Origin of the sequence: Streptomyces sp. P9-A4 (genome assembly GCF_036634195.1) — a bacterium.
In the GTDB taxonomy this organism is placed as follows: domain Bacteria; phylum Actinomycetota; class Actinomycetes; order Streptomycetales; family Streptomycetaceae; genus Streptomyces.
This window is the reverse complement of the sequence record NZ_JAZIFY010000001.1, coordinates 1909067-1966737: the sequence shown is the minus strand read 5'-3', so window position 1 is coordinate 1966737 and position 57671 is coordinate 1909067. Positions and strand designations below refer to the sequence as shown.

The window sequence follows — 57671 nt, the reverse complement described above, 5'->3', positions numbered from 1 at the left end:
GCGTCGAGTTCAGCGGGGTGTGGGGCAGACGCCCCGAGGCGGCGGCCGAGCTCGCCGCCGTGTCGGGCACGCGCGCGTACGACGACCTGGACGCCCTCTTCGCGGCCAGCGACGCCGTGGCCCTCGCCCTCCCGCCGGACGTCCAGGCCCCGCTGGCCGTGCGCGCGGCGGAGGCCGGCTGTCACGTCCTCCTGGACAAGCCGGTGGCCACGACCGTGGCCGGGGCCCGCGCGGTCGCCGACGCGGTAGAGACCGCCGGGGTCGCCTCGGTGGTCTTCTGCACCCTCCGCTTCGCGGAGCCGACCGCCCGCTGGATCGAGGAACAGGCCGCGGCGGACGGCTGGTTCCTGGGCGAGGCGCACTGGCTCGGCTCGCTCTACGGGCCGGGTTCCGCCAGCGCGTACGCGGCCTCCCCCTGGCGCCGCGAGAAGGGCGGCCTGTGGGACGTGGGCCCGCACGTGCTCTCCGTCTACCTGCCGGTCCTCGGTGACGTCACGGAGATCACGGCCGCCCGGGGCCCGGCGGACACCCACCACCTGGTCCTGCGGCACGCGTCGGGGGCGAGCAGCACGGCCACGCTCACCCTGAGCGCCCCGCCGGAGGCGGCGGAGGCGGCCCTCACCCTGTACGGCACCGCCGGGCGCACCGAAATGCCCCGTTGGGACGGGGCGGTGGGGGCGTTCGGCGCGGCCGTGGACGCCCTCGTCACGGCGGCCCGCACGGGACGCCCGCACGACTGCGACGCCCGCTTCGGCCTCCGCCTGACCGAGATCCTCACTGAGGTGGAGCGGGGTGCCGCCGGCGCCTGAGCCCGGCGCGGGCCGGCCGGTCCTGCGGACCGTCACCCCGGCGGACTGGCCGCTCTGGCGCGAGGCCCGCGTCGCCGCGCTCACCACCTCGCCCGAGGCGTTCGGGGTCCGGCTCGCCGACTGGGGCCGGGGCGGCGAGGAACGGTGGCGGGCCCGCTTCGACGACCCGGAGACGTACGGCGTCCTCGCGCTGCTCGACGGCCGGCCGGTCGGACTCGCGGGCGGGCTCGTCGCGCCGGACGGCCTCCCGGAGCTGCGTTCCGTCTGGGTGGCGCCGGGGGCCCGCGGCCACGGCCTGGCAGCCCGACTGATCGCGGCCGTCGAGACCTGGGCCCACGGCGGCGGGGCCACGGTCCTGCGGCTCTCCGTGCTCCGGGGCAACACCGAGGCGATCGCCCTGTACGAGCGCCTCGGCTATGCCCCCACGACCGTTCCCGCCGCCGTCCCCACGACCACGACCGTTCCCGCCACGCTTCCGCCGGCTGCCGAGTTGGTCATGACGAAGGCCCTGCCGGTGGCGGGCTGAGCGCCGCCCTGCCCGAGGTGCTGCCCGAGACGTCGCCCAGGGCCTCTCCCAAGCCCGCGCACAACGCGTCAAGAGCAGGGCCGTACACCCGTTCCGGCGGCGTGGCGTAGCCGACGACCAGGCCGTCCTGGTGGGGCCGGCCGCCGGCCTCCGGGTGGCGGTAGCCGGCGAGGGCCTCCACGGCGACGCCGTGCCGGGCCGCCGCCGCGACCGCCGCCCGCTCCGTGCCCGCAGGCAGTTCGACCACGGCGTGCAGCCCGGCGGCGATCCCCGTCACCCGGACCGCCGGCACCCGCTCGGCGAGCACCGCCGCCAGCCGGTCGCGCCGGGCCCGGTGCCGCTGTCGCATGCGCCGGACGTGCCGGTCGTACGCGCCGGAGGCGAGGAACCCGGCGAGCGTGAGCTGTTCGGTGGCGGAGGTGTGCGGCTCGCGTACGCCCTTCGCCGCGACGACCCGGTCCACCAGGCCGGCCGGCAGGCACATCCAGCCGATCCGCAGCGCGGGGGACAGGCTCTTGCTGACGGAGCCGAGGAGGACGGTCCGGTCGGGGTCGAGGCCCTGGACCGCGCCCACCGGCCGCCGGTCGTAGCGGAACTCCCCGTCGTAGTCGTCCTCGACCACCAGACCGCCGGAGACCCGCGCCCACTCCAGGACACCGGCCCGCCGCTCGGGGTGCAGCGGTCCGCCGGTGGGGAACTGGTGGGCGGGGGTCAGCAGCACCGCGCGCGCGTGGCGGGGGATCTCGGCGGTCCGCGCCCCGTTCCCGTCGACGGCGACCGGCACGGTGGCGACCCCCGCCTCGGTGAGGAGCCCGCGGTGGAAGGGCAGCCCGTACTCCTCCACGGCCCACGGGCCCGCCGCCCCGCCGCCGAGGACCCGGGCGAGCAGCCGCAGCGCGTGCGCGGCGCCCGAGCAGATCACGATCCGGTCCGCGGCGGTCCGTACGCCCCGGACCCGCGCGAGGTACTCGGCGAGCGCGTGCCGCAGTTCGGTCCGGCCCTGCGGGTCGCCGATTCCGAAGGCCTCGTGCGGGGCCTCCGTCAGCGCGTGCCGGGCCGCAGCGAGCCAGGCGGCGCGCGGGAAGGCGCCGGGATCGGGCTTGCCCTGGACCAGGTCGTACGGGAGCGGCGGCGGCGTGGCCGGCCGCACCGGGCCGGGGGAGGGCGCGGCGACCCGGTCGGCGACGCGGGTCCCGGAGCCCTGGCGGGAGGTCAGCCAGCCCTCGGCGACGAGTTCGGCGTAGGCGTCGGCGACGGTGTTGCGGGCGATGCCGAGGTCGGCGGCGAGCGAGCGGTAGGGCGGCAGCCGGGTGCCGGGGGCGAGCCGTCCGGAGCGCACGGCCTCGCGCAGCGCCCCGATGAGCGCGGCCCGCCGCCCGCCGGCTCCGCCGAGATCCAGGTGCAGATCGACACCGAGGGCGTGGGCTCCGCCGCGCGGGTCGGGGTCGGGGTGCGGGGCGTCGCAGGGGGCGCTGAGCCCGCCGGTTCCGCCCGGCGCTCGGTGCAGGTCTTCACCGGGCCCACCAAGCCGGTCGGCCCCGTCGGCCCCGCCGACCCCATCCACCCCGCCCGGTTCCCCGCGCACTTCCCCGCCCAGCCCCTCGCCGTCCCCGCCCGTCACCGGTCCTCCCCGCCGCCCAGCAGGTCCCGTACCCCCGTCAGGAACCGTCGTACGGCCTCCTTCTCGGCCTCCTCGAAGCCGTCGAGCAGCGTCACGGCCCCGTCGATCAGGGGGCCGAAGTGCGCGCGGCCGAGTTCCTTGGCGCGTTCCTCCACGGTGAGCAGCACCCGCCGCCGGTCGCGGGTGTCGCGTACGCGGGCGACGTACCCCAGGCGTTCGAGGCGGTCGACGACCGCGGTCGTGCCGGCCGAGTTGAGGCCGAGCCGCTCGCCGAGCCACCCGGCGGTCGCGTCGGTGCCCGCGCGTTCGGCGTCGAGGAGTGAGATCAGGGCGCGGACGTCCGTGGGGTGCATGCCGTTCCGCGCGGCGAACTCGCCCTGACGCAGGCCGTATTCGACCGTGACCTCGCGGAGCAGGTGAAAGATCCGCATCTCGGGTGACTCCGGCACCGCGTCCTCCTATTATCTCGTTCAGCGAGACTGTCGCCGAACGAGAGGATCGTACCGACCGTGTCCGACCGCTTCGACTCCGCGTACGACGCACTCCTGGCGACCTGGCCGCACCCCACGACCGTCGCGGAACTCGTCACCCCGTACGGCACCACGCACGTCCTGTGCCACGGCCCCGAGGACGGCCCGCCCGTGCTCCTCCTGCCCGGCGGCGGGGCGACCGCCTGCTCCTGGCGGGCCACCGCCGCCGCGCTCGGCACGACGCACCGGGTCCATGCCGTCGACCTCGTCGGCGGACCGGGCCGCAGCCGGCCGGGCGACCGCCCGATCCGTACCGCCGCCGACCTGACGGCCTGGCTCGACGCGCTGCTCGACGGTCTGGGGATCGCGTCGGCGGCGTTCTGCGGCCACTCGTACGGCGCGTGGATCGCCCTCCGGTACGCGCTCGCGTCCCCCGCCCGCACCGACCGCCTCCTCCTGCTCGACCCCACCGGCTGCCTCGCCGGCTTCCGCCCGGGCTATCTGCTGCGGGCCCTGCCGATGCTGCTGCGCCCGACACCCGCGCGGACGGCGGCGTTCCTGGCGTGGGAGACGGGCGGCGCGGAGTACGACCCGGCGGTACGGCGGCTCGACGCCCTGGCGGCGGACCTGCCCCGGCGCCGCCCGGTCACCGGCCCCCGCACGACGGCCGCCGAACTCTCCGGGCTGCGCCCGCCGGTGCTGCTGCTCCTGGCCGGAGCGGGCCGGGCCCATGACGCGCGTCGGGTGGCGGCCCGCGCGACGGCCCTGGGCCTGCGGGCGGACATCGTCCCGGCCGCGACCCACCACACGCTCCCGGCCGCTCTGGGCCCCGCCGAGCTGGCCCGTGTCACGGGCTTCCTCCGGGACTGACCCGACAGCCGGGGCCGCGAGTCCGACGCGGCGCGACCGGGCCGGCCCCACCGGCTCAGCGCGACAGCGCGTCCCGGACCGCCTCCTCCGAGCGGCCCACGACCGCGGTGCCGTCCTCGGCGGTGATGATCGGCCGCTGGATGAGCTTCGGGTGCGCGGAGAGCGCCTCGATCCACCGGTCCCGGCCCCCGGCGTCGCGCGGCCACTCCTTCATGCCCAGCTCCTTGGCGACGGCTTCCTCCGTCCGCGTGATGTCCCACGGTTCGAGCCCGAGCCGGTCCAGCACCTGCCGGATCTCGTCGGTGGAGGGCACGTCCTCCAGATAGCGGCGCACGGTGTACTCGGCGCCCTCGGCGTCGAGCAGGGTGAGGGCGCTGCGGCACTTGGAACAGGCGGGATTGATCCAGATCTCCATGGCTTCCACGGTACCCCCCAAGGCTCCCTCCACCACCCCCCAAACCCTGCCTGGCCAGGGGCGATTGTCAGTGGGGGGCACTAAAATGGTGGGTGAAGGCGAGGGTCCCGGGGAGGGCCCGCGCCCCGCCGTCCGCCAGGAGGTAGCCCATGGCACTCGCCGTGATCCGGACTCCGTCCCTCGAACCCTGGAAGCCCCTGCAGAGGAAGGCGCTCCCCGCGGGCCGCCCCCGCGAGTGGTACGTGTCGCACAACCGGCGCCTGAAGGCCATGCGCCTGTCGATCGCCCTGCTCGACGCCGGGGTCTACATCCCGTCGAAGGCCACGGACGCGAAGATACGCAGCACGGCCGCTACCCTCGGCATCCACCCGCCCTCGGACACCACCTGCCGCATGGTCCGGTCCCTGATCCGCTACGGCCGCTGACCGGAGGAGAGCGAGCGACGGCCGGCCGCCCCCGGGACACCCGGGAGCGGCCGGCCCGGGTGTCCCGGTGTCCGCGCGGCGGCCTCGGCCGTCCGGCGTCCGGCCGGCGCCGACGGACGGCTGCCGCCCAACTGCGCCGTGAGGTAAGGGAGGAGATGGGCCGTCACCTGCGCGCCTCCTCCCTCCCGGTCGTTCGGGGCTATTCTTCTGGCATGCTCGGCCGGGACGTTCCGGCCCGTCATCGGGGGAGGCGAACGTGGCGCGTGTCGTCGGCGTACACGGCATCGGTTGGTCCTGGCGGTCGCGCGAGGAAATGCACGAGACGTGGCACGGAGCGCTGCGCACGGGGCTCCGGAACATCCGCTACGCCGACGCCGCGACGGTGTCGTTCGAAGCGGCCTTCTACGGACACCTGTACAACGGCGGCACGGGCAAGGCCGGCGGTGGCGCGCTCTACACCGCCGCCGACGTGGCCGACGGCTTCGAGTACGAACTCCTGGAGGCCATGGCCAGGGAGGCGGACCCGGCGGCCTTCGACGAGGACGGCGCCGAGCCGGCCTCCAAGGGGGGCGTCGTCCGCGGTGCGCAGGCCTGCCTCAGCATCCTGGAGCGGACGCCGTACCTCGGCGGAATCACCGCCTCGGTCCTCATCCGCCAGATCAAGCAGGTGCACCGGTACTTCGAGGAACCGGCCCTCGGCGAGGAGATCCGGGCCGAGCTGGAGACGGCGATCCAGGAGGACACCCGGGTGGTCCTCGCCCACTCGCTGGGCAGCGTGGCCGCCTACGAGGTCCTGTGGAAGCTCAAGGACGTCCGGATCGACACCCTGGTCACCATGGGCTCGCCGCTCGGGCTGAAATCCATCCGCCGCCGTCTGGCCCGCTCGGCCGACGCGGAGCCGGGGCGCCCGCCGTCCGTCCGCCGCTGGGTGAACGTGGCCGCGGAGCAGGACGTCGTCGCCCTGCGCAAGAAGCTGAAGACCCTCTACAACGACGAAGTCGAGGACTTCGGGGTCACCAACCCCCTGCTCCACATGCACGACTGCACCCGCTACCTCGCCAACGTGTGGACCGCTCGCGCAGTCGAGGCAGCTCTTGGGTGAGCGGTGGTTCCTCCTGGCCGGGGAGGGCGAATACGGCGAGGGCAGCGGCCTGGCGCGGCTCGAACACGTACCGCACGAACTGAAGTCGATGCGCCGCACGCTCCAGGATCTGGGGATGCGGGAGATCCGCAGGCCCGGGGGAGCCCCGGGGGAGCGGGGCCTGCACGAGGTGTGCGACGACCTCGGTGACTGGCTGGAGACGGTGAGCAGCGGTGAGCAGGAGCCGCCGCTGTCGCTGTTCGTCTACTGCACGGGACACGGCGAGCGGAAGGGGGACTCCACGTGGGGCCTGGCCCTGCCGACGTACACGCCGTGGAAGAAGAGACTCCTTGAGCCGGCGGACATCATGGACGCCTTGTACGGGGGCGAAGAACTCAGGAAGACCCTCTTCGACCAGGCGGTCCTCGTTCTCGACGCCTGCTACTCCGGGCCCGGCGCGGCCGACGCCATGGAGACCCTCCGGAGTCAGTCCGCCGTCGGGCACGTCGACTACGACGCCTGGGTGATCGCGACGGCTCGCAGGACACAGCAGGCCGGACAGCTCGCCTTCGCCCGCGCCTTCGCCAGGACTCTCGAACAGAGCCCCGGCACGTCGGAGTTCATCGAGCCCACGGTCCTCGTGGAGCGGGTCAACAGCCACCTGCCGACGGCCGAGCAGGAGGTCTGGGTGTACTCCGCCGGCCGCGGGAGCTGCCGCGCGCTGCCCGATCCGGCGTACATGCCCCGAACCTCCCCCGACTGGCTCGACCGCGGCCTCGACGAGTGGTCCCACCTCGCACGCGGCCGGAGCCAACCGCGGCAGGAGGGCTGGTACTTCTCCGGCCGGGCCGAGGAGCAGCGGCGTCTCCGCGAGTTCATCGCCGGCGGCGGACCGGCCGGGCCGCTCATCCTGCGGGGCGCGGCCGGGGTCGGCAAGAGCGCGCTGCTGGGGCATCTGGCCGTGTGCGGGAAGCCCGAGTGGCGGCGGCGGTTGCCGCCCGTCGCCCGGCGCCGGAGCGGTGGCCTGATCCTCCCGGACGACTCCGTGCACGCGCTGGTGTCCGCCCAGGACGCCACCGTGTCGAGCCTGGCCCGGGGGATCGACCGGGCGCTCGGCCTCGGCCTGGGGGGCACCCCGACGCCGGACGAGCTGTGCGAGGCCCTGGAGGCGCTGCCTCCCCGGACCGTACTGGTGGACGACCTCCACCTGGCCGACGACGGGCCCGCGGCCCTGGTCACGGACCTGCTCGACCCGCTCGCCGAGTACGCGCGGACCACCGTCATCGCCTCGGCCGGTCACGACCTGGCCGCCGACGAGGTGTGGCAGGACCGCCAGCTGCCGGTCTTCCAGCTCGGCACCGACGACGAGGGCGTCCGCGCCTATGTCGACGCCCGCCTGCGCCATGCTTCGACGGCCGGCCGGGGCACCCCCGGAACCCCTTCCCGGAGGGGCGTCGGCGCGATCGCCGCCGCCTGCCACGGACACTTCGGAGCGGCGGTCCGCGCGGTCGACGAGTTCCTCCGCACCCCGCCCGACGGCGACGGCGCGGCGCGCGCGCGGGACGCGGCGGGAAAGCGGCTGCGGAACTTCCATCTGAGCCTGCTCGGAGCCCGGGACCACTCGGACGCCTGGCGCCGGGCGATGCTGGAGCCGGTACGGACGGCGGCCGCGTGCGGGCACGAGGCCGGGCTGACCGCCGAGCGCTGGGCGGCCCTCGCCACGGCCTCGGACCGCTCCGGCGGGACGTACGGCCCGGAGGACGCGAGGGAGGCCGCGGAACTGCTGGGCGACTCGGTGACGGACACCGCGGGCAGCGGGACGGGCAAGGGCAGCGGTACGGGTGAGGGCACCCGCAGGGGAAGCGGCTCACGCCCCGCCCCGCAGCCCCCCGCGTGGCGCCTCGCCACCCCCTTCGCACCGCAGCCCTCCGGGTCGGAGTTCGCCGAGGCCGTACGGGAGTGCCTGCCCGTCCACGCGTCCGAGGGGTCCGGCATCGACTGGGCCGCCGACACGGCGCTGACCGCCCTGTTCGGGGACGTCGCCCGGCACTACCGCCAGGACTTCGCCGCCGAATTCTCCTCGCCGGCCTTCTGGAACGCGCTGCCCGCCGGCGCCCTCGCCCGACAGCTGCGGGACGGAGGGCGACACGCCCTGCCGGACGCGGTCGGTGCGGGCGTACGGACCCAGAAGCCCGGACTCCACCCTGCTGAGCGGGCGTTCCAGCTGAAGCTCTCCCTCCTCAGAGCCGGGGAGGACGGACGCGATCTGGACCCGCGCGGCTCCGGCGCCGGGGTCGACATCCTGTGGGCCACCCCCAAGGACGAGGTGGCCGTACCCGACCTCCTCGCGGTCGCGGGCGGTGCGGACGGCGACGGTTTCGTGGTGACCACCCACGGCGACGCGTCCGTCCGGCTGTGGAAGCTGGCGGACGGCGCCCCGCTGGCCGAGGCGGTGCGGTCCGAGGAGGACGGCATCGCCACGCACATGGCGCTCGCCGTCGTCGACGGTGAACCCGTCGTCGCGCTCGTCGCGGACGGCGCGGGACTGCTGTGGCGACCGCTCTCGGGCCGGGACCCGGAGCCGCTGGCCGCCCTGGACGGGGCCACGGCGATCTCGCTGCACGGCGACGGGCTGCTCGCCGTCGCCAGGGGCGCGCGGATCGAGGTCGTCGAACCGGACGCCACCGGGCGGGCCAGGTCGTTCGCCGTGCCGGGATCGAGCCGGGTGACCCAGGTCCACCTGGGCGGCCCGGCCGGTGACGTACGGCTCGTCGCCACCACCGAGTTCGGCACCGTGACCGCCCGCGTCCAGGACACGGGAGTGGCGGCGGTACGACGTCAGCCGCTGCTCATGCCCGCGACGCGGCACGCCGTGGTGTCGTCGACCGGCCGCACCGTGGCGATGCTCGACCAGGGCGGCGGGCTGTTCGTGTGGGACGAGAGCCGGGGGACGCGGGGGCTCGACCTGCCCGCCGCGCGTGACGGAGCCGTCGCGCTCGCCGTCGGCGACAGCCTGGCGGCGGCGGCCGGGGACGCGAAGTACCCCTGGCTGTGCATCCGCCCGATCACGTCCGGCGACGAACGCCCGACACCCCGGCTGCCGCTGCCGGACCAGCCGATCGCGCTCGCCTTCGACGCGTACGGCTCCCGCCTGGTGGTGACCGACGTACGAGGGGTGTTCTGCCTCGACGTCAGCCCCGACGCGCCCCGACCGGATCCGGCCGACCCGGACCCGCCCCGGCCGGCGCCGACCCGTTCCTGAGGACCGACCGCAGTGAGGAGGCAAGATGACGGCTCTCGACTCCGTCTCGGCACGCGAGGGTGTCATCGGCGCGCTGCTCGCCCTCGACGCCGTCCTGGCGAAGCGTCAGGAGGACGCGCCGCGCACGCCCTTCGGCGTCCTGCTCGGACAACTCCACACCCAGGGGGTCCGGCCCCTGCTCCAGGAAGCGGAGCGCAAGGGGCTGCGCGGCGCGGCGCTGGGCGTCCCGGACCGGTTCGTGACCGATGGCTCCGGACGCGTCGGCCTCGAACTCCTCGTCGACCTGCTCTCGGACCCGAAGGCCTGCGAGGGCCCGTACGCCGAGCTGGTGACGCACCTCCAGGCCGTCGAGGGCCTGGAGGACGACCTCTCCCAGCTGTACGAATGGGTCTGCTCACCCGACAGCGGCCCGTACGTCCCCGAGCGGGACGCCTCGGGACCCGGGAAGGACGCCACCAGGGAGGCAACCGCCCCCGAGGCCACCTCCGCCACCCACCTGGACGTCACCGTCCTCCACCCCGCCGCCGATCCGGACCTGCCCCCCACGGCCTGGGCGGCCCGGTTCGTCCTGGAGAGCAAGACCGGCGACACCGCCATGGGCCACGACGACGCGGTCCGGGAGCTGGCCCGCATCACCAGGAAGTGGAGCTCCGTCACCCCGGCCACCAACAGGGCCTCCGACAGCGGCGCCGAGCCCGTACGGACCCTGCTCTTCCAGCTGGGGATCGACGAGGAACTCGTGGGGGACCCGAAGCCGAAGCTGGCGGTCCCCGGCCTGCTGCCGCCGACCCGCGTCGACGACACCACCGTGACCCTGCCCGCCGCCCTCCGGCTGCTGTCACGGACCCTCGGCGCCCCCGAACTGCCCTACCCCGCGCCCCGCGTGCTCGCCGCCGGCGCGTACGCGCTGCCCCACCTCAACCCGACGACGCAGTTCCAGGCCATGGACCCCGCCGAGGCGGCCCTGCGCGCCGGAGCCGGCGGCGGCGCGCTCGTCCATCCCGGCCACGGCGGCTGGTTCCGTACCTCCGCCGGGGACCCGGCCCCGACGCTCGCGGTCGCGGACCCCGGTCTCACCCTGGCGGGCGCGGCCCGCGCCTACTGGGGCGAGGCCTGGGACGCCTGGACGCGGAACTGGCACACGAGCGCCCTGAGCGCCACCGGCTGGAGCCTCTACGACTGGACACGGACACAGCCCGACCGGCAGCAACTCCCCGACATCCGCACCGACCAGGTCGACAGCCTCGTGGCGATCTTCCAGGAACCGGAGCGCAAGGTGGCCGTCCTGGGAGGGCCGTCCGGCTCCGGGAAGACCTGTATCGCCCGCTGCACGGCACGGGCGCTCGCCGAGACCGGGCGGCGGGTGATCGTGCTCGTCCCCGACGACCGGGCGTTCCCGAGCGGTGACGTCCTCGCCGGAGTCGTACGGCACGCCCTCGGCAGTCTCGGAGCCCCGGAACAGCCGGACTCCGGCTGCCCCGTGGTCATCCTCGACGCCATCCGGCCGATGGGCGAGACGGACGTCGACCACGTGCTGCCCGCCGTGTCGGCGGAGCTCGGCGTCAGCGTGCTCGCCTGCCTCGAGTACGACATCAACTCGAACCACGACTGGCAGGCGGCGAACCTCACCGTCGTCCACTCCGTCGTCCGCCCCGCCGCCCTCCTCGACCTGGCCTTCCGCGCCCGGCAGATCCACGGGGACGAGGTCGCCGGGAACGCCCGCTTCATCGAGGCCCTGGCGCGCCGCTGCGTCCACGACCTCAGCCGCTTCGTCAAGGGGCTGTGCCACTACCGGGGCGGGAACGACAAGCCCGAGCGCCTGGAGGAGGAACTGCGGCAGACCTTCAACGACCCCGAACTGGGGGCCGACACACAGGACCTGGCCGCCGTCGTCGCGGCCGTCTCCCTGCTCGGCGGGAACGTGGCCGTCCCCGAGGAGGAGCGCGCCCCCCTTTTTAGGATCGGTGCCGCCCCGGACGGAGCCCCCGACCGGCTCCGCTTCCCCAGCCACGTCGACTGCCGCACGATCCTGGACGCCCACGCCGAGCTCGTCCACCCCGAGGAGGCCGGCCGGCCGCGCCGCCACGAGCAGGTCGCCGACCTCGTCGCCAAGGAACTCTTCCGCGACCTGGAGGACCGCCGCAGCGGGCTGCTGCCCGTGCTCCGCGGCGCGCGCCTGTACGACGAGCGCACCTGCCGGACCCTCGCGGAGCGCCTGCTCGACCCCGAGCACGAGGACGACTTCGCCAGGTGGCGGCGGAACGCCTCGCCGGTGGGCATCGCGCTGGTGCTGCTCGCGATGGACTCCTCACTCGGCGAGAAGGTGATCGGCAAGCTGCTCAAGACCCTCGTGGCGCGGCTGCCGGAGATCACCCTGCGGTCCGCACGCGACCTGCTGGCCGTGATCCGCGCGATCCACAGGCACCGGCACCGTTTCAGCGACTCCCAGTTCGACACTCTCGCCGAGTGGATGGTGGAGAGGTTCGAGGACCTGCTGGCGGCCAGGCCGAGGGCCGGTGACGGGCTCTACAGCGTGCTGGAGCAGCTCAGCCGCTTCCACGATCCGCGCCTCGACGAGATCGTGGCCAGGCGCGGATCGGAGACCCTGATCCGCCTCAACCCCGACAAGGCCCTCGACTACCGCACGGTCAGCCGGGTCGAACGCCTGGTGCGCCGCGCCGGCAACGACATCGGCAATCCGGAGTACGCCTCCTGGGTCCAGAACGAGGCCGAGGTCCGCAAGCTCCTCGAACACGACCCCGATCCCGCCCGCGGCATCGCGCTGTACGTCGCGTCCCTCGTCCTGCGGGCACGCTACGACCCCGACTACGAGGACTGGGACGTCGTCTTCGTACGGCACGAGACGCGCATCCGGCAGGCGCTGCGGCACGCCGACGCGGTGGACCTGCGGTACGCGCTGGAGGAGGCCCGCGACTACCAGCTCGCCTTCGTCACCAAGCTGCTCAACGACAAGAAGATCAACAAGGGCGACGGCTTCGGCGTCGCCATCCACAACGCCCTGCGCACCGCGACCCCGACGGACGCGGCCCTGCTGCTCCGGACGACCAGCGAGATCCACGACTACACCGCCCGCCACGCGCTGTACGGCGACCGCGCGGAGCGCCCCGACGCCAGTCTCGCGCGCGCCCTCGCCCAGCAGGTGCGGGGCAACCAGGACGCCAAGGGCGCCGGTCTGCTGCTGTCGGCGACGGCGCGCGTCGACGAGCTGTTCCTGACCGAGAAGAAGGGCTTCGGCCAGTTCCTCGCCGAGGAACTCGGCAAGGACTGGGTGCGCGCCCGGCTGGAGGAGGACCCGCGGATCTCCATCCAGTACCACCTGATCAAGGGCATCTGGGAGGCCAACGCCCCCTTCCGGGAGGAGTGCCTCGACCTGTTCGTGGACGTCGTCGCCGGAGCGCTGAACCGCTCGATGCGGCCCTGGGGCCCGCAGGCCGCGCTGCTGCTGGGGCAGGACGAGGAGTTCGGGGCGGAGTTCCTGGAGAAGCTGGGCCGCCACGTGCCGGACAAGAAGCTCTTCGACGGCATGAAGGACGCGCCCATCGCGGACGCCCGGCGCTACTTCCACCAGCTCGGCCGCGCCATGTACCAGGGCCTGCCGAGCCAGTACGTCAACGAGCACGACGCGGCCGTCTTCATCGAGCGGATGGCCTCCGCCTCGCCCTCGTCGGCGGCGCTGTGCGCCCGCGAGGTCGCCAGGACGCTGGTCGACGGTGGTGTGCCGGTGGAGGACGCCGGGCTGTGGGTGCTGCGGAAGAACGGCGCCGAGACCCCGGAGTCGGTGGGCCGGCGCTGGGGTGCGCAGATCAGCCGGGGGGCCAGCGCCAGCCAGGTCACCGAGGTCATCAACGTACTGGCCGGGCTGAACGGAGCCACCGCCGCGGAGACCCTCGCGTATCTGAGGGCCAAGGAGGTCGCCCGGGGCAAGCGCAAGGACAGCCTGCTGCGGGACAAGGTGCGCCAGGCCGTGTACAACGACCCCGTCGAGGCGGCCCGGCTGCTGACGGCGGTGGAGCGGGCGTCCGCGGGCGAGGGCGTCGCGCTGATGCGCGACCTGCAGGGCAAGGCGGGTGCGTGGAACGCCTTCACCAGCGAGGTCGCCCACATCCAGCACCCCACCCAGCAGTACCAGGTCGTCCGTCAGCTGGTGGCGCTCGGGCTGCGGTCGGGCGGCATCCACTCGAAGTGGGTGGACAACCTCCGCAAGCGGCACGAGGCGACGGTCAGACAGGTGACCAGCCCGGCCGCGCTCGCCGACGTCCTGCGGCTGGCCCTGATCTGGGACGCCGAGTGGGCCTGCCGGCTGGCGGCGGCCGTCCCCGGGCAGCGGCTGGCCCGAAGGCTCGGATTCGCGCGGGTGAGGGACCTGATGCACCTGCCCTCGCTGCTGTCGCTGCTGGTGAGGGCGGAAGCCGAGGAGCCCGTACGGCTGCTGCTCGACGAACTGGAGGAGCTGACGCCCGAGTCCCTGGTGAAGCGGCTCAACCCCTTCTCCGTCGATGTGCTGCTGGACGTCGCGCGCAGGGTGCGGCCCGACTTCGCCCACCGTCTGGCGCCCGCCGTGGCCGAGGCCGTCGACGGTCAGATACGGCGCGAGGTGGTGCTCGACGAGGCGAAGCACTGGAACGAGATCGGCTGGATGGCGAACTCCCTGCACACGATGAACAAGGGCGGACTGCTCTCCCCGCAGATCCCGAAGCGGAGCCCCAACCCGTCCTACCCGTACGCCACCGCCTGGGGCGCGATGTGGCTGCCCCGCCAGAACTGGACCCGGGAGACCCTCGGCGGCGTGGCCGAGCACATCGTGGACCCGGCGGTCTCCGGCTCCCACGCGGTCTTCGTCGCCTACGCCTACGCGTCGGCCGAGGGCCGTACCGACGAGCTGCGCTCCCCGGACGGTTCCTGGCCCGGCCTCGGCAGGTGCAGCGCCCGCGCGGTCGCCGCCCTCCAGCGGATGTCCGAGCACGACCCGGCCCTGCGCACCGCGCTGCTCTCCCAGCAGACCGACCTGGTGGCCCAGCTGGACAGGCCCACGGCCCAGGCGGACGGCTATGTGGAGGCGGCCCGCGCCTGGTTCGTCCCCGACACCCGCACGGCCCGACGGGCATAGGGCCGTCAGCACGCACGAACGAGGGCTGCCCCCTCCTCCCGAGGGAGGAGGGGGCAGCCCCCATGTGCGTGTCGTACGACGGATCCGCGGGTCGGAGGACCTTTAGAGGTCGAAGTACAGCTCGAACTCGTGCGGGTGCGGGCGCAGCTGGATCGGGGCGATCTCGTTCGTGCGCTTGTAGTCGATCCACGTCTCGATCAGGTCCGAGGTGAAGACGCCGCCGGCCTGGAGGTACTCGTTGTCCTCCTCCAGGGCGGTGAGGACGGCCTCCAGGTTGGTCGGGACCTGGGGGACGTTGGCGTGCTCCTCGGGAGCCAGCTCGTAGAGGTCCTTGTCGATCGGCTCCATCGGCTCGATCTTGTTCTTGACGCCGTCGAGGCCCGCGAGCAGCAGCGCCGAGAAGGCGAGGTACGGGTTGGAGGACGGGTCCGGCGCGCGGAACTCGACGCGCTTGGCCTTCGGGTTCGAGCCCGTGATCGGGATGCGCATGGCGGCGGAGCGGTTGCGCTGCGAGTACACCATGTTGACCGGGGCCTCGAAGCCCGGGACCAGGCGGTGGTACGAGTTCACCGTCGGGTTGGTGAAGGCGAGCAGCGACGGCGCGTGCTTGAGGATGCCGCCGATGTAGTAGCGGGCCATGTCCGAGAGGCCGGCGTAGCCGGTCTCGTCGTAGAACAGCGGGTCGCCGTTCGACCACAGCGACTGGTGGACGTGCATGCCCGAGCCGTTGTCGCCGAAGATCGGCTTCGGCATGAAGGTCGCGGTCTTGCCGTTGCGCCAGGCGACGTTCTTCACGATGTACTTGAAGAGCATCAGGTCGTCGGCCGCGGCGAGCAGCGTGTTGAACTTGTAGTTGATCTCGGCCTGGCCGGCGGTGCCGACCTCGTGGTGCTGGCGCTCGACCTGGAGGCCGACGTTCTCCAGCTCCAGGGAGATCTCGGAGCGCAGGTCGGCGAAGTGGTCGACCGGCGGGGCCGGGAAGTAACCGCCCTTGTAGCGGACCTTGTAGCCGCGGTTGTTCTCCTCCGAGCCGGTGTTCCAGGCGCCGGCCTCGGAGTCGATGTGGTAGAAGCCCTGGTTCGCCGAGGTCTCGAAGCGCACCGAGTCGAAGACGTAGAACTCGGCCTCGGGGCCGAAGTACGCGGTGTCGGCGATGCCGGTGGACGCGAGGTACGCCTCGGCCTTCTTCGCGATGTTCCGCGGGTCACGGCTGTACTGCTCGCCCGTGATCGGGTCGTGGATGAAGAAGTTGATGTTGAGCGTCTTGTCGCGGCGGAAGGGGTCCACACGGGCCGTCGACAGGTCGGCGCGGAGCGACATGTCGGACTCGTGGATGGCCTGGAAACCGCGGATCGACGAGCCGTCGAAGGCGAGCTCCTCCGCCGGGTCGAAGGCCGTCGCCGGGATCGTGAAGTGCTGCATCACGCCCGGAAGGTCGCAGAACCGGACGTCGACCATCTTGACGTCGTTGTCCTTGATGAACTTGCTGACCTCGTCGGCGTTCTGGAACCCGTGCTTCTCGGACATCCAACTCCTCCTACTCCCGGCCCGGGGAGGGGCGGGGTTGCAGCTCGGTCGTGCGGCCAGTGCGGTGGCACACGCTGGACCCGACCATAGGCAGACGGGATTTCTCAAGCATGACCCAATTGTTTCGTCGAAGTTAACCGGGCTGGGTGTCCCCGAGGGGTTCCGGCGCGCTCGGCGGCCGGCCGGACCCGGCTACGCCCACCCGGGCCGAAGTGATCAAAAACGGGCGCAGTACCGTGGTCGGGTGGACAACAGGCAAGCACTCGGATCCTGGCTCTCCGGCCCCCGCGCGGCGGCCGAAGAGGCCGGCGTGGACTTCGGCTACCGCGGTCAGCAGCTGGGACTGCCCGAGGAGGGCCCCGGCTCGATCGCCCGCCCCGGACGGCGGCTCGGCGCCCTCGCCGTCGACTGGGCCCTCTGCACGCTGATCGCATACGGCTTGATCACCGACGGCTACAACCAGGCCACCGGCAACTGGGCCCTGGTCATCCTGCTCGTCCTGAGCGTGCTGACCGTCGGCACCATCGGCTCGACGCCCGGCAAGCGCCTCTTCGGCCTCCAGGTCGTCTCCGTGCACGGCGGGCGCCTCGGCCTGCCGCGCGTCGCGCTCCGCTCCCTGCTCGTCTGCCTGGCCCTTCCCGCCCTCATCTGGGACCGCGACGGCCGCGGCCTCCACGACCGCCTCTCCGGCGCCGTCCAGGTCCGCATCTGACGCGCCGGGCACGAGAAGGGCCCCGGACCGTTCTCACGGTCCGGGGCCTTTCTCGTCAGGTCGTGGATCAGCGCGCCTTTCCGCCGCGCGGCATCCGCATGCCCTTGGGCATGGGGCCCTTCGGCAACGGCATGTTGCTCATGAGGTCGCCCATCGCCCGGAGCCGGTCGTTGGCCACCGTCACCTGCGGGCCGGTGAGCACCCGGGGCATCTTGAGCATGGTGGTACGGAGCTTCTTCAGCGGCACCTGGCCCTCGCCGTCGCCGACGATGAGGTCGTGCACCGGCACGTCCACCACGACGCGGTTCATCCGCTTCTTCTCCGCCGCCAGCAGGGTCTTGACCCGGTTGGGGTTGCCCTCGGCCACCAGCACGATGCCGGCCCGGCCGACCGCCCGGTGCACGACGTCCTGGCTGCGGTTCATCGCGACCGCGGGGGTCGTCGTCCAGCCGCGCCCGACGTTCTGGAGCACCGCCGCCGCCGCGCCCGGCTGGCCCTCCATCTGTCCGAAGGCCGCGCGCTCGGCGCGCCGCCCGAACACGATGGCCGCCGCCAGGAGCGCCAGGACGAAGCCCAGGATGCCCAGGTAGACCGGGTGACCGATCAGGAAGCCGATCGCGAGGAGGACACCGAGTACGACGATGCCCACGCCAGCGACGACAAGCCCGACCTTAGGGTCAGCCTTTCGGGTCATCTTGTACGTGAGGGCGATCTGCTTGAGCCGCCCCTGGTTCGCAGCGTCAGCGCTGCCCGTGTTTGCCTTCCTCGCCATGTCCTGAAGTTTACGTGGCCCGGGAAGTCCGGCCCGACGCGACCTCCATTACGTGCTGGGCCTCGACCCGGTCCTTGGCGCGACGGCGGTCCTCCAGGACGGAGTTCCAGGCGTTGCGCCGGGCGGTGCGCTGCCCGGCGCCGAGGAGCAGTGACTCCACGGCCTTCAGGGCGTCGGTGACGGACGGGATCGCGGTGACGCGGACGTGCGTCGATGCGGCCGGCATGTCGGGGTCCTCCCTCGATTGCGGGTGAGACGAGGCGGGGGTGTGAGCGGATGGTGGCGGTGAGTGCTTCCAGGCTCACAGACTGGTGTTACCAGGGCGTGACCCGGTGGTCAAACACTGATGAAACGTTGATGCGCCCAGGCGGCGGAGCCGGGGGGACGGCGACGCGGCCCGTACATCCCCGCTGAGCTGCGGGGGCGTACGAGCCGCGTCGGATCCGGTCACTACCGACCGGTAACTGCTTGTGCCCGGATTCACACGGTGAACCCGGGATGCGGTCAGACAGCCTGCGTGGCGTTGTCCACCGCGCCGCGCTTCTCGATCGCCTGCTGGAACAGACGCCCGGCGCGGTACGAGGAACGGACCAGCGGGCCCGACATCACGCCGGAGAAACCGATCTCGTCGGCCTCCTCCTTCAGCTCCACGAACTCCTGCGGCTTCACCCAGCGCTCCACGGGGTGGTGCCGGACCGTGGGGCGCAGGTACTGGGTGATCGTGATGAGCTCGCAGCCGGCGTCGTGCAGCTGCTGGAGCGCCTCGCTGACCTCCTCGCGGGTCTCGCCCATCCCGAGGATCAGGTTCGACTTCGTGACCAGACCGTAGTCACGGGCCTGCGTGATGACGTCGAGGGAACGCTCGTAACGGAAGCCCGGACGGATCCGCTTGAAGATCCGCGGCACCGTCTCCACGTTGTGCGCGAAGACCTCGGGGCGGGAGGCGAAGACCTCCGCCAGGAGTTCCGGCACCGCGTTGAAGTCGGGGGCCAGCAGCTCGACCTTGGTACGGCCGTCGGCGCGGTCCGTGGTCTGCTGGTGGATCTGGCGCACGGTCTCCGCGTACAGCCAGGCGCCGCCGTCCTCCAGGTCGTCGCGCGCGACGCCGGTGATGGTGGCGTAGTTCAGGTCCATCGTGACGACCGACTCGCCCACGCGGCGCGGCTCGTCCCGGTCCAGCGCCTCGGGCTTGCCCGTGTCGATCTGGCAGAAGTCGCAGCGCCGGGTGCACTGGTCACCGCCGATGAGGAAGGTGGCCTCGCGGTCCTCCCAGCACTCGAAGATGTTGGGACAGCCCGCCTCCTGGCAGACCGTGTGCAGGCCCTCGCTCTTCACGAGACTCTGCATCTTCGTGTACTCGGGCCCCATCTTCGCCCGGGTCTTGATCCACTCGGGCTTGCGCTCGATGGGGGTCTGGGCGTTCCGGACCTCCAGGCGCAGCATCTTGCGTCCGTCGGGTGCGACTGCGGACACATCGGCTCCTGTAGCTTCGATTCTTCGGCGCACACCAGGGTACGCCGTTGCTTCCCATGCCTTACTACGTCTGGCCAACCTCTGGCCAGCGCCCTGCATTCCTCAGACCGCGGCGGTTTCCGCCGCCACCGGAGGGTCGATCTCGCGCGGCCTGAGCTCCGCGCCCTCCAGGACGTCCCGCAGATGGCGCTCCGCCACCGGGAGCACCTCCTCGATCGTGACGTCCCGGCCCAGCTCGTTGGCGATCGAGGTGACGCCCGCGTCGCGGATGCCGCACGGGATGATCCGGTCGAACCACGCGTTGTCCGGGTTCACGTTGAGCGCGAAGCCGTGCATCGTGACGCCCTTGGCGACCCGGATGCCGATGGCGGCGAGCTTGCGGTCCTCGCGGCGCTGGCCGGCGTTGGACGGGGCGTACTCGGGGCCGTTCAGGCGCGGGTCGAACTCCTCGTCGGTCAGCCGGGGGTCGAAGTCGAGCGAGAGCCCGCCGAGCGACGGCCGCTGCTCCACCGGGTCACCCAGGACCCAGACGCCGCTGCGCCCCTCGATCCGGGTCGTCCCGACGCCGAACTCGGCGGCCGTGCGGATCAGCGCCTCCTCCAGTCGGCGGACGTGCGCGACGACGTCCACCGGGCGGGGCAGCTTCATGATCGGGTAGCCGACCAGCTGGCCGGGGCCGTGCCAGGTGATCTTCCCGCCCCGGTCGACGTCCACCACGGGCGTCCCGTCGAGCGGGCGCTCGTTCTCCTGGGTGCGCCGGCCGGCCGTGTAGACCGGCGGGTGCTCCAGGAGCAGACAGGTGTCGTCGGTCTCGTCGGCGAACCGCGCGGCGTGCACTTCGCGCTGCTTGTCCCAGGCCACCTGGTACTCGACGGCTTCCGCGCCGAACCCAAGGCGGACGAATCGCAGCTCACTCACGGCCATGCCTCCTCCTGGGTGCCGTGGACCGGGGACCGGGGATCATCCCGGGCCGGCGCGGCACCATGCGTCATTCGCGCCCATGCCACTGTACGGCGGTGGCGGGGACGCCCCTCCGGCAGGTGGACGGGGGCGTCTACGTCAGCGATGCCGTCAATCCTCACACGATCGGATGAATGTGGGGCGAAGCTGGCGGTACGGGCCGTGAGGACCGCTAAATTCACGCCGTTCCATGAGGGTCCGACGGGGCTGCCGCCCGGACCCGGAAGGCAGGAGACCGCACAGCTGATGACGGAACGACCACCGCAGCGCATCCCGAACCGCCAGCTCGCCGCGCTCATCGCCGAAGCGGGGTTCTCCCACGCGGGGCTCGCGAGACGGGTCGACCAGCTCGGTCTGGAACACGGCCTCGACCTGCGGTACGACAAGACCTCGGTGACCCGCTGGCTCCGGGGCCAGCAGCCGCGCGGCACCACTCCCGCGCTCATCGCCGAGGTCTTCACCCGTCGGCTCGGCCGCCGTCTCTCCGCCCAGGACCTCGGTCTCGACGCCTGCGCGCCGGTCTACGCGGGCCTGGAGTTCGCCGCGACCCCGGAAGAGGCGGTGGACATCGTCAGCGGGCTCTGGCGCAAGGACTCCGGCAGCCACGCGGAACTCCGCAAGATCGCCTTCACTCCGGCGGGCCTGGTCGTGCCCAGCCGCGACTGGCTGATCGGTCGCGCCGACGACCGGGTCGCGCGCGGGGAGCAGCCACCGGGCGCCCGCACGGCCGCCACCGCCACCGCGCGCCTCGGGCACGAGACACGGCTCGCACACGACACCCGGCTCACCCGCGATTCCCGCCTCGGGAGCGATTCCCGCCTCGGCGGTGACTCCCGTCCCGGCGGTGACTCCCGCCTCGGCGGTGACTCCGGTCCCGGGAGCGACTCCCGGGCCCCGTACGACCCCCGTGACCCCCGCGCCGCACACGCCCCGCACGACAACCGTCCGCCCCACGACCCCCGGGTGCCGCCGCAGGGCCGCTTCTCCGTGCCCCGGCAGCGCGGTACGGACCGCGGGCCCGGCCAGCGGGTCTCCGGCGGGGACATCGCCGCCCTCCGCTCGGTCGGCGAACTCTTCCGCACCCTCGACCACACCTACGGCGGCGGGCACGCCCGCCAGGCCCTCGTCCGCTACCTGGAGCACGAGACCGAGCCGATGCTGCGCGGGACGTACGGGGAGTCCGTGGGCCGCAGGCTCTTCGCCGCCGCCGCCGACCTCACCCGGCTCGCCGGGTGGACCTCGTACGACATCGCCGCCCACGGACTCGCCCAGCGCTACTTCGTACAGGCGCTGCGCCTCGCCCAGGCCGCCGGGGACCGGGCCTACGGTTCCTACGTCCTGCTCACCATGAGCTGCCAGGCCGTCTACCTCGGCCACGGCCGGGAGGCCGTGCAGCTCGCCCGGGTCGCCCAGCAGGGCGTCGGGCCCGCCGCACCGCCCGTCGTCCAGGCGATGCTGCACGCGGTCGAGGCGCGCGGGCACGCGGTCCTCTCCGAGGCCCGCGCGTGCAGCGCCTCCCTGGTACGGGCCGAGCGCGCCCTCGAAGCGTCCCGGCCGGGCGACGAGGTGCCGTACTGGGCCCGGACGTTCGACGAGGCCCAGCTCGCGGACGAGCTGTGCCACTGCCACCGGGACCTCCAGCAGTACCGCCCCGCCGCCCAGCACGCCGAGCGCGCCCTCCAGCTGAGGGCCCCCGGCTACGCCCGCAGCCGCCTCTTCTGCCGGGTGGTCCTGGCGACGTCGCGACTGGCCCTGGGCGAACTGGACCAGGCGTGCGCACTCGGCGCGGAGGCCGCCCAGCAGGCCTCGGAGATGCGGTCGGCGCGGGCGGTGGAGTACGTACGCGACTTCGAACGACGCCTGGAGCCGTACCGGGACGCGGCGGCGGCCCGCACGTACCGGGACCGGGTGGCAGCCATCGGCTGACCCGGCCCCGGGGCGCCCGCCCGTCCCGTGCGAGGCCCCGGGGCGCCCGCCCGTTTGGCTCAGGCCGCCTTCCCGGCCCTGGTGACCCGCCCGGCTCAGGCCGCCGCTTCCTCCTCCGTCGGTTCGCCCGGCGCCCGTAGACCCAGGTCGGTCAGCAGGGCTCCGGCCGCCCGGCGGCCCGAGGCGAGGGCGCCCTGCGGGGTGCTCGTGGCCCGGTGGTCGCCGCAGGCGTAGAGGCCCGCCAGCAGCCGGACCGGGCGGCGGGCGTCGTGCGGGGGCGCCATCGCGGGGACCGCGTCCCGGGTGTGGCGCAGGGCCAGCAGCTCCCATTCGTCCGTCGACGTGCCGTACAGCGCGGCGAGGTGCTTGCGGACCCGTCGCTCCGTGTCGTCCGGCGGCGCCCCGAGCACCGTCGAGGTGATCAGGGCCCGGCCCTCCGGCGCCCGGCTCGGATCCACCGCGCTCATCACGGAGGTGTGGGCCACCGGCCCGCCCGGGTCGGACTCCAGGAGCAGCGTCGGGTCCGTCGTCGGCGCCACCGGCGCCGTGTGGTGCAGCACCGTCACCGGGTGGAAGGCCGGCCGGCGCAGACCGGGCAGCAGCTCGGCGGCCGTCCGCGCCCCCGTCGCGATGACGACCGACCGGCAGCGGAACACCCCGTGCCGCTCCGTCGTCACCCGGGAGACCGACGCCTCCGTGACCCGGACCCCCGTCCGGACCGTGCCCGGCGGCAGCGCCGCCGCCAGCCGCTCCGGGAGCGCCGCCGAACCGCCCTCGGGGACGGTCAGCCTGCCCCGCGCGAAGGCGCGCAGCGCGAGATCGGCATGGCGGCTCGACATGCCGAGGTCCGGGTCGCCGAGCAGCGCCGCGAGCAGCGGGCGCAGCACCCCCTGCACGGTCCTGGCGGGCAGCCGGGCGGTCAGCGCCTCGCGGGCGGTCCGCTCGGGGCGGGCGAGCACCCGCTGCGTCGGGGTCGCGGCCAGCCGGACCAGGGACGCGCCGAGCCGCGCCTGGTCGAGCGAGGCGGCCGGATGACGGGGGGCGCTCGCGAGGGCGCGTGCCACGCTGAACGCTCCCCCCACGCTCCGGTGGCCCGCTCCCCGGGGCCCGCCCGGCGTCCGGCGCGGGTGCGGGGCGCCCCACCGCGCGTACCGGCCGTCGCTGTGCACGAGCACGCCCGGGGCGAAGGGGCGCAGCACGAGGCCGTCGAGGCCCGGTACGGCGCGCAGCTCCTCGTACGACAGGGTGAGCAGCGGCCCGACCCGGTCGAGCAGGAAGCCGTCGACGGCCTCGGTGGCCATCCGGCCCCCGATCCGCGGCTCCGCCTCAAGGACGGCGACGGAGAGCCCGGCGCCGGTCAGCCGATGGGCGGCGGCGAGTCCCGCGACCCCGGCTCCCACGACGACGACATCGACGGCCCGTGTGCCGTCGTCCTCGACGTCCGTATGCTGTGCGGTCCTTGCGCTGTCTGCGCTGTTGAGCACGTGCCCCTCCCCAGGTCGGCGCGGCCGGTGGGATGCCTATGCCCCCAACAGGCCTCCGGAATGCCCGAGTTCGCCGTTCTCGTCGAGCCTAGGCAGCGCTCCCACGGGTGCCATCCGCGCGCACCGGGGTGCTTGTGGCACGGGGGAGCGCAGGGTAAGGGGAGGGGAGGAACCGGTGCCGGAAGCGGGCGGGCCGGTGCCGGGTTCAGTGGGCGGCGGCCCTGATCGCGTCGTCGATCGTCGGGAACGCGAACTCGAAGCCCGTCTCCAACAGGCGCCCCGGCAGCACCCGCTGACTGCCCAGCACGTCCTGCGCGAAGTCGCCGAGCACCAGCCTCAGCGCGGGCGCGGGCACCGTGAAGACGGTCGGCCGGTGCAGCACCCGGCCCATCGCCGCCGTCACCTCGCGGTTGGTGACGGGGTCGGGGGCCGTCAGGTTCACCGGGCCGGAGAGCGCCGGGGTGTCGACGAGATGGCGCAGGGCGGCCACCTCGTCGTGGAGGGAGATGTACGACCAGTACTGGCGGCCGTCGCCCATCCGCCCACCGAGCCCCGCGCGGAAGACCGGGAAGAGCCGCCCCCACGCCCCGCCCTCGCGCGCCACGACCAGGCCGGTGCGGGCGTACGTGACCCGGATGCCGGCCTCCTCCGCGGGCGCGGCGGCGGCCTCCCACTCCACGCAGACCTCGGGCAGGAAGCCCGTCCCCGCGGGGGCGCTCTCGTCGACCGCGCGGCTGCCGGTGTCCCCGTACCAGCCGAGCGCCGTGCCGCACACCAGGGACTCCGGCGGCTGCGCGAGCGAGGCGAGGGCCTGGGCGATCGCGGTCGTGCCGAGCACCCGGCTGTCCCGGATCTCCCGCTTGTACGCCTCGTTCCAGCGGCGCTCGCCGACCCCGGCGCCCGCCAGGTGGACGACGGAGTCCACACCGACGAGCCCGGCGGCGTCCACGTACAGCCGCTTCGGGTCCCAGGTGACCTCGTCGGCGGTCCGGGCGGGCCGGCGGACCAGCCGGAGGACGTCGTGGCCGTCGGCGCGCAGGGAGCGGATCAGGGCCGAGCCGATGAGCCCGGAGGCGCCGGTGACGGCGATGCGCTTGCGAGTGGCGGAACGCTGCATGGGCACCATCCTGCCCTCCCCGGCGGGCGCGTGGCACAGTGGCCGTCATGATCGTGCCGGAGACGCTGATACGTACCGCCGTGCAGGACGACGACGCCGCTCTGGCGGAGCTCGACCGGACCACCTGGTCGACCCTGCACGCGGTGCTGCCCGCCCCGGAGCCGGGCGAGCCCTTCTTCGACGCGCGCCATCTGCCCGGGGACTACCTCGTGGCGGTGCGCGGGGGAGCGGTCGTCGGCTACGTCCGGGTGGCGCCGCCGACGCCGCTCGCCGCCACCGCCCACGTCCGGCAGATCCAGGGTCTGGCCGTCGCCGGGTCCGCCCGGGGGCTCGGCGTGGCGCGGGCGCTGCTGCGGGCCGCGATGGAGCGGGCCAGGGAGCAGGGCGCCGTCCGGATCACCCTGCGGGTGCTCGGCCACAACGCCCCGGCCCGCGCCCTCTACGCCTCCGAGGGCTTCGCGGTGGAGGGTGTGCTGCCGGGCGAGCTGTTCCTCGGCGGGGAGTACGTGGACGACATCCTGATGGGCCGCTCGCTCCTCGGCTGAGGCGCGGCGCGACGACGGCCGCGGCCTGCGGGTCGGTACGCGGCGGAGGCGTACCGCGACGGCCCCGGCCCGCCCGTCGGTACGCGCCCTACGCGCCGTCGTCCGGGTTCAGGAGGCGCATCCCGCCCATCAGTTCGCGCAGGCAGCGGACCGCCAGGCCGGCCGGGGAGCCCTCCCCGGTGACCGGGGCGTCCGACTCCGCCCAGCTCTCCAGGGCGATCCGGATCGCGTCCGTGGCCGCCGCCGCCGCGAGCCGTACCTCCAGCGGGTCCGCGTCCGGCCCGGCGAGCCCGGCGACGACCTCGCGCAGCCGTTCCTCCGACTCCTGGTTGACCCGGTACCAGACCGCCCGCAGCGCGGGGTCCTCGATGGCGGCGCGCAGCAGCCCGCGCGTCCAGCGGAGTCCCTCCGCCGCCTCCTCGTCCCGGGCGTTCAGCGAGGTGGCGATCGAGCGTTCCAGGGCCTCGGGGAGGGCCGCGCCCGGCTCCGTGGTGGCGAGGATCTCGCGCCAGCGGTCCGCGCCGCCGGCGAGGAGGGGTGCGACGGCGTCCTGCTTGGAGCGGAAGTAGCGGTAGAAGGTGCGCAGCGCGACACCGGCCCGCTGGGCGATGTCCTCGGCGGTGGTGCCGTCGGGGCCGCGCTCGGTGAAGAGCTCGGCGGCGGCGCGCGCTATGTCCAGCTGGGTGGCGGCCTTGCGGCGCTCCGTCAGCGTCCGGGTGGGGGGCGTGGCGCCCTCGGGCTTGGTGCTCACCGTACGAAGAGTACGCCCGCGACTGCCGGGCGTGCATGCTGTGCAGCTGTGGCAAAACGTGCCATGTGGGCGTACGGTGGCATGGTTCCCGGGAACGTTCCCCGGAATCTTGAGATCGAGAGGTTGCCGCCATGAACCAGCTCACCCGATACGAAGGACGCCGCGCCCTCATCACCGGCGGCGGCTCCGGCATCGGCCAGGCCACCGTCCTGCGCGTGCTCGCCGAGGGCGGCCGGGTCGTGGCCGCCGACATCAGCGAGGACGGCCTCAAGGACACCGTCGCCAAGGCCGGCGACGCCGCCGACCGCCTCACCACCGTCGTCCTGAACGTCGCCGACGAGGCCTCCGTACGCGCCGGCGTCGCCGCCGCCGTCGAGGCGCTCGGCGGCCTGGACGTCCTGGTCAACGCGGCCGGCATCCTGCGCTCCTCGCACACCCACGAGACCAGCCTCGACTCCTTCGAGCAGGTGCTCCGGATCAACCTCACCGGCACCTTCCTCATGATCCGCGAGGCGATCCCGGCCCTCCTGGAGGGCAACGGCTCCGCCGTCGTGAACTTCTCCTCCACCTCCGCGATGTTCGCCCACCCCTACATGGCGGCCTACGCGGCCAGCAAGGGCGGCATCCAGTCGATGACCCACGCGCTCGCCGCCGAGTACGCCGGGCGGGGCATCCGCTTCACCGCCGTGCAGCCCGGCTCCATCTCCTCCGGCATGACCGACGGCACCGGCGCCAGCCGCCAGAGCGTCGGCCCCGGCCTCCCCGAGGACGCCGACCTCTCGCTCTTCGTGAAGCTCGCCCCCGCCCTCGGCCAGGGCTTCGCCGGCCCCGAGACCGTCGCCGGCGTCGTCGCGATGCTGGCCTCCGACGACGGCCGCTTCATCACCGGCACCGAGGTCCGCATCGACGGCGGGACGCACTTCTGATGAGCGCCTCCCCGCTTGCCGCCGAGGTCTTCGGCGGACGTACCGCCGTCATCACCGGCGCCTCCTCCGGGATCGGCTCCGGCCTCGCCCGGCACGCCGCCGGGCTCGGCATGAAGCTGGTCCTCGCCGACATCGCCGCCGACCGCCTCGCCGTCTTCGCCGAGGAGCTGCGGGCCGTCGGCGCCGAGGTGGAGGCCGTGGTGACCGACGTCGCCGACGCCGCCTCGGTCGAGGCGCTCGCCGACACCGCGTACACCCGCTTCGGCACGGTCGACCTGCTCGTCAACAACGCCGGGATCATGTCCATGGGCTGGTCCTGGGAGATCCCGGCGGAGCGCTGGGACGCCATGCTCCGGATCAACATCGGCGGCTACGTCAACGGCATCCGCGCCTTCGTCCCGCGCATGCTGGAACGCGGCGAGAAGGCCTGGGTGGTGAACGTGTCGTCCATCGGCGGCATGCTGCCCAGCCCGCTGATGGCCCCGTACAGCGTCACCAAGTTCGGCACGCTCGCGCTCACCGAGTCGCTGCACTACGAGATGCTGATGAAGGGCGCCCCGATCCAGGTGTCCGTCGTGACCCCCGGCTCGGTCAAGAGCGAGATCTTCAAGGCGGCCAGGCCCGGCGAGACGGTCCCGCCCGAGATCGCCGCCTTCAACGAGCAGCTCCAGACCCTCGCCGACGAGCACGGGCTCACCCCCGAGGAGCACGCCGAGCGGGTCTTCGAGATGGTCGCCGAGGGCAAGTACTGGGCGATCCCGCAGCCCGAGCAGCTCTTCCCGGCGCTCCAGCCGCGCACGGACATGATCCTCGGCCAGGAGAACCCCCGGCTCCAGCTGGGCTGAACCGCCCGGGGTGGGTCGCCGGCCCACCCGGGGTGCTGAACCACCCGGGGGTACGGAGCCCTCCCTCCGTGCCCCCGGGTCCTACCCCGCCCCGAACCGCTCCCACAGGCGCGGGAAGCGGGACGCGAGCACATCGTCGTCCGCCAGGTCGAAGGGCGTGCCGAGCGGCTCCCCGCCCGGCACCGGAATGCCCAGGTCCGGGGTCTCGGCGCCGGTCAGCTGCTCATACGCCTCGTCCGCCGCGAAACCGATCTCCTCGCCGTCCCCGTCGATCTCCGTGTCGAAGTCGTCGAGCAGCTCCGCCAGCGCGTCCGGATCGTGCACCGCTCCCTCGTACACCTCCCGGCCCTGCCCGATGAGCCAGCAGCGGAACGAGTCGAAGGACTCCTCGCCCGCCCCGTCGAACAGCACGGCCGCCGCGCCCCACAGATCCCAGAGGTACGCCCGGTTGTAGCGGGCCTCGAAATGGCGCGCGTAGTCGAGCACGGAGTCGGGGTCAAGGCGCGTCAGCCGTTCCACGAGCAGATCGGCCTGCTCCTCGGGGTCGCCCTCGGCGGCCTCGCGGCTGGCGTCGATGATCTCCCAGAACTCGGTCTCGTCCATCACGGGACCAGCATCGTGGCTCGGGGGGTGCGACGCACCCGGAAAGCCCGAAATGAAACCAGACAGAAGATGTCGGGTATTCCGGGAAGACTCCTCCGCATGACGACGGAGACGAAGCCACTGCACGGACGGATCTGCCTGGTCGCCGGGGCCACCCGGGGCGCGGGACGGGGCATCGCGGTCCAGCTCGGCGCGGCGGGAGCCACGGTGTACGTCACCGGGCGGACCACCCGCGAGCGCCTCAGCGAGGTCGGCCGGGCCACCGAGACCATCGAGGAGACGGCCGAACTGGTGACGGCCGCGGGCGGCGAGGGCGTCGCCGTCCCCACCGACCACCTGGAGCCCGGACAGGTCCGGGCGCTGGTCGACCGGATCGACCGGGAACGGGGGCGGCTCGACGTCCTCGTCAACGACGTGTGGGGCGGCGAGCACCTCCTCGCCTTCGGGAAGAAGACCTGGGAGAACGACCTCGGCGGCGGTCTCAGGATGCTCGAACTCGGGGTGCGGACCCACGCCATCACCTCGCACACCGCACTGCCGCTGCTGAACCGCCACCCCGGCGGCCTCGTCGTCGAGGTCACCGACGGCACCGCCGAGTACAACCGCACCCGCTTCCGCGAGAACCTTTTCTACGACCTCGCCAAGAACGCCCCGATCCGGATGGCCTTCGGCCTCGCGAAGGAGCTGGAGGAGTCCGGCGGCACGGCGGTCGCGCTCACCCCCGGCTGGCTCAGGTCCGAGCAGATGCTCGCCGGCTTCGGGGTCACCGAGGAGAACTGGCGCGACGCCACCGTGAAGATCCCCGACTTCGCTGTCTCCGAGTCCCCGGTGTACGTGGGCAGGGCGGTCGCCGCCCTCGCCGCCGATCCCGGCCGGCACCGCTGGAACGGACGGTCGCTCTCCAGCGGACAGCTCGCCGGGGAGTACGGCTTCACCGACACGGACGGCTCGCGGCCGGACGCCTGGGGCTTCATCGTCGCGGGCGAGACCGGGAAGCCGGACGTGAACGACTACCGGTAGAGCGCGGCCGTCCGCCGGGCTGCCTCGGCGAACCGCTCGCGCAGGGAGGCGGGGGCCAGCACCTCCGCCTCCGGGCCGAGCCCGAACAGCTGGGAGAAGGCCACCTCCTCGCTCTCCACCGGGAGCGTCACCGTCACGCACCCCTCCCCGTCGGCCGCCACCCCGTCGGCCGCCTCCCCGGAGACCCCCGCCGCGAGTGCGTCCTCGGCCGCCGCCCGGTCCGTCACGTACGGCAGCCGACGCGCGCCCGCCGCCGTGAGCCGTACGACGACCTCGGTGCGCAGGATCGACCGGGCGAACTCCGCCGCCCGCTCCTCCCAGAAGGCGGACAGGTCGAAGTCCTCCTCCCGGACGAAGCGCTCCCCGCCGACCGCGACCGCCGTGAAGCGGTCCACCCGGTAGGTACGGAACGAGGAACCGGCCCTGGCGCAGACGTACCAGACGCCCGCCTTCAGGACGAGCCCGTACGGCGCGAGTTCGCGCTCCACCTCGGTGTCCCCACGCCGGTAGCGCGCCCGGACCATCAGGTCGTCCCAGACCGCCTCCGCGATCGGGGCGAGCAACTCCGGGGTCTCCGGCTCCTGGTACCAGCCGGGGGCGTCCAGATGGAAGCGCCGCGCCGCCGAGACCGGAGCGTCCCGCAGCGAGGGCAGCAGGGCGGCGCTCACCTTCAGCCGCGCGGAGGAGGCGGCGTCCGCGAGCCCCATGTCCCGCAGCGCACCGGGAAGCCCGGAGAGGAACAGCGCCTCCGCCTCACCGCGCTCCAGACCGGTGAGGCGCGTACGGTACCCGCCGACGAGCCGGTACCCACCGGCCCTGCCCCGGTCCGCGTACACCGGAACCCCCGCCTCGGAGAGGGCGAGGGCATCACGGGTGACGGTCCGTTCGGACACCTCCAGTTCGGCCGCGAGTTCGGCCGCCGTCATCGAGGGACGGGACTGGAGGAGCAGAACCATCTTGATCAGCCGGGCGGCACGCATGACTCCATCATGCGTGCCCGCACCGACAACCGGACCCGGCCTACAGGCCGTAGCGCTCGCGCGCCTCCTTCACGGCCGCGGCAGGGACCTCGCCGCGGCGGGCGAGCTGCGCGAGGGCCGCGACGACGATCGACTGCGCGTCGACGCCGAAGTGGCGGCGGGCCGCGTCACGGGTGTCCGAGAGGCCGAAGCCGTCGGCGCCCAGCGAGGACCAGTCCTGCTCGACCCACTGCGCGATCTGGTCCGGGACCTGGCGCATGTAGTCGGAGACCGCGAGGACCGGGGAGTCGACGCCCTCCAGGGCCTTGCGGATGTACGGCACCTGCTCCTCGCCGCGCAGCAGCGCCGCGTCGGCCTCCAGCGCGTCGCGCCGCAGCTCCGTCCAGGAGGTCGCGGACCACACGTCGGCGCCCACACCCCACTCGGCGGCGAGCAGCTTCTGCGCCTCCAGGGCCCAGTGGATGGCCGTACCGGAGGAGAGCAGCTGGATGCGCGAGGCGTTCGCCGGGAGGTCGAGACCGGCCGACTCCGCCGTGTTGAAGCGGTAGAGGCCCTTGACGATGCCCTCGTCGATCCCGGCCGGCTTGGCCGGCTGCGGCATCGGCTCGTTGTACACGGTGAGGTAGTAGAAGACGTTCTGGTCCTCGCCCTCGGCGGCCTCGCCGTACATCCGGCGCAGACCCTCCTTGACGATGGCCGCGACCTCGTAGGCGAACGCCGGGTCGTAGGTCAGCGCCGCCGGGTTGGTCGCCGCGATCACCGGCGAGTGGCCGTCGGCGTGCTGGAGGCCCTCACCGGTCAGGGTCGTACGGCCCGCGGTGGCGCCGACGAGGAAGCCGCGGCCGAGCTGGTCGCCGAGCTGCCACATCTGGTCGGCGGTCCGCTGCCAGCCGAACATCGAGTAGAAGATGTAGAACGGGATCATCGCCTCACCGTGCGTGGAGTACGCGGTGGAAGCGGCGATGAAGTCGGCCATCGAACCGGCCTCGGTGATCCCCTCGTTGAGGATCTGGCCGTTCTTGGCCTCCTTGTAGTACATCAGCTGGTCGCGGTCGACCGGCTCGTACGTCTGGCCCTTCGGCGAGTAGATGCCGAGCGACGGGAACAGCGACTCCATACCGAAGGTACGGGCCTCGTCCGGGACGATCGGGACCCAGCGCCTGCCGGTCTCGTTGTCGCGGATCAGGTCCTTGATCAGACGCACGAAGGCCATCGTCGTCGCCATCGACTGCGAGCCGGAGCCCTTGTCGAAGGCGGTGAAGGCCTTCTCGGCCGGGGCCGGCAGCGGGGCGAGCGGCTGGGTGCGGCGGGCCGGGGCCGGGCCGCCGAGGGCCGCGCGGCGCTCCTGGAGGTAGCGGACCTCGGGGGAGTCGGCGCCGGGGTGGCCGTAGGGCACCTGGCCGTCGGCGAACTGCGCGTCCGAGATGGGGAGTTCGAGAAGGTCACGCATGTTCTTGAACTCGTCGGTCGTCAGCTTCTTCATCTGGTGGTTCGCGTTCTTCGACGCGAAGCCCTCACCCAGGGTGTGGCCCTTGACGGTCTGCGCGAGGATGACCGTCGGCGCGCCCTTGAACTCCACGGCGGCCTTGTACGCGGCGTACACCTTGCGCGGCTCGTGGCCACCGCGCGAGAGGTGGAAGCACTCCAGGATCTTGTCGTCGCTCAGCAGCTGGGCCATCGCGACGAGCGCGGGGTCCTTGCCGAAGAAGTCCTGGCGGATGTAGGCGGCGTCGCGGGTCTGGTACGTCTGGACCTGCGCGTCCGGCACCTCGCGGAGGCGGCGGACCAGGGCGCCGGTGGTGTCGAGCGCGAACAGCTCGTCCCAGGCGTTGCCCCACAGCGACTTCACGACGTTCCAGCCGGCGCCGCGGAACTGGGCCTCCAGCTCCTGCACGATCTTGAAGTTGGCGCGGACCGGGCCGTCGAGGCGCTGCAGGTTGCAGTTGATGACGAAGGTCAGGTTGTCCAGACCCTCGCGGGCGGCCAGGGCGAGGGCCGCGGTCGACTCGGGCTCGTCCATCTCGCCGTCACCGAGGAACGCCCACACGTGCGAGGCGGAGACGTCCTTGATGGAGCGGTTGGTCAGGTAGCGGTTGAAGCGCGCCTGGTAGATCGCGGAGAGCGGGCCCAGACCCATGGAGACGGTGGGGAACTCCCACAGCCAGGGGAGGCGCCGCGGGTGCGGGTAGGAGGGCAGGCCGTTGCCGCCGGACTCCTGCCGGAAGTTGTCGAGGTGGGCCTCGTTCAGGCGCCCGTCCAGGAACGCGCGGGCGTAGATGCCGGGGGAGGCGTGGCCCTGGATGTAGAGCTGGTCGCCGGAACCGTCGGCTTCCTTGCCCTTGAAGAAGTGGTTGAAGCCGGTCTCGTACAGCCAGGCGGCCGACGCGAAGGTGGCGATGTGGCCGCCGACGCCGTACTTCGAGCCGCGGGTGACCATCGCGGCCGCGTTCCAGCGGTTCCAGGCGGTGATCCGGCGCTCCATGTCCTCGTCGCCGTCGAAGTCGGCGCCCGTCGGCTCGGCGGAGGTCGGGATGGTGTTGACGTAGTCCGTCTCCAGCAGCTTGGGCAGGGCCAGGCCCGCGCCCTCGGCGTGCTGGAGCGTGCGGCGCATCAGGTAGGCGGCCCGGTGAGGGCCGGCGGCCTTGGTGACGGCGTCCAGGGAGGCCGCCCACTCGGCGGTCTCCTCGGTGTCACGGTCCGGGAGCTGGTCGAGCTCGCTCGGAATCTTGCCTACGGGATCGGTCATGATCGCCGCCTTCCGGACAGATGGGGGTGGAGAAGGGGTGCCTTGTCTGGCAGGACAGGGCGAAGGGCCGGGTAGCGGCCCGCCGAAGACTGTAAACCGACGATCGATGATCGATCAAAGGGTTGAAGGGGAAAACCTCTTCAGATCGAGAAAGTCGGCACAGGGTGCCAAGGAAGGGGGCACCCGGTGCCTCAAATGTGGCCTGTTTTCGCAGGTCGGAGGCGCTTTCTGAGTGGGTGCTCGCACGGATGAGCGGGCCCGCCGGAAGGTGGACCCGCTCACTGTGCGTCATCCCTGGCCAGGTATGGCAGGGGCGTCAGGGGTTGTGTCAGGCCCTGGGGGCGCAGCCCAGCACGTGCGCCTTCACCAGGGCCCCGATGTTCGGGTCACCCCTGCGGAAGGCCTCCACCAGCTCCTGGTGCTCCTCCGCGTACGACTTCTGGACCGTGCCCAGCCAGCGGATCGACAGGGCCGTGAAGACCTCGATGCCGAGCGTCTCCCAGGTGTGCAGCAGCACGCTGTTCCCTGCGGCCTTCACCAGCTCCCGGTGGAAGGCCACCGTGTGCCGCACCTGCGCCGTCCCGTCGGAGGTCGCGTCCGCCTCGTAGAGGGCCGCCACGTGCGGTTCCAGGGACGAGCAGTCCGCCGCCAGCCGTCCGGCCGCCAGCTCGGCCGCGATCTGCTCCAGACCGGCCCGGACGGGGTAGCTCTCCTCCAGGTCGGCCGCGGTCAGATTGCGGACCCGGACGCCCTTGTTGGGCGCCGACTCGATCAGCCGCAGCGACTCCAGCTCGCGCAGCGCCTCGCGGACCGGGGTCTGGGAGACCTCCAGCTCGGTCGCGATCCGGCGCTCCACGATGCGCTCGCCCGGCTTCCAGCGGCCGCTGACGATCCCCTCCACGATGTGCTCGCGGATCTGCTCGCGCAGCGAGTGGACGACGGGGACGGTCATGAAGCGGCTCCTCGGGGAGTGTTGACTCTCAAGACAATACGGCGGCGCCCCCGTCCGGAAACACTTCCGGACGGGGGCGCCGCAGGTGAGGCTCGTTACGTTGCCTCCGCGTATGCCCTTCGGCCTACCGCTTAGGCGGACGCGTCAGAGGCCGAGGTCGACCTCGAACTCGCCGGCCTCCAGGATCGCCTTGACCGAGGTCAGGTAGCGGGCGGCGTCGGCGCCGTCCACCAGACGGTGGTCGTAGGACAGCGCGACGTACGTCATGTCGCGGATCGCGATCGTCTCACCCAGGTCCGGGTGGTTGATGACGACCGGACGGCGCACGGTGGCGCCGATGCCCAGGATGGCGACCTGGTTCGGGGGCACGATGATCGTGTCGAAGAGCGCGCCGCGCGAACCGGTGTTGGAGATGGTGAAGGTCGCACCGGCGAGGTCGTCCGGGGTGATCTTGCTGGCGCGCACGGCGCCGGCCAGCTCCGCGGTCTTCTTCGAGATGCCGGCGATGTTGAGGTCGCCCGCACCCTTGATGACCGGGGTCATCAGACCCTTCTCGGAGTCCACCGCGATACCGATGTTCTCGGTGTCGAAGTAGGTGATCGTGCCCTCGTCCTCGTTGATCCGGGCGTTGATGACCGGGTGGGCCTTCAGCGCCTGGGCCGCGGCCTTCACGAAGAACGGCATCGGGGACAGCTTGACGCCCTCACGGGCGGCGAAGGCGTCCTTGGCCTTGGCGCGCAGCTTCATCAGCTTGGTGATGTCGACCTCGACGACCGAGGTCAGCTGGGCCTGGCCGTGCAGCGCCTTCATCATGTTGTCGCCGATGACCTTGCGCATGCGGGTCATCTTGACGGTCTGACCGCGCAGCGGGGAGACCTCGATGACAGCGCTGCCCGGAGCCTTGGCGGCGGCGGCCGGAGCCGCGACCGGAGCGGCGGCGGCCTTCTTGGCCTCGGCGGCGGCGAGGACGTCCTGCTTGCGGATACGACCGCCGACGCCGGAGCCCTTGACGGCCGCCAGCTCGACACCGTTCTCGGTGGCGAGCTTGCGGACCAGGGGGGTCACGTACGCGCCGTCCTCCGAAGGCTCAGCCGGAGCGGCCGCGGGCGCCGCCGGAACCGGGGTGACCAGGGCCGGAGCGATGGACGGGGCGGCGGCGACGGGCGCCGGAGCGACGACCGGCGCGGCGGGCGCGACCGGGGCCGGGGCGGCGACCGGAGCGGCCGGAGCCACCGGGGCCGGAGCGGCGACCGGGGCCGGAGCGGCGACCGGGGCCGGAGCCGCGGCGGGGGCGGCCGGAGCCGGAGCCGGGGCAGCGGCCGGAGCCGCACCCGCGGCGCCGATGACGGCGAGCTTGGCGCCGACCTCGGCGGACTCGTCCTCGGCGACGACGATCTCCAGGAGGACACCCGAGACCGGGGCCGGGATCTCGGTGTCGACCTTGTCCGTGGAGACCTCGAGCAGCGGCTCGTCGGCCTCGACGGTCTCGCCGACCGACTTCAGCCAGCGGGTGACGGTGCCCTCGGTGACGGACTCGCCGAGCGCCGGCAGGACGACGTCCGTGCCGGTGGCGCCACCGGCGGCCGGAGCCGCGGCGGGGGCCTCGGCGACCGGGGCCGGAGCGGCCGGGGCCTCGGCCACGGGGGCCGGGGCGGCGGCCGGAGCCGGAGCGGCCTCGGCGGCCGGGGCGGCGGCAGCGGCGGGGGCGCCGGAGCCGTCGTCGATGATGGCCAGCTCGGCGCCGACCTCGACCGTCTCGTCCTCGGCGACCTTGATGGAGGCCAGGATGCCCGAGGCGGGGGCCGGGATCTCGGTGTCGACCTTGTCGGTCGAGACCTCGAGCAGCGGCTCGTCGGCCTCGACACGCTCACCCTCGGCCTTGAGCCAGCGGGTGACGGTGCCCTCGGTGACGCTCTCGCCGAGCGCCGGCAGGGTTACGGAAACCGACATGGTTTCAGTTGCTCCTAACGAATTGCGGAAAGTGGTCGTCGCGCCCTGTGATGACGATGAGCGTCAGTCGTGGGAGTGCAGCGGCTTGCCGGCCAGGGCCAGGTGGGCCTCGCCGAGCGCCTCGTTCTGCGTCGGGTGGGCGTGGATGAGCTGCGCGACCTCGGCCGGCAGCGCCTCCCAGTTGTAGATCAGCTGCGCTTCGCCGACCTGCTCGCCCATGCGGTCACCGACCATGTGGACGCCGACCACGGCACCGTCCTTGACCTGGACGAGCTTGATCTCGCCCGCGGTCTTGAGGATCTTGCTCTTGCCGTTGCCCGCGAGGTTGTACTTGAGGGCGACGACCTTGTCCGCGCCGTAGATCTCCTTGGCCTTGGCCTCGGTGATGCCGACGGAGGCGACCTCGGGGTGGCAGTACGTCACCCGGGGCACGCCGTCGTAGTCGATCGGGACGGCCTTGAGGCCGGCCACGCGCTCCGCGACGAGGATGCCCTCGGCGAAGCCGACGTGCGCGAGCTGGAGGGTCGGGACGAGGTCGCCCACGGCCGAGATCGTCGGCACGTTGGTGCGCATGTACTCGTCGACCAGGACGTAGCCGCGGTCCATCGCGACGCCCTGCTCCTCGTAACCGAGACCGGCGGAGACCGGGCCGCGGCCGATGGCGACGAGCAGCACCTCGGCCTCGAAGGTCTTGCCGTCGGCCAGGGTGACCCTGACGCCGTTGTCGGTGTACTCGGCGGACTGGAAGAAGGTGCCGAGGTTGAACTTGATGCCGCGCTTGCGGAAGGCGCGCTCAAGAAGCTTGGAGCTGTTCTCGTCCTCGACCGGGACCAGGTGCTTCATGCCCTCGATCACCGTGACGTCGGTGCCGAAGGACTTCCACGCGGAGGCGAACTCGACGCCGATGACACCGCCGCCGAGGATGATCGCGGACTCCGGGACCCGGTCCAGGGTCAGCGCGTGGTCCGAGGTGATGATCCGGTTGCCGTCGATCTCCAGGCCGGGCAGGGACTTCGGCACGGAACCGGTGGCCAGGAGGATGTGGCGACCCTCGACACGACGGCCGTCGACATCGACGGAGGTCGGGGAGGACAGGTGGCCGGTGCCCTCGATGTAGGTCACCTTGCGGGAGGCGACGAGACCCTGCAGACCCTTGTACAGGCCCGAGATCACGTCGTCCTTGTACTTGTGCACGGCCTTGATGTCGATGCCCTCGAAAGAGGCCTTGACACCGAACTGCTCCGCCTCACGGGTCTGGTCCGCGACCTCGCCGGCGTGGAGCAGGGCCTTCGTCGGAATGCAGCCGTTGTGCAGGCAGGTGCCGCCGAGCTTGTTCTTCTCGATCAGTGCGACGTCCAGGCCCAGCTGCGCTCCGCGCAGGGCCGCGGCGTAACCGCCGCTACCGCCGCCGAGGATCACTAGGTCGAAAACGGTGCTGGCGTCGTTCGCCACGTCACGTCCTCCATGCATGTGCGCTCGTCGCCGGTCTTCGATGACCGGGCGGCGGCTGGTGTCCGGCCGCTTTATTTCGGCCCTGTGGTGGGGGCCCTGTCCTGCCGAGAACCCATCTTCGCACTTGTTGACGGACGACGGGACGCGGGGCCGTGCTCTGAGACGGCGGATCGACCGTACGGCGGGGTCACGGGCGCGTACGAACCTGCGGATTTCGTCGCCAGCGAACAGCGGACGACCGACAGCGACAGCGGCGGGGACGGCGACAGCGGCGGGGACGGCGACAGCGAACAGGGTCGGCGACAGCGAACAGGGACGGCGACAGCGAACAGGGACGGCCCCGGGCGCGAAGCCCGGGGCCGTCCCTGTCACGGATGTGCTCAGAGCTCGCCGGCCGCCGTGCGCTCGGCCAGCTTCACCAGGGTGCGCACCGAGGAGCCGGTGCCGCCCTTCGGGGTGTAGCCGTACGGGGCGCCCTCGTGGAAGGCCGGGCCCGCGATGTCCAGGTGGGCCCAGGTGATGCCCTCGCCCACGAACTCCTGGAGGAAGAGACCGGCGACCAGGCCGCCGCCCATCCGGACGCCCATGTTGGCCATGTCGGCGGTGGGGGAGTCCATGCTCTTGCGCAGGTCCGCGGGGAGCGGCATCGGCCAGGACTGCTCGCCGACCTCCTCGGCGATCTCGTGGATCGCGGAGCGGTAGTCGTCGTCGTTGGCCATGATGCCGAAGGTGCGGTCGCCGAGCGCCAGGACCATCGCGCCGGTCAGGGTCGCCACGTCGACGATCGCGTCCGGGTTCTCCTCGGAGGCCTTGGTCAGCGCGTCGGCGAGGACGAGCCGGCCCTCGGCGTCGGTGTTGAGGACCTCGACGGTCTTGCCGCTGTACATGTTCAGCACGTCACCCGGGCGGGTGGCGGAGCCGGACGGCATGTTCTCCGCCAGGGCGAGCCAGCCCGTGACGTTGACCTCGAGGCCGAGGCGGGCCGCGGCGACGACGGAGGCGAACACGGCGGCGGCGCCGGCCATGTCGCACTTCATCGTCTCGTTGTGGCCGGCCGGCTTCAGGGAGATGCCGCCCGAGTCGTAGGTGATGCCCTTGCCGACCAGGGCGAGGGTCTTCTCCGCCTTCGGGTGGGTGTAGGCGACCCGGACCAGGCGCGGCGGGTTCACGGAGCCGATGCCGACGCCGAGGATGCCGCCGAAGCCGCCCTTGGTGAGCGCCTTCTCGTCGAAGACCTGGACCTTGAGGCCGTGCTCCTTGCCGGCGGCCTGCACGGCGGCGGCGAAGGTGGCCGGGTACAGGTCGTTCGGCGGCATGTTGATCAGGTCACGGGCGCGGTTCATCTCCTCCGCGACGGCCTGGGCACGCTCGGCGGCGGCCTTGAAGGCCTTGTCGCGCGGCTTGGCGCCGAGCAGGGCGACCTCGCCCAGCGGCTTCTTCGCGTCCTTGCCGGTCTCCTGGTACGCCGTGTAGGCGTACGCGCCGAGCAGGGCGCCCTCCGCGATGGCGGCGGCGTCCTCGGCGACGGCGATCGGCAGCGCGAACGCGGCCTTCTTCGTGCCGGTCAGGACGCGGGCGGCGGTGCCGGCGGCGCGGCGCAGGGTCTCCGCGCCGTACGACTCGCCGTCCTCGGGCGCGGTGCCCAGGCCGACGGCCAGGACCAGCGGCGCCTTGAGGCCGGCGGGGGCGGGCACCTTCGTGGCCTCACCCTCGGCACCCGAGGCGCCCAGGGTCTCCAGGACGGCGGCGAGCCGGCCTTCGAAGGCCTTGTCGACGGCCTCGGCGCCCGGGGCGACGACGAGCGCCTTCCCGGACTTCGCGACGCCGACGACGAGGGCGTCGGAGCGCAGCGTCGCCGCGCCGGCAGTGCTGAGAGTGAGAGCAGTCACGGTGGTGAAATCTCGCTTCCATTGAGTTCTGTGGCGGTCGAGGGATAGGCCGACCGTGCCCGCCGCATCGTATTTCGGCCCGGAGAGCGCCGAGAACGAGCCTACGCTCGCTCGCCGGGTTCGCTCACGGCGGCGTTGATTCACTCATCCGTGGTGTCTCTTTCATGTTTACCGTTCCGGCCCCTGTCGCCCGGTCACACTCGCCTCATTCACGCGAGGACGACCCACCGTCCCTCGCCTCATCTGCGACATCTCCACGGGTCCCGCCGGTTCGGGAAGAGCCCGTCGAGGGGGGACACCTGCCATGGACTCCGACCGAATCCGTACGCCCAGAACCGCCCGGATCGCGGCCCTCGCCACCGCCGCGCTGCTCGCCACCGTCGTCCCGTCCGCGCAGGCGGTCGCCGCGACACCGCCCCGCGTGGACCTCACCGTCCTCGTCGTCGACGACGGCGGCAGCGCGGTCGGGGCGATCACCGCCGAGCTGAAAGGCTCCGGCGTCCCGTACCGCAGGATCGACCTGAACGACCCGAACCGGCCGGTGCTCGACACCGCCTTCCTCAGCGACACGCTCGACGGCCGCCCCCGCGCCAAGTACCAGGGCGTCGTCCTGCCCCACGAGAGTGCCTTCGGCCCGGACTCGGCCGAGCACACCGCCCTCCAGACGTACGAGCGGACCTTCGGGATCCCGCAGGTCGACGCCTACACCTGGTCGCACCCAGGCGTCGGACTCGACTACACGAACGAGGGAGGCTGGTCCGGCGTCCTCGACGGGACCACCGCCGGCGTCACCGCCGCCGGGAGGACCGGCCCCTTCGGCTACCTGAACGGGTCGCTCGCCTTCGAGGACAACGACCCCACCGTCTCGGAGAGTTACGGGTACGCCGGCCGCCCCCGCGCCGGCTACACCAGCTACCTGGACATGCCCGTCGACGGGGCCGGCGGCCGGGCCAGCCTCGTCGGCGAGTACGCCGCCGACGGGCGCCGCGAACTCGTCGTCACCTTCGCCTACAACCAGTACCAGCGGCAGTTCCGGGCCCTCGCCCGAGGCATCGTCGAATGGCTCACGCAGGGCGTCCACCTCGGACAGAGCCGCAACTACCTCTCCGTCCACGTCGACGACGTCTTCGCCCCCGACGCCCGCTGGGACGCGAGCCTCGACTGCACCCCCGGCGACTTCGACTGCGCCGGCGACGACGGCGAGGGCGCCGACCCGATCCGGATGACGGCCGCGGACGCCCAGTACGCCGCCGCCTGGCAGAAGTCCGCCGGTTTCACCCTCGACATGGTCTACAACGGCGGCCAGGGCGAGCAGTGGAAGACCGAGCACGGCGGCAGCGACCCGCTCACCGCCCGGCTCGTCGCGGACCGCGCCCAGTACCGGTGGATCAACCACACCTACACCCACCCGTTCCTCGGCTGCGTCCAGGACAACGTCGTCGTCCCCTGGCAGTGCGCCAAGGACACCGCGGGCAACACCCTCTGGGTCAGCCGCTCCGAACTCTCCGGCCAGATCCGCGACAACTACAACTGGGCCCTCGGCAAAGGCATCTCGGTCGACCGGAGCGAACTCGTCACCGGCGAGCACTCCGGCCTCAGGACCCTGCCCCAGCAGCCCGTCGACAACCCCAACCTCGCCGGCGCCCTCGCCGACAACGGCGTCAAGTGGACCGGCAGCGACAACTCCCGCGAACCGCAGCAGCGTTCGGTCGGGACCGCCACCGGCGCCGCGAAGACCGTGCCCCGCCACCCCATGAACGTGTACTACAACGTGGGCACCGCCGCCGAGATGGCCGACGAGTACAACTGGATCTACACCTCCCGCGCCGACGGCGGCAGCGGCACCTGCGAGTCCGACCCGGCCTCCACCTGTCTGCCCGCCCCGCTCCCCGCGGCCACCGGCTACGCCGACCACATCGTGCCGCAGGAAGCCCGCACCGCCCTCTCCCACGTCCTCGGCAACGACCCCCGCCCGCACTACGTGCACCAGTCCAACCTCGCCGAGGAACGCCTCCTCTACCCCGTCCTCGACCGGGTCCTCGGCGACTACCGGGCCCTGTTCGCGCCCAGCGCCCCGCTGGTCAACCCCGCCCAGAAGGACGTCGGCACCGAGCTGACCCGCCGCATCGCCTGGGACCAGGCTCTCGCCGCCGGCAAGGTCACCGCCTACCGCGTCGGCACCACGGTCACCGTCAAGGCCCCCGGCGGCCTCGCCGCGCCCGTCACCGCCCCCGAGGGCACCCGTAAGCGCCTCCTCCTCGGCACCACCGCCTTCGGAGCGCCCTACGCGGGAACCCGCTCCGCCTGGACCACGCCCGAACTGCTCCAGACCAGCGTCACACTCACGCTCCCGACCGCCTGACCAGCACGTTCTGGGGGGAACGCACATGCCGAGCCGTGGCCGTCACGTCACCATGCTCACCGAAGGCACCTACCCGCACGTCCACGGCGGCGTCAGCACCTGGTGCGACCAGCTCGTCCGCGGCATGCCCGAGGTCGACTTCGAGATCCTCGCCCTCATCGGCAGCGGCCGCGAGCCCGTCACCTGGGAGCTGCCGTCCAACGTCACCCGGCACACCGCGTACCCCCTCTGGGGCCTCCCGCAGGGGCCGGCGGCGCCCGTGCGCGCACGCCGGCCCCTGCGGGGGCGTACGCGCCGCCGCTTCCTCGACGCCTACGAACGCGTCCTGCTCGCCCTCCTCGACCCCGGGGCCGACTGCGACTTCGGCACCGGCCTGTACGAACTGGCCGAACTCGCCCGCCAGGGAAGGCTGACCACGGCCCTGCGCTCCGAGGCCGCGCTGCGCTCCCTGATGTGGATCTGGACCATGCCCCATCTGCCGACGCTCGCCGCCCGGCCCACCGTCCACGACGCGCTCACCGCCACCGACCTGCTCGAACACGCCCTGCGGCCGCTCGCCGCCCGGATATCCACCGACGGCGTCGCGCACGCCGTCTCCAGCGGCCTCGCCACGCTTCCGGCGCTCGCCGCACAGCACTTCGAAGGGGTGCCCTTCCTGCTCACCGAACACGGCATCTACCTCCGCGAGCGCTACCTCGGCTACCGCACCGACGCGCAGCGCTGGCCCGTCAAGGCCCTCATGCTCGGCTTCTACCGCGAGCTCAACACCCTCGGCTACCGCAAGGCCGACCTCATCACCCCCTGCAACCAGTACAACCGGCGCTGGGAGGAGCGCGGCGGCGCCCCCGTCGACCGCATCCGCACCGTCTACAACGGCGTCGACCCGGCCCTCTTCCCCGAGGCCGGCCCCGAACCCGAGGCACCCACCCTCAGCTGGTGCGGGCGCGTCGACCCCATCAAGGACCTCGAAACCCTCATCAGGGCGTACGCGATCTGCCGCGCCGAACTCCCCGAGCTGCGGCTCCGGTTGTTCGGCCCCGTCCCCGCCGGGAACGAGGACTACCTCACCCGGCTGGAGAAGCTCGCCGCCGAACTCGGCGTCACCGACGGCCTCACCTTCGAGGGCCGCGTCTCGGACGTACCCTCCGCCTACGCGGCCGGCAGCGTGGTCATGCTCTCCTCCATCAGCGAGGGCTTCCCCTTCTCCCTCATCGAGGCCATGTCCTGCGGCCGGGCCACCGTCTCCACCGACGTCGGCGGGGTCCGGGAGGCCGTCGGGGACGCCGGGATCGTCGTCCCGCCCCGCGAACCGGCCGTCATGGCCGCCGCCGTCACCGCGCTCCTGCGCGACGGGGACCGCCGCGCCGAACTCGGCCGGCAGGCCCGGCAGCGGGTCGTCGACCGCTTCACCCTGCACCGCTCGGTGGACGGCTTCCGCCAGATCTACCGCGAACTCGCGGGCGAGCGGACCGGACCCGTACGCCCCGTCGCCCACCCCAAGCCGTGGCCGGTCCGCCTGCCCGCGCCCCGCCGCATCACCCCCACCCTCGTCGCGGGAGGCACCCCGGCATGAGCGGCTCCCTCTGGCTGAGACGCCCGACCACCCACACCCCACTGCCGGCGATCCCGCGCCCGCGGGCGGAGACGCCGGGAGCACCCGGAAGGCCCCCGGGAAGCAACCCCGCCGTGGGCGACCTCGCCCCCGATCCGCTCGACCGGCTCACCGAGCGGATCGGGGGACTCGCCGCCGTCGCCGTCCACCCCGACGAGATCGCCGCCCTCCTCGAATCCGACGGCATGACCGACGACCACATCCGCCTCACCTACGGCCGCGCCGACTCCTTCGAGCTCGCCGAGGACCTCTACGCGCGCGTGGAGCGGCGCCACCCCGCCCCGGAGGCGCCGCCCGCCGGGCCCTGGCACAGCGGGCTCGCGGGCTGCCTCCTGCGCGGCCTCGTCTTCGCGCTGCCCGGCCTCGCGTACGTCCTCGCCTCACCCCTCCTCGCCGGGGAGCACGGCCGGTTCGGTCTCCCCGGCGGCACCGTCCCGCTCCTCGCGGGCGCCGTCACCGGCTGGGTGTGGAACCAGGCCCTGTCCCACCGCGCGTACACCTGGCTCGGCCTCGGCGACCGGCCCGCCGCCGCCCGCACCCTGCTCCTCGGCGCCCCGACGGGCGCCCTCGCCGGTACGGCCGTCGCCCTCGCGACCGCCGCGCCCGGCGAGATCCCGGCGGCCCTGTTCGCCGCCGGGCAGTCGCTCTACCTCGCCGCCGCTACCGTCCTGCTCGTTCTCGGCCGCGAACGGGCCCTGCTCTGCGCCCTGGTGCCGCTCGCCGGAGCCGTCCCCGCCTTCCGCTGGGACCTGCCCGACCCGCTGCGCGCCGCCCTCCTCCTCGCCGCGCTCACCGCGAGCACCGTCTTCGCCGCGCTCGTTCTCCGGCCGGGCGCGCGGCGCGGCGCGGCGGGACGCGGCGGCCCCCCGCGCGCCGCCTCCTTCCCGTACGGACTGTTCGGCCTCGGCAGCGGTCTCCTGGTGCTGCACGCGGGCGTCGGCGACACGCTGGTGAGCGGGGCGGGCGCGGTGATGGCGCTGACCCTCTCCATGGGGCCCGCCGAGTGGCTGCTGCACCGCTTCCGCGGCGAGAGCCTGACCCGGCTGCGGACCCTCACCACCGCCCGTGAGTTCCGCCGCGCGGTCACCGGCACCCTGGTGCTCTGCCTCGGCGGCTACCTCACGGTCCTCGTCGGGCTCACCCTCGCCGCGACCCTGGCGTGGCCGGGGGCGCCCTGGCCGGCACTCCCGCGGCTCGTCACCCTGCTCCTGATCGGGACCGTGCTGTGGCTGGGGCTGCTGCTCCAGGCCTTCGGCGCGGTGCTGAGCGCCGCCGCCGTGTGTCTGCTCGCGGCGGCGGCACAGACCGCGGAACCCGCCGCGGGCCCGGTGGCGGCCGGGGGAGCGGCCGCCGTGCTCGCCGTACTCACCTGTGTTCTGCTGGTACGACCGACCGCCCACCGCGTCTAGGGGACTCGGCCCGTGAATCGTTTCCTCCTGGTGCCGTTCTACGAGCACCCGGCCGACCGTCCCGAGGCCTGGTCGGCGCTCGTGGACGCGGCCCCGTCCCTGTACGGCGTCGTCGTCAACCCGGCGAGCGGCGCGGGCGAGGCGCCCGACCCGGCGTTCGCGGAGAGCGCCGGCCGGCTGCGGGCGTCCGGCGTCCGGCTCCTCGGCTACGCGGACACCGCCTACGGGCGCCGCCCGCACGCCGAGGTCGTCACCGACCTGCTCCGGCACCGCGACTGGTACGGCACCGACGGCGCCTTCCTCGACCAGGTGTCGACCTCGCCCGACGCCCTCGGCCACTACCGCCGGATCGCGGTCGCGGCCCGCTCCGCCGGAGCCGCGACCCTGGTGCTCAACCACGGCGCCCACCCCGACCCGGGATACGAGGAGTTCGCCGACCTCCTCGTCACCTTCGAGGGCCCCTGGGACACCTACCGGGCGCTCGACCTGCCCGTCGCCCCGCACTACTGCCACCTCGTCTACGCCGCCCCGCCCGGCGTCCGCCCGGCCACCCCGGTGCACTGCGCCGTCCCCGGCACCGGCGCCCACCCCTGGGGCACCCTTCCGCACCTCCTGGAGCCCGCCCGATGAGACGACCGCTGCCCCTGCTCGCGGGGCTGCTGCTCCTCGCCACCGCCTGCACGGCGGCCCCGGGCCCCGGCCCCGATCCGAAGCCGAGGGCGGACCGGTGGCAGCCGACGCCCGGCCTGACCTGGCAGTGGCAGCTCAGCGGGAAGCTCGACCCGACCGTCGACGTCCCCGTGTACGACATCGACGGCTTCGACCACCCGGCGTCCGCCGTCGCGGACCTCCACCGCCGGGGCCGCAAGGTCATCTGCTACCTCTCCACCGGCGCCTGGGAGGACTTCCGCCCCGACGCGGCGGCGTTCCCGAAGTCCGTCCTCGGCAAGGGCAACGGCTGGGAGGGCGAACGCTGGCTCGACATCCGCCGCACCGACGTCCTCGAACCGCTCATGGCGAAGCGCCTCGACCTGTGCCGGGACAAGGGCTTCGACGCCGTCGAACCCGACAACATGGACGGCTACCGCAACCGCACCGGCTTCCCCCTCACCGCCGCCGACCAGCTCCGCTACAACCGTCTGATCGCCCGCCTGGCCCATGAACGCGGCCTGGCGGTCGGCCTCAAGAACGACCTGGACCAGATCCCGCAGCTGCTCCCGGACTTCGACTTCGCGGTGAACGAGCAGTGCGCGGAGTACGACGAGTGCGGCCGGCTCGCCCCGTTCGTGGCGGCGGGCAAGGCCGTCTTCCACGTCGAGTACGAACTGACGACGGCACAGTTCTGCCCCCAGGCCCGGAAGCTGGGCCTCAGCTCCATGCTCAAGCACTACGAACTGGGGGTGTGGCGGCGGCCATGCTGACGGGGGCGCGGGCGGCGCGCCGGGGGTGGATCAGGCGCGGGTCACCCCAGTGCGAGCGCCACCAGGGCCACCGTCGCCGCCGACTCCTCCACCGCCCCGAACACATCGCCCGTCACCCCGCCGAACCGCCGCAGGCAGCGGCGCAGCAGCAGCGCCGCCGCGCCCATCGCGGCCCCGGCCGCCAGGACGTTGTGGACCGCGTCGTACGGCGAGAACAGCAGGCCCGTCACGGCGCAGAGCACCAGGACCACCGCCGTCGCGAGGGTCGCCGAGCGGACCGGGACCGTCGCGGCGACGATCGCGCCGAGGCCCTCGGGCCGGGCCGCGGGGACGCCGTGGCGGGAGGCGTGGGTGAGGGCGAGGCGGGCGACGGTCGCGGCGAGGGCGGTGCCGGCCGCGCCGTGCGCCCAGCTCTCCCCGTACAGCTCGAAGAGGGCCGCGACCTGGGCGAGCAGGACGAGCAGGAGGACGATCACGCCGAACGGGCCGACGTCCGACTGCTTCATGATGCGCAGCGCGTCCTCGGCGGGCTTGGCGCTGCCGAGGCCGTCGGCGGTGTCGGCGAGGCCGTCGAGGTGGAGGCCGCGGGTGAGGACGGCGGGGACGGCGGTGCTGACGACGGCGGCGAGCAGCGGGCCCGAGCCGAGCGCCAGGAACGCTCCGCCGAGCGCGGCGGCGCAGAGGCCGACGACCAGACCGGCCAGCGGGGCGCAGAGCATGCCGGCCCGCGCCGCGTCCCGGTCCCAGCGGGTGATGCGGGCGGGGAACACCGTGAGGGTGCCGAAGGCGAAACGCAGGCCGTCCATCCGGGCAGGGTAATCGCCGCCCCCGGACGGTAGATTGCGCATATCGCGCATATCGGAACGGGGTGGCATGGGTCACTGGTTCTCCCGCAACATCGTCGAGCCGGGCAAGCTCCCGATGCTCCTCGCGCTGACCTCGTTCGTCGTGACGTTCCTGGTCACCCGGACCGTCACCCGCCTCATCCGGGCGGGGAAGGGGCCGTTCAAGAACGTGTCCTCCGGCGGGCTCCACATCCATCACGTCGTGCCGGGTGTGGTCCTCACCGTCCTCGGCGGATTCGGCGCGGTGGCCAGCGACCGGCACGGGGTCGGCGGGGCCGTCTTCGCGGTGGTCTTCGGGATCGGTGCCGGCCTCGTCCTGGACGAGTTCGCGCTGATCCTGCACCTCGACGACGTGTACTGGAGCGACGAGGGCCGCAAGAGCGTCGAGGTGGTCGTCCTCACCGCGTCCCTGGTCCTGCTGGCCCTGAGCGGCTTCTCACCACTCGGCGTCGACGACATGAGCTCCGGCGAACGCCAGGACCGGGCCGCGTTCATCCTGACCCTGGTGGTGAACTTCCTCTTCATCCTGATCACCCTGGTGAAGGGGAAGTTCCGGATGGCCGTGATCGGGACCCTGGTCCCGTTCGTGGCGATCGTCGGCGCCGTCCGCCTCGCCCGCCCCGGCTCCTGGTGGTCCCGCCGGTTCTACGGGCGCCGCCACCGGGCACGGGCCCGCTCCCGTATCCGCACCTACCGGCACGACAAGCGCTGGACCAGGATCCGGCGCCGCTTTCAGGACCTGATCGGCGGCTTCCAGGAGCGGGTCCCGGGCCGGGGCTCCGGCTCCGGCTCCGCCCCGTCCTGACGGCGCTCCCGCCACGCCTGGAAGGCGATCAGGACCAGGACGGCCGCGATGGCCGCCAGATGCTCCTTGCCCGCGAGGTTCGTCTTGATGATCACCTCCACGACCATCGCCACGACCACCAGCGCGCCCGTCCACCGGGCCCCGAGCCGCCAGCACACGTACACGGCGAGGCCGACGACGGCGGCCGACGGCCCGGTGTCGACGACCTGCGCGTCGGAGGCGGGCAGCCCGAGCGGGCCGTCGGGCCCGAGCGCGATGCCCACGCGCGCGTACAGCGTCCCGGCGAGCGTGGCCAGATAGGCGACCGTGAGGGTCCGCCACCGGCCGAGACAGATCTCGGCGATCCCGAACACCAGCAGGACCTGGGCGAGGGCGCCCCACACCGGCAGGTCGAGCGCGGGCACGAAGAGCGAGAGCGGGGTCCGGAGCAGCGAGAGCCACAGAGGGTCCTCGGCCCGTACGGAACCGATGTCCTGGACCGCCTGATAGCCCCAGTCCTGGTTCTGCACCACCTGGAACAGGGCGGTGAGACAGACCGCGGCGAGCGTCATCGGGACCGCCCTCCACCGCTGCGTGACGAGCGCCGTCCGTACGGTGGAGAACAGCGGCCCCCACTCGCGGCGGGCGAAGTCCCGGAAGCCCCGGCTCAACGGCCGCCCTCCAGATGTCTGCGGTGCAGCCACTTCGGCAGCCCGGGGGCCTCCAGGAACCCCTCCGCACGGCCGGCCGCGAGGCCGATGCGCAGCAGGTCCGCACTCTTCTCGAAGAGCATGAATCGGGGCTCCCAGATCGGTCGGTACTTGGCGTTGGCGCGATACAGCGACTCGATCTGCCACCAGCGGGAGAAGAAGCTGAGCAGTGAACGCCACATGCGCAGCACGGGTCCCGCCCCGAGCTTCGAGCCACGTTCGAAGACGGAGCGGAACATCGCGAAGTTCAGCGAGACCTGAGTGATCCCGATCTCCTTGGCGCGCTGGAGGAGTTCGATGACCATGAACTCCATCAGACCGTTCTCGGAGTCGCGGTCGCGGCGCATCAGGTCGAGCGAGAGCCCCTGCGGCCCCCAGGGCACGAAGGACAGCACGGCCCGCAGCGCCCCCTGCTCGTCGGTGCACTCCAGCATCACGCAGCGGCCGTCGTGCGGGTCCCCGAGCCGGCCGAGCGCCATCGAGAAGCCGCGCTCGGTGGCGCCGTCCCGCCAGTCGTCGGCCTTGCGCAGCAGCTCGGCCATCTCGTCGGCCGGGATGTCCTCGTGGCGCCGGATGCGGACCTCGTAACCGGCCCGCTTCACCCGGTTGAAGGCCTGCCGCACCGTCCGCATCGCCCGGCCGTCGAGGGTGAACTCGTCGGTCTCCACGATCGCCTCGTCGCCCAGCTCCAGGGCGTCCAGACCGTGCCGGGCGTAGATGGTGCCGGCCTCCTCGCTCGCCCCCATCACGGCCGGGATCCAGCCGTGCTCGCGGGCCTCGGCGAGCCAGGGCTCGATGGCGCCGGGCCAGGCCTCGGGGTCGCCGATCGGGTCGCCGGACGCCAGCGACACCCCGCCGACCACCCGGTAGGTGACGGCGGCCTTCTCGCTCGGCGACCACACGACGCTCTTCTCGCGGCGCAGCGCGAAGTAGCCGAGCGAGTCGCGGTCGCCGTTCTTGTCCAGCAGCAGCCGCAGCTTCTCCTCGTCCTCCTCGGTCAGCGGGTCGACGGCCCGGCGGGAGCGGAAGGCGGCGAACAGCACCGCGATGAGCAGCAGCGTGGACAGCACGTTGATGGTGACGTCGACCCAGCCGGGGGTGCTGATCCCGGCGATACGGGAGTCGTCGGCGGCCAGGGTGATCAGCCGCATCACGCCGTACCGCCACCGCTCCAGGAAGGTGGAGGGGGTGGTGGCGGTGTTGGTGACGGTGACCAGGACGGCCGCGAGCAGCGAGGTCACGAGCAGTCCGCCGACCGCCACGATCGCGGCCAGCCACGGGTTGGAGCGGTCGCCCTTCGCGTAGAACTCCTTGCGGCCGAGCAGCAGCGCGAGGACGAACACAGCGGTCAGGCCCAGCGAGATCCAGTTCTGGGCGTGCTGCCGGATCTCGGGGAAGATCATCACCAGCGCGAAGAGCAACAGGAAGAGCCCGCTGAGCACCAGGTTGAGGATCCACGCGGCTCGCTTGCGGCGCCGCATGGTGATCGCCAGGAAGAGCGTGAAGACCCCCGAGGCGAAGCCCGCGGTGAGCATGTACGGGGTGAAGTAGTTGTCCTCGTTGTGGCGGCGCAGGTCCTGCCCGAAGGAGACCCACACGGCACTCAGGAAATTGATGAACGTGACGACGCGCAGATACCAGACGGCGAACGCGGCGCTGCGCCGTGAACGGGCGGTGGTACCCCGGGGCGCTCCTTCGGCGGACAAGCGGGCCTCTCCCATGAAAAGCGATCATATGGGGCGTGCCGCTCGCCGTGCGGAGACGCCGGAGACGGCCACGCGCGCGTCGCGCCCGGCCGCTGTCCCGGCGTCGGTGGGTCCGTCTCCCCGCGTCGGACCCCGCCGTCAGAGCCCGGAGTCGCCCTCGGCGTCCGGAGCGGTCGGGTCCGGACGTTCGGGCAGCTCCGCGGCGAGCGCCGCCGCGGCCCTGACGAGGGGAAGCGCGAGCAGTGCCCCGGTTCCCTCACCCACATGGACGCCGTGGTCGAGCAGAGGGTTGAGCGCCATCCGGTCCAGCGCCTTCGCCTGCGCCGGCTCCCCGCTCACCTGGCCCGCCAGCCACCAGTCCGGCGCCCGGAACGCCGCCCGCTGCGCCACCAGCGCGCAGGCCGCGCCCACCACACCGTCCAGGATCACCGGCATCCGCCGCACCGAGGCCTGGAGCAGGAACCCGGTCATCGCCGCCAGGTCCGCCCCGCCGACCGCCGCGAGCAGTTCCAGCTGGTCGCCGAGCACCGGCCGGGCCCGCCGCAGCGAGTCCCGGACCGCCGCGCACTTCCGCATCCACGCCAGATCGTCGATCCCGGCGCCGCCCCGGCCGGTGACCACGGAGGCGTCCGTCCCGCACAGGGCCGCGATCAGCGTCGACGCCGAGGTCGTCCCGCCGACGCTCAGATCACCGAGCACCACCAGATCGGTGCCCGAGTCCGCCTCCTCGTCGGCGATGGCGATGCCCAGCCGGACCGCCGCCTCGGTCTCCTCGACCGTCAGCGCGTTCTCGATGTCGATCCGCCCGCTGCCCCGCCGCACCCGGTGGCGCACCACATCGGCGGGCAGCAGCTCCGGGTCGCAGTCCAGCCCGGCGTCCACGACCCGCACCGGGACCTCCGCCGAGCGGGCGAGCACCGCGACCGGGCTCGCCCCCTCCAGGACCGCGCGCACCAGCTCGTGCGCGGTGCCCGCCGGGCGCCCCGACACGTCGAGCGAGGCGATCCCGTGATCGCCCGCGAAGAGCACCACCTTCGGCTGCTCGATCGCCCGCACCTCGGCCGAGGCCTGCGCGGCCGACAGCCACTCACCCAGCTCGTCGAGCCGGCCGAGCGCGCCCGGCGGCACGGTCAGCCGCTCACGGCGCTCCTCGGCGTCACGCCGGATCCCCCCGTCGGGGCGCTCGATCAGATCGGAGAAGTCGTCCAGGTTCACGGGTTTCCGCCTTGTGACAATCAGCGAGGGCCATAGGTGCTCGCACCCTACCCGCGCAGTACGAACGGCTGACCGGCGACCACGAGGAGGACCTCCTCGCACTCGTCGGCGAAGGCCGCGTTCAGCCGGCCCAGCTCGTCCCGGAAGCGCCGCCCCGCCGCCGTCGCCGGCACCACCCCCGAACCCACCTCGTTCGTCACCGCGACGACCGTGCGACGGGTGGCCCGCACCGCGGCCACCAGCTCCGCCGTCCGCTCCCGCAGCGCCGTTTGCCCGCCGCCCGCCCACGTTTCGTCGTCCCAGGCGCCCACCCGGTCCATGGCGTCCGTCAGCCACAGCGACAGACAGTCCACCAGGAGCGCGGGCCCGTCCCCGTCGAGCAGGGGTACGAGATCGCAGGTCTCGGCGGTACGCCAGGAACCCGGCCGCCGCTCTCGGTGCAGGCCCACCCGCTCCGCCCACTCGGGGTCGCCCTCCCGGGTCCCGCCCGTCGCCACGTACAGCACCTCGGGGAAGGACTCCAGGCGCCGTTCGGCCTCCACGGACTTGCCCGACCGGGCGCCGCCGGTCACCAGCGTCCGGCGCGGCACGTCCGGCACCTCGTGGTACTCGCCCACGTACAGCGTCGTCCCGTCCGGCACCGCCCGCGCCCCCGCCGCCGTGAGCCGCCGGTCCAGCTCCGCGCCCGTCGGCGCGTCGTGGTCCAGATGGACGGCGATCACCTCGGTCGCCGGGCCCACCGCGCCGGTCGCCCGCAGCCTGGCCAGCGCGTCCGGCCGGCCCGTCACATCGGCGACGACCATGTCGTACGGCGTCCGGTGGTCCTCCGGGAGCCCCGCCGGAGCCCCGCCGGGCGGCAGATAGAGGAGCCGCTCGCCGCCCGCCGAGGTCACCTCGTACCCGGTGCCGGGGGAGTCCATCGCGACCGCCCGCACCCGGTGCCCGGAGATCAGCGTCAACTCCCGGCCGTCCGGCACCCGCCCCGCCGTCGGAAGCCCGGCGGGCACCTCGACGGCGGGCCCGTCGTGCGGATGCGTCAGCAGCACCTGCCGTACGCCCACCAGCGAGTGCCCCGAACGGGCCGCCGCCAGCGCGGCCCCCGGGGTCAGATCGAGCAGCAGGGCCCCGTCCACCAGCAGCGCCGTCGCGGCGCGGACCCGGGGGCCGAGGGAGAGCGCGCACACGGCGCAGGGGCAGTCGGGGCGGGGGAGGCCGAGCGGGGCGCCGGTGCCGAGCAGAGTCAGTTCCACCCTCAGATCCTCCCGCGCCACCGCGAGCCGTGCGCGCCCGGCTACTCTGCGGGCAGGAAACCGATCATCCGGTGAGCGCCAGGAGGCGGACATGGCATGGACGTGGCGGTTCGAGAAGTCCGACGGCACGGAGGTCGAGCCGGTGGTGACTCCGGAGGAGTTCACCACCCAGGGCGACGCGGAGAGCTGGATCGGCGAACACTGGCGTGACCTCCTGGGCGGCGGCGCGGCCCAGGTGACGCTGTCGGAGGACGACACGAAGATCTACGGCCCGATGCCCCTCGACGCGGAGGGCTAGGACCTGTCGTCACACTCCCGTCGTCGCCCGGCAGGCGGGAGTGTGACGCCAGGCCCCGGGGCGCCCGGCGGCCGGGGAGGGGGGTGCGGGGGACGCGGTCCCCGGCACCCCCTTCGGCCCGCCCCGGGGCGCCCGGGGGCGAGTGGCTCCGGCCGGGCCTCGGAGCTCCGGGCCCGGCGCTTCCCGCCCGGCCCGGGGCTTTCGGGTTCCGTGCCTCCGCCCCCTCGGATCCGGGGTGCGTCACATCTCGCCCAGGGTGATCTCCGTCTTCTGGGTCTTCGTGCCACGGACGTACGTCGTCGTCACCTTGTCGCCCGGGTTCATCGAGGCCAGTGCCTCCGCCAGGGACGTGATCGTCGTGATGTCGGTGTCCCCGAGCCGGGTGATCACGTCGCCCGGCTTCAGGCCCGCCTTGCCCGCCGCGCCGTCGGCCGGCGCCTCGACCACCGCGACGCCCGCGGGGTTGTAGTTGTCGTCGAGCACCGTACGGCCGGTGATGTTCAGGGCCGCCCGGCCCGAGTCCGTCACCTTGCCGTCCTTGATGATCTGGTCCGCGATCGTCCGGACCATCGACGCCGGGATCGCGAACCCGATCCCCGGAGCCGAACCGCCGCCCAGCTCCGGATCGGTCGCCGCGAGCGTCGGGATGCCGATCACCTGGCTGTCGAGGTTCACCAGGGCGCCCCCGCTGTTGCCCGGGTTGATCGCCGCCGAGGTCTGGACCATGTTCGCGATGGTGGCGCCGGTCCCGCCACCGGTCTGCCCCTCGCTGACCGTGCGGCCGGTCGCCGAGACGATGCCCTGTGTCACGCTGCCGGACAGACCGAGCGGGGAGCCCATCGCGAGGACGATCTGCCCCATGTCGACGCCGGAGGAGTCGCCGAACTTCGCCGCCTTCAGGCCCTGCGGCAGCGACTCCAGCTTGATGACCGCGAGGTCCTGCTCGGGGTACGAGGAGACGAGCCGGGCGGTGACCGCCTGCCCGCCGGTGGCGGCGGCGACCTTGAAGGTCTTCTCCTGGCCGATCACGTGCGCGTTGGTGACGACATGGCCCTTGTCGTCGTAGACCACTCCGGAGCCGAGGCTCGCGCTCGCGTCGATCTGCACCACCGACGGCAGGACGTTCCGGATGACGGCCTGGTAGTCGTCCTGGAGCTGGTTCGAGGAGAGCGGCGCCGCCGCCTGGGTGGAGCGCTCGGGCGCGGTCGCGGCCCCGCCGGAGGAGCACCCGCCGGCGAGCGCGGCGGCGCACACCGAGGCGGTCAGAGGGAGGAGGAGCCGGGGCGTACGGGCACGGGCACGCGCAGGGGCGCGAGATACGTCCATGTCCGGAGTATCCGTTTCATCCCGCCCCCGGGCCCGGCGGACTCACCCGATCAGGGGTGCGGGACCCCGAACCGGGGCCCCGCGTACACGGCGGCGGCGACCGTACGGCGGTCGCGCCGCGTCAGCCCCGTACCCCGCAGAGGTGCAGCAGCGCCGCCAGCCGCCGGTACGGTTCCGTGCGGCCCGCCCGGTCTTCGGAGGCGAGCAGCCGGTCCAGCTCATCAGCGGCCGGCAGCCCCGCCTCGCGCGGGATGCCGTCGGTGAAGACCCGCACTCCGTACCAGGCGTGCAGCGGTGCCGCGATGCCCGCCAGCGTCGCCGTCAGCGCGTCCAGGCGGTCGGCCCGCACCTTCACGCCGTTGTCGTCGGTGTAGACGTCCGAGTCGAAGGCGGTGAGCGTCCCGGACCAGTCCCCGGCGAGCCCCGGCCGCATGGCGAGGGCCTCCGCGTTCCGTACGACGAGGGAGAGGAGTCCGCCGGGGGCCAGCATCCGGGCCAGGCCGGCGAGCAGCGCGTCGGGCTCGTCCGCGTACATGAGCACGCCGTGGCAGAGGACCACGTCGAAGCTGCCGGGGAGGAAGTGCACCCCGGTCTCGCGCCCGTCGCCCTCGATCAGCCGGACCCGCTCGCGGATCCCGGCCGGCTCGGTCGCCAGCGAGTCGCGGGCCGCCTTCAGCAGGTCCGGATCGGCTTCGAGACCGGTGACGGTGTGCCCCGCGCGGGCGAGGCGCAGCGCCTGAGTGCCCTGGCCCATGCCCGCGTCGAGGATGCGCAGCCGCTGGCCCACCGGGTAGCGGCCGGATATCTGCTCGTCGAGCTGACGGGCGACGATCTCCTGCCGGATGGTGTCGCGCAGCCCGCCGGAGCCGGTGGGCCAGTGCGCGACGGGCAGCACGGGGCCGCCCGACTCCGACGTCGCCGCGCCGAAAGCACGCTCGACGGGCTGCTCCGAGCTGTCGGCGCTCAGGGCCGCTCTCCGCGCTTGACCTGCGGCTTGGGCAGTCGCAGGCGGCGCATCTGGAGCGTACGCATCAGGCCGTAGGCGATGGCGCCACGCTTCGGCTCGTTCGGGAAGCGCTCGTTGAGCTGCTTCCGGAGCCGGATCCAGATGCCGATCGAGTCGATGACGATCAGGATGATCACGCCGAGCCAGAGCAGCAGCGAGATGTTCTGCAGCCCCCGGTTGGCGTTGCCGAACAGCGACAGCACGAGGATCACCACGGCCATCGGCAGGAAGTACTCGGCGATCGCGAAGCGCGAGTCGACGAAGTCGCGCACGAAGCGGCGGACCGGACCCTTGTCACGGGCCGGCAGATAACGCTCGTCACCGCTGGCCAGCGCCTCGCGCTGGCGGGCCAGGTCGGAGCGGCGTGCCTCGCGCTGGCGCTTGGATGCCTCCTTGCGGTCGGTCGGCACCGTCGCGGCGCGACGGCGCTGGGTCTGCGCCTCACTCCGCTTCGGCGTCGGGCGGCCCTTGGGGGCCTCGGGGTCGCGGGGCTGCTTGGAGAGGTCCGCCGTCACCTTGTCGGTGGGGGCCTTCTCTTCCTTCGAACGGCTACGGAACACAAAACCCAAGGGTACGGGGTGGTGGGCATGAACCCCAGGCAGGGCGGGAACGATCTGATAGCAATGCTTCGAAAAGATCTTGAAAAATTCTTCGGCATTGGCGGAGCGACAGCGGAGCGGACTGCGTCTTCGAGGTGTGCGTACGCGATGTGTGCGCGGTTCGTACGCGGTTCGTACGTGGGACCACCGAGGGTTCCCCTAGATCCATCTACTCCCTGCGCGGGAGGGAGCACCGGACGTAGTCGTCCTTGGGGAGGAGCGCATCACGCTCCGAACAGTGCGGTAATGGAGACAGGGCCCGTAGTGTGGATCCTGTCGTAGAGCTGGAGCCGAAGTCCGTCAGAAGGGGGCGCGCGAAGCCCATGAGCGGTGTCATGAAGCGTATGGGGATGATCTTCCGCGCGAAGGCGAACAAGGCCCTTGACCGGGCCGAGGATCCGCGCGAGACGCTCGACTACTCGTACCAGAAGCAGTTGGAGCTGCTGCAGAAGGTGCGGCGCGGCGTCGCCGACGTCGCCACCTCCCGCAAGCGGCTGGAACTCCAGCTGAACCAGTTGCAGGGCCAGTCCTCCAAGCTGGAGGACCAGGGCCGCAAGGCGCTCGCCCTCGGCCGCGAGGACCTGGCGCGCGAGGCGCTGTCCCGGCGGGCCGCGCTCCAGCAGCAGGTCAGCGACCTGGAGGTGCAGCACCAGACGCTGCAGGGCGAGGAGGAGAAGCTCACGCTCGCCGCCCAGCGCCTCCAGGCCAAGGTGGACGCCTTCCGCACCAAGAAGGAGACCATCAAGGCGACCTACACGGCGGCCCAGGCGCAGACCCGGATCGCCGAGTCCTTCTCCGGTATCTCGGAGGAGATGAGCGACGTCGGCCTCGCGATCCAGCGGGCCGAGGACAAGACCGCCCAGCTCCAGGCGCGCGCAGGCGCGATCGACGAGCTGCTCGCCTCCGGCGCCCTGGACGACCAGTCCGGGCTCGGGAAGGACGACCTCCAGGCGGAGCTGGACCGGCTGTCCGGCGGTACGGACGTCGAGCTGGAGCTCCAGCGGATGAAGGCCGAGCTGGCGGGCGGCCCGTCGGCCCAGCAGCAGGCGATCGAGGGCGGTGGCGCGGCGGCGCCCCAGGACAACACGCAGCAGTCCCACCCGCGGTTCGAGAAGTAGGCGACAGACAGGACGCGTCATGATCGTGCGGATCATGGGGGAGGGCCAGCTGAAGCTGGCCGACAGCCACTTCGTCGAGCTGAACAAGCTGGACGACGAGCTGCTCGCGGAGCTGGAGTCGGGGGACGAGGAAGGGTTCCGGCGCACGCTGGGCGCCCTCCTCGACGCCGTGCGGCGGTTCGGCGAGCCACTGCCGGACGACGCCCTGGAACCCTCGGAGCTGATCCTCCCGTCTCCGGGCGCGGGCCTGGACGAGGTCAAGGAGATGCTCTCCGACGACGGCCTGATCCCGGGCTGACCGGGGGCTTGATTCCGGCCGATCGGCGGGGTGCGAACCCCGGCCGGTCCCGGGCTCACCACACGTCCCGGTCCCGGCCGATCGGCGGGGTGCGAACCCCGCCCCATTCCGGGCCGACCGTGCTGTACGACGAGTCCCGTCGCCCTCCGGGGTGGCGGGACTCCGCGCTTTCCCGTACGGGTCCCGCCTCCCGCCCCGTACCGTTGTTCCCCGTGACCCCCACCGGCCCTGCCACCGGCACCCGCTTCGCCCGCTTCCGCGACTGGTTCCGCGGGCATCCGCTCGCCTTCGACGCGACCGTGGCGTTCGGCGCGCTCATCTGCATGATCGCCGGGTCGTTCACCGATCCGCACGGCAGCCGGACCGGGCCGACCTTCGGCGACCACGTGCCCGGCGTGACGAGCGTCCTGATCATGGTCGCCGGGGCCGTCGCGCTGGTGCTGCGCCGCCGCTTCCCGCTCCGGGTGCTCTGCTT

General features: G+C 73.0%; 49 protein-coding genes (2 of these 49 running past the window's edge). 23 read left to right on the top strand and 26 right to left on the bottom strand.

Going from position 1 to position 57671, the window contains the following annotated elements; translation table 11 throughout:
* Both V4Y03_RS08810 and V4Y03_RS08805 read left to right on the top strand, forming a co-directional pair.
* A protein-coding gene (locus V4Y03_RS08810; protein ID WP_317876796.1) for a Gfo/Idh/MocA family protein crosses the window boundary here: on the top strand, positions 1-809 show its 3' portion. Its footprint begins 97 nt before the window's first position; 809 of the gene's 906 nt are visible here — the last part of the coding sequence; its start codon lies beyond the left edge, outside the window; its stop codon occupies positions 807-809.
* A complete protein-coding gene (locus V4Y03_RS08805) occupies positions 793-1335 on the top strand; it encodes a GNAT family N-acetyltransferase (protein ID WP_332434553.1) in 543 nt (180 codons plus the stop codon). Before V4Y03_RS08810 ends, V4Y03_RS08805 begins: the two co-directional genes overlap by 17 nt.
* Here the strand turns inward: V4Y03_RS08805 and pdxR are convergent.
* Positions 1304-2734 (bottom strand): MocR-like pyridoxine biosynthesis transcription factor PdxR, encoded by a 1431-nt coding sequence (gene pdxR / locus V4Y03_RS08800; protein WP_443079865.1) that lies wholly within the window; start codon positions 2732-2734, stop codon positions 1304-1306. The genes V4Y03_RS08805 and pdxR overlap by 32 nt on opposite strands.
* A gap of 218 nt (positions 2735-2952) precedes the next feature.
* Positions 2953-3387 (bottom strand): helix-turn-helix domain-containing protein, encoded by a 435-nt coding sequence (locus tag V4Y03_RS08795; protein WP_332437133.1) that lies wholly within the window; start codon positions 3385-3387, stop codon positions 2953-2955.
* Between the two features lie 78 nt (positions 3388-3465).
* Here V4Y03_RS08795 and V4Y03_RS08790 point away from each other — a divergent pair, with 78 nt between their 5' ends.
* Positions 3466-4296, top strand: coding sequence for an alpha/beta fold hydrolase (locus V4Y03_RS08790; RefSeq protein ID WP_332434552.1), 831 nt, complete (start codon positions 3466-3468; stop codon positions 4294-4296).
* Positions 4297-4351: 55 nt separating this feature from the next.
* Here the strand turns inward: V4Y03_RS08790 and V4Y03_RS08785 are convergent, their stop codons facing one another.
* Entirely contained in the window at positions 4352-4711 is a 360-nt protein-coding gene (locus V4Y03_RS08785; RefSeq protein ID WP_332434551.1) for an arsenate reductase family protein, read from the bottom strand.
* Positions 4712-4860: 149 nt separating this feature from the next.
* On the opposite strand from V4Y03_RS08785, the gene V4Y03_RS08780 reads away from it, so the two are divergent.
* From V4Y03_RS08780 to V4Y03_RS08765, 4 genes are all read left to right on the top strand, one after another.
* Positions 4861-5136, top strand: a complete 276-nt coding sequence (locus V4Y03_RS08780; RefSeq protein ID WP_317875233.1) for a hypothetical protein — start codon at positions 4861-4863, stop codon at positions 5134-5136.
* Between the two features lie 256 nt (positions 5137-5392).
* Entirely contained in the window at positions 5393-6238 is an 846-nt protein-coding gene (locus V4Y03_RS08775; RefSeq protein ID WP_332434550.1) for a hypothetical protein, read from the top strand.
* Positions 6231-9479, top strand: coding sequence for an ATP-binding protein (locus V4Y03_RS08770; RefSeq protein ID WP_332434549.1), 3249 nt, complete (start codon positions 6231-6233; stop codon positions 9477-9479). Before V4Y03_RS08775 ends, V4Y03_RS08770 begins: the two co-directional genes overlap by 8 nt.
* A gap of 25 nt (positions 9480-9504) precedes the next feature.
* Positions 9505-14607, top strand: coding sequence for a hypothetical protein (locus V4Y03_RS08765; protein ID WP_332434548.1), 5103 nt, complete (start codon positions 9505-9507; stop codon positions 14605-14607).
* A 102-nt stretch (positions 14608-14709) separates the two neighbouring features.
* Here V4Y03_RS08765 and glnA read toward each other — a convergent pair whose 3' ends face one another.
* On the bottom strand, positions 14710-16134 hold the full coding sequence (glnA, locus tag V4Y03_RS08760) for a type I glutamate--ammonia ligase (RefSeq protein ID WP_317875229.1): 1425 nt from the start codon (positions 16132-16134) through the stop codon (positions 14710-14712).
* Between the two features lie 244 nt (positions 16135-16378).
* Here glnA and V4Y03_RS08755 point away from each other — a divergent pair, with 244 nt between their 5' ends.
* Positions 16379-16846 carry an RDD family protein gene (locus tag V4Y03_RS08755; RefSeq protein WP_056560323.1) on the top strand — a complete coding sequence of 156 codons (468 nt, stop codon included), beginning with the start codon at positions 16379-16381 and terminating at the stop codon, positions 16844-16846.
* A 67-nt stretch (positions 16847-16913) separates the two neighbouring features.
* Here V4Y03_RS08755 and V4Y03_RS08750 read toward each other — a convergent pair whose 3' ends face one another.
* The 4 genes from V4Y03_RS08750 to lipB form a co-directional block, all read right to left on the bottom strand.
* A complete protein-coding gene (locus V4Y03_RS08750) occupies positions 16914-17618 on the bottom strand; it encodes a DUF4191 domain-containing protein (protein ID WP_317875228.1) in 705 nt (234 codons plus the stop codon).
* A gap of 10 nt (positions 17619-17628) precedes the next feature.
* The gene (locus tag V4Y03_RS08745; protein WP_148004411.1) at positions 17629-17844 is read right to left on the bottom strand and encodes an SCO2195 family GlnR-regulated protein; all 216 of its coding nucleotides are present in this window, start codon (positions 17842-17844) and stop codon (positions 17629-17631) included.
* Between the two features lie 278 nt (positions 17845-18122).
* Positions 18123-19091: a lipoyl synthase gene (gene lipA / locus V4Y03_RS08740; protein WP_332434547.1), complete on the bottom strand. Its 969-nt coding sequence runs from the start codon at positions 19089-19091 to the stop codon at positions 18123-18125.
* A 102-nt stretch (positions 19092-19193) separates the two neighbouring features.
* On the bottom strand, positions 19194-20009 hold the full coding sequence (lipB, locus tag V4Y03_RS08735; protein WP_332434546.1) for a lipoyl(octanoyl) transferase LipB: 816 nt from the start codon (positions 20007-20009) through the stop codon (positions 19194-19196).
* Between the two features lie 288 nt (positions 20010-20297).
* On the opposite strand from lipB, the gene V4Y03_RS08730 reads away from it, so the two are divergent.
* On the top strand, positions 20298-21977 hold the full coding sequence (locus V4Y03_RS08730) for a regulator (RefSeq protein WP_332434545.1): 1680 nt from the start codon (positions 20298-20300) through the stop codon (positions 21975-21977).
* Between the two features lie 95 nt (positions 21978-22072).
* Here V4Y03_RS08730 and V4Y03_RS08725 read toward each other — a convergent pair whose 3' ends face one another.
* Entirely contained in the window at positions 22073-23461 is a 1389-nt protein-coding gene (locus tag V4Y03_RS08725; protein ID WP_332434544.1) for an NAD(P)/FAD-dependent oxidoreductase, read from the bottom strand.
* Between the two features lie 205 nt (positions 23462-23666).
* Entirely contained in the window at positions 23667-24587 is a 921-nt protein-coding gene (locus V4Y03_RS08720) for a TIGR01777 family oxidoreductase (RefSeq protein ID WP_332434543.1), read from the bottom strand.
* Positions 24588-24625: 38 nt separating this feature from the next.
* Between V4Y03_RS08720 and V4Y03_RS08715 the strand changes: the two genes are divergently transcribed.
* Positions 24626-25123 (top strand): GNAT family N-acetyltransferase, encoded by a 498-nt coding sequence (locus V4Y03_RS08715; protein WP_332434542.1) that lies wholly within the window; start codon positions 24626-24628, stop codon positions 25121-25123.
* 88 nt (positions 25124-25211) lie between these two features.
* Here V4Y03_RS08715 and V4Y03_RS08710 read toward each other — a convergent pair whose 3' ends face one another.
* Positions 25212-25874, bottom strand: coding sequence for a TetR/AcrR family transcriptional regulator (locus tag V4Y03_RS08710; RefSeq protein WP_317876691.1), 663 nt, complete (start codon positions 25872-25874; stop codon positions 25212-25214).
* Positions 25875-26005: 131 nt separating this feature from the next.
* Between V4Y03_RS08710 and V4Y03_RS08705 the strand changes: the two genes are divergently transcribed.
* A complete protein-coding gene (locus tag V4Y03_RS08705; RefSeq protein ID WP_317876692.1) occupies positions 26006-26800 on the top strand; it encodes an SDR family NAD(P)-dependent oxidoreductase in 795 nt (264 codons plus the stop codon).
* The gene (locus tag V4Y03_RS08700; protein WP_317876693.1) at positions 26800-27645 is read left to right on the top strand and encodes an SDR family NAD(P)-dependent oxidoreductase; all 846 of its coding nucleotides are present in this window, start codon (positions 26800-26802) and stop codon (positions 27643-27645) included. Before V4Y03_RS08705 ends, V4Y03_RS08700 begins: the two co-directional genes overlap by 1 nt.
* Before the next feature lie 81 nt (positions 27646-27726).
* On the opposite strand, the gene V4Y03_RS08695 is transcribed toward V4Y03_RS08700, so the two are convergent.
* Positions 27727-28248, bottom strand: coding sequence for a DUF4240 domain-containing protein (locus V4Y03_RS08695; RefSeq protein WP_317876701.1), 522 nt, complete (start codon positions 28246-28248; stop codon positions 27727-27729).
* A gap of 99 nt (positions 28249-28347) precedes the next feature.
* On the opposite strand from V4Y03_RS08695, the gene V4Y03_RS08690 reads away from it, so the two are divergent.
* Positions 28348-29268, top strand: a complete 921-nt coding sequence (locus tag V4Y03_RS08690) for an SDR family oxidoreductase (RefSeq protein ID WP_332434541.1) — start codon at positions 28348-28350, stop codon at positions 29266-29268.
* Here the strand turns inward: V4Y03_RS08690 and V4Y03_RS08685 are convergent.
* From V4Y03_RS08685 to V4Y03_RS08660, 6 genes are all read right to left on the bottom strand, one after another.
* Positions 29259-30248, bottom strand: a complete 990-nt coding sequence (locus tag V4Y03_RS08685; protein ID WP_332434540.1) for a helix-turn-helix transcriptional regulator — start codon at positions 30246-30248, stop codon at positions 29259-29261. The genes V4Y03_RS08690 and V4Y03_RS08685 overlap by 10 nt on opposite strands.
* Before the next feature lie 40 nt (positions 30249-30288).
* Positions 30289-32994, bottom strand: coding sequence for a pyruvate dehydrogenase (acetyl-transferring), homodimeric type (gene aceE / locus V4Y03_RS08680; protein ID WP_332434539.1), 2706 nt, complete (start codon positions 32992-32994; stop codon positions 30289-30291).
* Between the two features lie 328 nt (positions 32995-33322).
* Complete coding sequence (locus V4Y03_RS08675; RefSeq protein WP_317878638.1) at positions 33323-33946, bottom strand: GntR family transcriptional regulator; 624 nt, start codon at positions 33944-33946, stop codon at positions 33323-33325.
* Positions 33947-34090: 144 nt separating this feature from the next.
* A complete protein-coding gene (sucB, locus tag V4Y03_RS08670; protein ID WP_332434538.1) occupies positions 34091-35896 on the bottom strand; it encodes a 2-oxoglutarate dehydrogenase, E2 component, dihydrolipoamide succinyltransferase in 1806 nt (601 codons plus the stop codon).
* A gap of 63 nt (positions 35897-35959) precedes the next feature.
* A complete protein-coding gene (gene lpdA, locus V4Y03_RS08665) occupies positions 35960-37348 on the bottom strand; it encodes a dihydrolipoyl dehydrogenase (protein ID WP_317877435.1) in 1389 nt (462 codons plus the stop codon).
* A 380-nt stretch (positions 37349-37728) separates the two neighbouring features.
* Complete coding sequence (locus V4Y03_RS08660; protein WP_317877434.1) at positions 37729-39237, bottom strand: leucyl aminopeptidase; 1509 nt, start codon at positions 39235-39237, stop codon at positions 37729-37731.
* A 304-nt stretch (positions 39238-39541) separates the two neighbouring features.
* Here V4Y03_RS08660 and V4Y03_RS08655 point away from each other — a divergent pair, with 304 nt between their 5' ends.
* From V4Y03_RS08655 to V4Y03_RS08635, 5 genes are read left to right on the top strand one after another with little or no spacing between them, the layout of a single operon-like run.
* The gene (locus tag V4Y03_RS08655) at positions 39542-41599 is read left to right on the top strand and encodes a hypothetical protein (RefSeq protein ID WP_332434537.1); all 2058 of its coding nucleotides are present in this window, start codon (positions 39542-39544) and stop codon (positions 41597-41599) included.
* A gap of 25 nt (positions 41600-41624) precedes the next feature.
* Positions 41625-43172, top strand: coding sequence for a GT4 family glycosyltransferase PelF (gene pelF / locus V4Y03_RS08650; protein ID WP_332434536.1), 1548 nt, complete (start codon positions 41625-41627; stop codon positions 43170-43172).
* Complete coding sequence (locus V4Y03_RS08645) at positions 43169-44620, top strand: hypothetical protein (RefSeq protein WP_332434535.1); 1452 nt, start codon at positions 43169-43171, stop codon at positions 44618-44620. The genes pelF and V4Y03_RS08645 overlap by 4 nt, the downstream gene beginning before the upstream one ends.
* A 12-nt stretch (positions 44621-44632) precedes the next feature.
* A complete protein-coding gene (locus V4Y03_RS08640) occupies positions 44633-45250 on the top strand; it encodes a spherulation-specific family 4 protein (RefSeq protein ID WP_317878935.1) in 618 nt (205 codons plus the stop codon).
* On the top strand, positions 45247-46041 hold the full coding sequence (locus V4Y03_RS08635) for an endo alpha-1,4 polygalactosaminidase (protein WP_332434534.1): 795 nt from the start codon (positions 45247-45249) through the stop codon (positions 46039-46041). Before V4Y03_RS08640 ends, V4Y03_RS08635 begins: the two co-directional genes overlap by 4 nt.
* Positions 46042-46082: 41 nt before the next feature.
* Here the strand turns inward: V4Y03_RS08635 and cobS are convergent, their stop codons facing one another.
* Positions 46083-46847 carry an adenosylcobinamide-GDP ribazoletransferase gene (gene cobS, locus V4Y03_RS08630; protein WP_332434533.1) on the bottom strand — a complete coding sequence of 255 codons (765 nt, stop codon included), beginning with the start codon at positions 46845-46847 and terminating at the stop codon, positions 46083-46085.
* Between the two features lie 67 nt (positions 46848-46914).
* Between cobS and V4Y03_RS08625 the strand changes: the two genes are divergently transcribed.
* Positions 46915-47691, top strand: coding sequence for a hypothetical protein (locus V4Y03_RS08625; protein WP_317877920.1), 777 nt, complete (start codon positions 46915-46917; stop codon positions 47689-47691).
* Here the strand turns inward: V4Y03_RS08625 and V4Y03_RS08620 are convergent.
* The 4 genes from V4Y03_RS08620 to V4Y03_RS08605 form a co-directional block, all read right to left on the bottom strand.
* The gene (locus V4Y03_RS08620) at positions 47619-48341 is read right to left on the bottom strand and encodes a hypothetical protein (protein ID WP_332434532.1); all 723 of its coding nucleotides are present in this window, start codon (positions 48339-48341) and stop codon (positions 47619-47621) included. The two genes, V4Y03_RS08625 and V4Y03_RS08620, sit on opposite strands and share 73 nt — an antisense overlap.
* Positions 48338-50101 (bottom strand): phosphatidylglycerol lysyltransferase domain-containing protein, encoded by a 1764-nt coding sequence (locus V4Y03_RS08615; RefSeq protein WP_332434531.1) that lies wholly within the window; start codon positions 50099-50101, stop codon positions 48338-48340. The genes V4Y03_RS08620 and V4Y03_RS08615 overlap by 4 nt, the downstream gene beginning before the upstream one ends.
* A gap of 123 nt (positions 50102-50224) precedes the next feature.
* Positions 50225-51301 carry a nicotinate-nucleotide--dimethylbenzimidazole phosphoribosyltransferase gene (gene cobT / locus V4Y03_RS08610; protein ID WP_317877923.1) on the bottom strand — a complete coding sequence of 359 codons (1077 nt, stop codon included), beginning with the start codon at positions 51299-51301 and terminating at the stop codon, positions 50225-50227.
* A 47-nt stretch (positions 51302-51348) separates the two neighbouring features.
* The gene (locus tag V4Y03_RS08605) at positions 51349-52551 is read right to left on the bottom strand and encodes a bifunctional adenosylcobinamide kinase/adenosylcobinamide-phosphate guanylyltransferase (RefSeq protein WP_332434530.1); all 1203 of its coding nucleotides are present in this window, start codon (positions 52549-52551) and stop codon (positions 51349-51351) included.
* A 91-nt stretch (positions 52552-52642) separates the two neighbouring features.
* Here V4Y03_RS08605 and V4Y03_RS08600 point away from each other — a divergent pair, with 91 nt between their 5' ends.
* Positions 52643-52849 (top strand): hypothetical protein, encoded by a 207-nt coding sequence (locus tag V4Y03_RS08600; RefSeq protein ID WP_317876086.1) that lies wholly within the window; start codon positions 52643-52645, stop codon positions 52847-52849.
* 240 nt (positions 52850-53089) lie between these two features.
* On the opposite strand, the gene V4Y03_RS08595 is transcribed toward V4Y03_RS08600, so the two are convergent.
* The 3 genes from V4Y03_RS08595 to V4Y03_RS08585 form a co-directional block, all read right to left on the bottom strand.
* Complete coding sequence (locus V4Y03_RS08595) at positions 53090-54175, bottom strand: S1C family serine protease (protein ID WP_332434529.1); 1086 nt, start codon at positions 54173-54175, stop codon at positions 53090-53092.
* A gap of 121 nt (positions 54176-54296) precedes the next feature.
* Positions 54297-55070, bottom strand: a complete 774-nt coding sequence (locus tag V4Y03_RS08590) for a methyltransferase domain-containing protein (protein ID WP_317876084.1) — start codon at positions 55068-55070, stop codon at positions 54297-54299.
* 68 nt (positions 55071-55138) lie between these two features.
* Complete coding sequence (locus V4Y03_RS08585) at positions 55139-55741, bottom strand: DUF3043 domain-containing protein (protein WP_317876083.1); 603 nt, start codon at positions 55739-55741, stop codon at positions 55139-55141.
* 362 nt (positions 55742-56103) lie between these two features.
* Here V4Y03_RS08585 and V4Y03_RS08580 point away from each other — a divergent pair, with 362 nt between their 5' ends.
* From V4Y03_RS08580 to V4Y03_RS08570, 3 genes are all read left to right on the top strand, one after another.
* On the top strand, positions 56104-56898 hold the full coding sequence (locus V4Y03_RS08580; protein ID WP_317876082.1) for a PspA/IM30 family protein: 795 nt from the start codon (positions 56104-56106) through the stop codon (positions 56896-56898).
* 19 nt (positions 56899-56917) lie between these two features.
* Positions 56918-57196, top strand: coding sequence for a PspA-associated protein PspAA (pspAA, locus tag V4Y03_RS08575; RefSeq protein ID WP_332434528.1), 279 nt, complete (start codon positions 56918-56920; stop codon positions 57194-57196).
* A 212-nt stretch (positions 57197-57408) separates the two neighbouring features.
* On the top strand, positions 57409-57671 hold the start of the coding sequence (locus V4Y03_RS08570) for a sensor histidine kinase (RefSeq protein ID WP_332434527.1). Its footprint extends 979 nt past the window's final position; only the first 263 of its 1242 coding nucleotides appear in the window; it begins with the start codon at positions 57409-57411; its stop codon lies off the right edge, out of view.

Excerpts from the sequence above, each read along its gene's own strand:
- V4Y03_RS08795 (WP_332437133.1), bottom strand. The coding sequence starts at position 3,387 with ATGCGGATCTTTCACCTGCTCCGCGAGGTCACGGTCGAATACGGCCTG.
- V4Y03_RS08785 (WP_332434551.1), bottom strand. The coding sequence starts at position 4,711 with ATGGAGATCTGGATCAATCCCGCCTGTTCCAAGTGCCGCAGCGCCCTC.
- V4Y03_RS08780 (WP_317875233.1), top strand. The coding sequence starts at position 4,861 with ATGGCACTCGCCGTGATCCGGACTCCGTCCCTCGAACCCTGGAAGCCC.
- V4Y03_RS08765 (WP_332434548.1), top strand. The coding sequence starts at position 9,505 with ATGACGGCTCTCGACTCCGTCTCGGCACGCGAGGGTGTCATCGGCGCG.
- glnA (WP_317875229.1), bottom strand. The coding sequence starts at position 16,134 with ATGTCCGAGAAGCACGGGTTCCAGAACGCCGACGAGGTCAGCAAGTTC.
- V4Y03_RS08750 (WP_317875228.1), bottom strand. The coding sequence starts at position 17,618 with ATGGCGAGGAAGGCAAACACGGGCAGCGCTGACGCTGCGAACCAGGGG.
- V4Y03_RS08745 (WP_148004411.1), bottom strand. The coding sequence starts at position 17,844 with ATGCCGGCCGCATCGACGCACGTCCGCGTCACCGCGATCCCGTCCGTC.
- V4Y03_RS08730 (WP_332434545.1), top strand. The coding sequence starts at position 20,298 with ATGACGGAACGACCACCGCAGCGCATCCCGAACCGCCAGCTCGCCGCG.
- V4Y03_RS08720 (WP_332434543.1), bottom strand. The coding sequence starts at position 24,587 with ATGGTGCCCATGCAGCGTTCCGCCACTCGCAAGCGCATCGCCGTCACC.
- V4Y03_RS08715 (WP_332434542.1), top strand. The coding sequence starts at position 24,626 with ATGATCGTGCCGGAGACGCTGATACGTACCGCCGTGCAGGACGACGAC.
- V4Y03_RS08705 (WP_317876692.1), top strand. The coding sequence starts at position 26,006 with ATGAACCAGCTCACCCGATACGAAGGACGCCGCGCCCTCATCACCGGC.
- V4Y03_RS08700 (WP_317876693.1), top strand. The coding sequence starts at position 26,800 with ATGAGCGCCTCCCCGCTTGCCGCCGAGGTCTTCGGCGGACGTACCGCC.
- V4Y03_RS08695 (WP_317876701.1), bottom strand. The coding sequence starts at position 28,248 with ATGGACGAGACCGAGTTCTGGGAGATCATCGACGCCAGCCGCGAGGCC.
- V4Y03_RS08690 (WP_332434541.1), top strand. The coding sequence starts at position 28,348 with ATGACGACGGAGACGAAGCCACTGCACGGACGGATCTGCCTGGTCGCC.
- V4Y03_RS08685 (WP_332434540.1), bottom strand. The coding sequence starts at position 30,248 with ATGCGTGCCGCCCGGCTGATCAAGATGGTTCTGCTCCTCCAGTCCCGT.
- aceE (WP_332434539.1), bottom strand. The coding sequence starts at position 32,994 with ATGACCGATCCCGTAGGCAAGATTCCGAGCGAGCTCGACCAGCTCCCG.
- V4Y03_RS08675 (WP_317878638.1), bottom strand. The coding sequence starts at position 33,946 with ATGACCGTCCCCGTCGTCCACTCGCTGCGCGAGCAGATCCGCGAGCAC.
- sucB (WP_332434538.1), bottom strand. The coding sequence starts at position 35,896 with ATGTCGGTTTCCGTAACCCTGCCGGCGCTCGGCGAGAGCGTCACCGAG.
- V4Y03_RS08655 (WP_332434537.1), top strand. The coding sequence starts at position 39,542 with ATGGACTCCGACCGAATCCGTACGCCCAGAACCGCCCGGATCGCGGCC.
- pelF (WP_332434536.1), top strand. The coding sequence starts at position 41,625 with ATGCCGAGCCGTGGCCGTCACGTCACCATGCTCACCGAAGGCACCTAC.
- V4Y03_RS08645 (WP_332434535.1), top strand. The coding sequence starts at position 43,169 with ATGAGCGGCTCCCTCTGGCTGAGACGCCCGACCACCCACACCCCACTG.
- V4Y03_RS08635 (WP_332434534.1), top strand. The coding sequence starts at position 45,247 with ATGAGACGACCGCTGCCCCTGCTCGCGGGGCTGCTGCTCCTCGCCACC.
- cobS (WP_332434533.1), bottom strand. The coding sequence starts at position 46,847 with ATGGACGGCCTGCGTTTCGCCTTCGGCACCCTCACGGTGTTCCCCGCC.
- V4Y03_RS08625 (WP_317877920.1), top strand. The coding sequence starts at position 46,915 with ATGGGTCACTGGTTCTCCCGCAACATCGTCGAGCCGGGCAAGCTCCCG.
- V4Y03_RS08615 (WP_332434531.1), bottom strand. The coding sequence starts at position 50,101 with ATGGGAGAGGCCCGCTTGTCCGCCGAAGGAGCGCCCCGGGGTACCACC.
- V4Y03_RS08600 (WP_317876086.1), top strand. The coding sequence starts at position 52,643 with ATGGCATGGACGTGGCGGTTCGAGAAGTCCGACGGCACGGAGGTCGAG.
- V4Y03_RS08595 (WP_332434529.1), bottom strand. The coding sequence starts at position 54,175 with ATGGACGTATCTCGCGCCCCTGCGCGTGCCCGTGCCCGTACGCCCCGG.
- V4Y03_RS08580 (WP_317876082.1), top strand. The coding sequence starts at position 56,104 with ATGAGCGGTGTCATGAAGCGTATGGGGATGATCTTCCGCGCGAAGGCG.
- pspAA (WP_332434528.1), top strand. The coding sequence starts at position 56,918 with ATGATCGTGCGGATCATGGGGGAGGGCCAGCTGAAGCTGGCCGACAGC.